Source organism: Microbacterium sp. ARD31, from assembly GCF_031844425.1.
This window is the reverse complement of record NZ_JAUZVE010000003.1, coordinates 1-55,744: the sequence shown is the minus strand read 5'-3', so window position 1 is coordinate 55,744 and position 55,744 is coordinate 1. Positions and strand designations below refer to the sequence as shown.

General features: G+C 69.2%; 58 protein-coding genes, 3 tRNA genes and 3 pseudogenes (1 of these 64 cut by a window edge). 30 read left to right on the top strand and 34 right to left on the bottom strand.

The window, feature by feature from the left end; translation table 11 throughout:
- Window positions 1-55 carry the 3' portion of an amino acid permease gene (locus tag Q9S36_RS10750; RefSeq protein WP_311285136.1) on the top strand. It extends 1,490 nt beyond the left edge of the window, so the window shows 55 of its 1,545 coding nt (coding positions 1,491-1,545); the start codon falls outside the window, past its left edge; the stop codon is at window positions 53-55.
- Between the two features lie 152 nt (window positions 56-207).
- Here the strand turns inward: Q9S36_RS10750 and Q9S36_RS10745 are convergent, their stop codons facing one another.
- Window positions 208-726, bottom strand: coding sequence for an AAA family ATPase (locus Q9S36_RS10745; RefSeq protein WP_311285135.1), 519 nt, complete (start codon window positions 724-726; stop codon window positions 208-210).
- An 84-nt stretch (window positions 727-810) separates the two neighbouring features.
- Here Q9S36_RS10745 and Q9S36_RS10740 point away from each other — a divergent pair, with 84 nt between their 5' ends.
- The 6 genes from Q9S36_RS10740 (at window position 811) to Q9S36_RS10715 (ending at window position 5,786) form a co-directional block, all read left to right on the top strand.
- On the top strand, window positions 811-2,400 hold the full coding sequence (locus tag Q9S36_RS10740) for a radical SAM protein (protein WP_311285134.1): 1,590 nt from the start codon (window positions 811-813) through the stop codon (window positions 2,398-2,400).
- The gene (locus Q9S36_RS10735; protein WP_064003640.1) at window positions 2,397-2,714 is read left to right on the top strand and encodes a hypothetical protein; all 318 of its coding nucleotides are present in this window, start codon (window positions 2,397-2,399) and stop codon (window positions 2,712-2,714) included. The genes Q9S36_RS10740 and Q9S36_RS10735 overlap by 4 nt, the downstream gene beginning before the upstream one ends.
- Before the next feature lie 3 nt (window positions 2,715-2,717).
- Window positions 2,718-3,536 carry a prolipoprotein diacylglyceryl transferase family protein gene (locus tag Q9S36_RS10730; protein WP_311285133.1) on the top strand — a complete coding sequence of 273 codons (819 nt, stop codon included), beginning with the start codon at window positions 2,718-2,720 and terminating at the stop codon, window positions 3,534-3,536.
- Entirely contained in the window at window positions 3,520-4,047 is a 528-nt protein-coding gene (locus Q9S36_RS10725; protein ID WP_311285132.1) for a hypothetical protein, read from the top strand. The genes Q9S36_RS10730 and Q9S36_RS10725 overlap by 17 nt, the downstream gene beginning before the upstream one ends.
- Before the next feature lie 174 nt (window positions 4,048-4,221).
- The gene (locus Q9S36_RS10720; RefSeq protein WP_311285131.1) at window positions 4,222-5,022 is read left to right on the top strand and encodes a hypothetical protein; all 801 of its coding nucleotides are present in this window, start codon (window positions 4,222-4,224) and stop codon (window positions 5,020-5,022) included.
- Between the two features lie 395 nt (window positions 5,023-5,417).
- Complete coding sequence (locus Q9S36_RS10715) at window positions 5,418-5,786, top strand: hypothetical protein (protein WP_311285130.1); 369 nt, start codon at window positions 5,418-5,420, stop codon at window positions 5,784-5,786.
- A gap of 406 nt (window positions 5,787-6,192) precedes the next feature.
- Here the strand turns inward: Q9S36_RS10715 and Q9S36_RS10710 are convergent, their stop codons facing one another.
- On the bottom strand, window positions 6,193-6,432 hold the full coding sequence (locus Q9S36_RS10710; RefSeq protein WP_217529795.1) for a hypothetical protein: 240 nt from the start codon (window positions 6,430-6,432) through the stop codon (window positions 6,193-6,195).
- Between the two features lie 59 nt (window positions 6,433-6,491).
- Complete coding sequence (locus Q9S36_RS10705; RefSeq protein WP_311285128.1) at window positions 6,492-6,872, bottom strand: GNAT family N-acetyltransferase; 381 nt, start codon at window positions 6,870-6,872, stop codon at window positions 6,492-6,494.
- 173 nt (window positions 6,873-7,045) lie between these two features.
- Between Q9S36_RS10705 and Q9S36_RS10700 the strand changes: the two are divergent.
- A pseudogene (locus tag Q9S36_RS10700) lies at window positions 7,046-7,171 on the top strand (GNAT family N-acetyltransferase); the annotation flags it as partial.
- 113 nt (window positions 7,172-7,284) lie between these two features.
- Here the strand turns inward: Q9S36_RS10700 and Q9S36_RS10695 are convergent.
- Window positions 7,285-9,810, bottom strand: a complete 2,526-nt coding sequence (locus Q9S36_RS10695; protein WP_311285127.1) for an ATP-dependent Clp protease ATP-binding subunit — start codon at window positions 9,808-9,810, stop codon at window positions 7,285-7,287.
- A gap of 460 nt (window positions 9,811-10,270) precedes the next feature.
- Between Q9S36_RS10695 and Q9S36_RS10690 the strand changes: the two genes are divergently transcribed.
- The 5 genes from Q9S36_RS10690 (at window position 10,271) to Q9S36_RS10670 (ending at window position 18,148) form a co-directional block, all read left to right on the top strand.
- Window positions 10,271-14,164, top strand: coding sequence for a hypothetical protein (locus tag Q9S36_RS10690; RefSeq protein WP_311285126.1), 3,894 nt, complete (start codon window positions 10,271-10,273; stop codon window positions 14,162-14,164).
- Between the two features lie 383 nt (window positions 14,165-14,547).
- Window positions 14,548-16,392: a hypothetical protein gene (locus Q9S36_RS10685; protein WP_311285125.1), complete on the top strand. Its 1,845-nt coding sequence runs from the start codon at window positions 14,548-14,550 to the stop codon at window positions 16,390-16,392.
- On the top strand, window positions 16,370-17,158 hold the full coding sequence (locus Q9S36_RS10680) for a hypothetical protein (RefSeq protein WP_311285124.1): 789 nt from the start codon (window positions 16,370-16,372) through the stop codon (window positions 17,156-17,158). Before Q9S36_RS10685 ends, Q9S36_RS10680 begins: the two co-directional genes overlap by 23 nt.
- 1 nt (window position 17,159) lies before the next feature.
- The gene (locus Q9S36_RS10675; protein ID WP_311285123.1) at window positions 17,160-17,921 is read left to right on the top strand and encodes a hypothetical protein; all 762 of its coding nucleotides are present in this window, start codon (window positions 17,160-17,162) and stop codon (window positions 17,919-17,921) included.
- The gene (locus Q9S36_RS10670) at window positions 17,918-18,148 is read left to right on the top strand and encodes a helix-turn-helix domain-containing protein (RefSeq protein ID WP_311285122.1); all 231 of its coding nucleotides are present in this window, start codon (window positions 17,918-17,920) and stop codon (window positions 18,146-18,148) included. Before Q9S36_RS10675 ends, Q9S36_RS10670 begins: the two co-directional genes overlap by 4 nt.
- Window positions 18,149-18,309: 161 nt before the next feature.
- Here the strand turns inward: Q9S36_RS10670 and Q9S36_RS10665 are convergent, their stop codons facing one another.
- The 4 genes from Q9S36_RS10665 to Q9S36_RS10650 all read right to left on the bottom strand — a co-directional run bounded on the left by Q9S36_RS10665 (window position 18,310) and on the right by Q9S36_RS10650 (window position 21,937).
- Window positions 18,310-19,236, bottom strand: coding sequence for a DUF559 domain-containing protein (locus Q9S36_RS10665; RefSeq protein ID WP_311285121.1), 927 nt, complete (start codon window positions 19,234-19,236; stop codon window positions 18,310-18,312).
- 253 nt (window positions 19,237-19,489) lie between these two features.
- The gene (locus Q9S36_RS10660; RefSeq protein WP_311285120.1) at window positions 19,490-20,182 is read right to left on the bottom strand and encodes a hypothetical protein; all 693 of its coding nucleotides are present in this window, start codon (window positions 20,180-20,182) and stop codon (window positions 19,490-19,492) included.
- A 57-nt stretch (window positions 20,183-20,239) separates the two neighbouring features.
- Window positions 20,240-21,709 (bottom strand): cardiolipin synthase, encoded by a 1,470-nt coding sequence (gene cls / locus Q9S36_RS10655; RefSeq protein ID WP_311285119.1) that lies wholly within the window; start codon window positions 21,707-21,709, stop codon window positions 20,240-20,242.
- Between the two features lie 42 nt (window positions 21,710-21,751).
- Window positions 21,752-21,937 (bottom strand): hypothetical protein, encoded by a 186-nt coding sequence (locus Q9S36_RS10650; RefSeq protein WP_064003630.1) that lies wholly within the window; start codon window positions 21,935-21,937, stop codon window positions 21,752-21,754.
- Between the two features lie 128 nt (window positions 21,938-22,065).
- Between Q9S36_RS10650 and Q9S36_RS10645 the strand changes: the two genes are divergently transcribed.
- Window positions 22,066-23,154: a DUF4192 family protein gene (locus Q9S36_RS10645; RefSeq protein WP_311285118.1), complete on the top strand. Its 1,089-nt coding sequence runs from the start codon at window positions 22,066-22,068 to the stop codon at window positions 23,152-23,154.
- 7 nt (window positions 23,155-23,161) lie between these two features.
- On the opposite strand, the gene Q9S36_RS10640 is transcribed toward Q9S36_RS10645, so the two are convergent.
- The 3 genes and pseudogenes from Q9S36_RS10640 to Q9S36_RS10635 all read right to left on the bottom strand — a co-directional run bounded on the left by Q9S36_RS10640 (window position 23,162) and on the right by Q9S36_RS10635 (window position 24,284).
- On the bottom strand, window positions 23,162-23,404 hold the full coding sequence (locus tag Q9S36_RS10640; protein WP_311285117.1) for a hypothetical protein: 243 nt from the start codon (window positions 23,402-23,404) through the stop codon (window positions 23,162-23,164).
- A 109-nt stretch (window positions 23,405-23,513) separates the two neighbouring features.
- Window positions 23,514-24,030 (bottom strand): annotated as a pseudogene (locus tag Q9S36_RS51610) (zeta toxin family protein); the annotation flags it as partial.
- A complete protein-coding gene (locus tag Q9S36_RS10635) occupies window positions 24,030-24,284 on the bottom strand; it encodes a hypothetical protein (protein ID WP_242087782.1) in 255 nt (84 codons plus the stop codon). The pseudogene Q9S36_RS51610 and the gene Q9S36_RS10635, both read right to left, overlap by 1 nt.
- 193 nt (window positions 24,285-24,477) lie before the next feature.
- On the opposite strand from Q9S36_RS10635, the gene Q9S36_RS10630 reads away from it, so the two are divergent.
- Window positions 24,478-24,885 carry an AsnC family protein gene (locus tag Q9S36_RS10630; protein WP_311285565.1) on the top strand — a complete coding sequence of 136 codons (408 nt, stop codon included), beginning with the start codon at window positions 24,478-24,480 and terminating at the stop codon, window positions 24,883-24,885.
- Between the two features lie 380 nt (window positions 24,886-25,265).
- Here Q9S36_RS10630 and speB read toward each other — a convergent pair whose 3' ends face one another.
- Both speB and Q9S36_RS10620 read right to left on the bottom strand, forming a co-directional pair.
- Window positions 25,266-26,267 (bottom strand): agmatinase, encoded by a 1,002-nt coding sequence (gene speB, locus Q9S36_RS10625; RefSeq protein WP_311285116.1) that lies wholly within the window; start codon window positions 26,265-26,267, stop codon window positions 25,266-25,268.
- The gene (locus Q9S36_RS10620) at window positions 26,264-27,181 is read right to left on the bottom strand and encodes a DMT family transporter (RefSeq protein ID WP_311285115.1); all 918 of its coding nucleotides are present in this window, start codon (window positions 27,179-27,181) and stop codon (window positions 26,264-26,266) included. Before Q9S36_RS10620 ends, speB begins: the two co-directional genes overlap by 4 nt.
- A 90-nt stretch (window positions 27,182-27,271) precedes the next feature.
- Between Q9S36_RS10620 and Q9S36_RS10615 the strand changes: the two genes are divergently transcribed.
- Both Q9S36_RS10615 and Q9S36_RS10610 read left to right on the top strand, forming a co-directional pair.
- The gene (locus Q9S36_RS10615; protein ID WP_311285114.1) at window positions 27,272-27,823 is read left to right on the top strand and encodes an XRE family transcriptional regulator; all 552 of its coding nucleotides are present in this window, start codon (window positions 27,272-27,274) and stop codon (window positions 27,821-27,823) included.
- A 205-nt stretch (window positions 27,824-28,028) separates the two neighbouring features.
- Entirely contained in the window at window positions 28,029-28,256 is a 228-nt protein-coding gene (locus tag Q9S36_RS10610) for a hypothetical protein (protein ID WP_311285113.1), read from the top strand.
- Here Q9S36_RS10610 and lysS read toward each other — a convergent pair.
- From lysS to tilS, 13 genes are all read right to left on the bottom strand, one after another.
- Window positions 28,249-29,772 carry a lysine--tRNA ligase gene (lysS, locus tag Q9S36_RS10605; RefSeq protein ID WP_311285112.1) on the bottom strand — a complete coding sequence of 508 codons (1,524 nt, stop codon included), beginning with the start codon at window positions 29,770-29,772 and terminating at the stop codon, window positions 28,249-28,251. The two genes, Q9S36_RS10610 and lysS, sit on opposite strands and share 8 nt — an antisense overlap.
- Before the next feature lie 120 nt (window positions 29,773-29,892).
- Entirely contained in the window at window positions 29,893-30,636 is a 744-nt protein-coding gene (locus Q9S36_RS10600; protein ID WP_311285111.1) for a formylglycine-generating enzyme family protein, read from the bottom strand.
- The gene (locus Q9S36_RS10595; protein ID WP_311285110.1) at window positions 30,633-31,340 is read right to left on the bottom strand and encodes a DUF2520 domain-containing protein; all 708 of its coding nucleotides are present in this window, start codon (window positions 31,338-31,340) and stop codon (window positions 30,633-30,635) included. Before Q9S36_RS10595 ends, Q9S36_RS10600 begins: the two co-directional genes overlap by 4 nt.
- Entirely contained in the window at window positions 31,337-33,016 is a 1,680-nt protein-coding gene (locus Q9S36_RS10590; RefSeq protein WP_311285109.1) for a PH domain-containing protein, read from the bottom strand. The genes Q9S36_RS10595 and Q9S36_RS10590 overlap by 4 nt, the downstream gene beginning before the upstream one ends.
- Complete coding sequence (locus tag Q9S36_RS10585) at window positions 33,013-33,588, bottom strand: PH domain-containing protein (RefSeq protein WP_311285108.1); 576 nt, start codon at window positions 33,586-33,588, stop codon at window positions 33,013-33,015. The genes Q9S36_RS10590 and Q9S36_RS10585 overlap by 4 nt, the downstream gene beginning before the upstream one ends.
- Window positions 33,533-34,021, bottom strand: a complete 489-nt coding sequence (locus tag Q9S36_RS10580) for a DUF3180 domain-containing protein (protein ID WP_311285107.1) — start codon at window positions 34,019-34,021, stop codon at window positions 33,533-33,535. Before Q9S36_RS10580 ends, Q9S36_RS10585 begins: the two co-directional genes overlap by 56 nt.
- Window positions 34,018-34,554 carry a 2-amino-4-hydroxy-6-hydroxymethyldihydropteridine diphosphokinase gene (gene folK / locus Q9S36_RS10575; protein ID WP_217529836.1) on the bottom strand — a complete coding sequence of 179 codons (537 nt, stop codon included), beginning with the start codon at window positions 34,552-34,554 and terminating at the stop codon, window positions 34,018-34,020. Before folK ends, Q9S36_RS10580 begins: the two co-directional genes overlap by 4 nt.
- Entirely contained in the window at window positions 34,551-34,916 is a 366-nt protein-coding gene (folB, locus tag Q9S36_RS10570) for a dihydroneopterin aldolase (protein WP_217529838.1), read from the bottom strand. Before folB ends, folK begins: the two co-directional genes overlap by 4 nt.
- On the bottom strand, window positions 34,913-35,722 hold the full coding sequence (gene folP, locus Q9S36_RS10565) for a dihydropteroate synthase (RefSeq protein ID WP_311285106.1): 810 nt from the start codon (window positions 35,720-35,722) through the stop codon (window positions 34,913-34,915). Before folP ends, folB begins: the two co-directional genes overlap by 4 nt.
- On the bottom strand, window positions 35,719-36,309 hold the full coding sequence (gene folE / locus Q9S36_RS10560) for a GTP cyclohydrolase I (RefSeq protein WP_311285105.1): 591 nt from the start codon (window positions 36,307-36,309) through the stop codon (window positions 35,719-35,721). Before folE ends, folP begins: the two co-directional genes overlap by 4 nt.
- A 10-nt stretch (window positions 36,310-36,319) precedes the next feature.
- Window positions 36,320-38,323 (bottom strand): ATP-dependent zinc metalloprotease FtsH, encoded by a 2,004-nt coding sequence (gene ftsH, locus Q9S36_RS10555; protein WP_311285104.1) that lies wholly within the window; start codon window positions 38,321-38,323, stop codon window positions 36,320-36,322.
- Between the two features lie 69 nt (window positions 38,324-38,392).
- Entirely contained in the window at window positions 38,393-38,944 is a 552-nt protein-coding gene (gene hpt, locus Q9S36_RS10550) for a hypoxanthine phosphoribosyltransferase (RefSeq protein ID WP_311285103.1), read from the bottom strand.
- A gap of 9 nt (window positions 38,945-38,953) precedes the next feature.
- The gene (tilS, locus tag Q9S36_RS10545; protein WP_311285102.1) at window positions 38,954-39,982 is read right to left on the bottom strand and encodes a tRNA lysidine(34) synthetase TilS; all 1,029 of its coding nucleotides are present in this window, start codon (window positions 39,980-39,982) and stop codon (window positions 38,954-38,956) included.
- A gap of 264 nt (window positions 39,983-40,246) precedes the next feature.
- Here tilS and Q9S36_RS10540 point away from each other — a divergent pair, with 264 nt between their 5' ends.
- Entirely contained in the window at window positions 40,247-40,780 is a 534-nt protein-coding gene (locus tag Q9S36_RS10540; protein WP_311285101.1) for an inorganic diphosphatase, read from the top strand.
- A gap of 64 nt (window positions 40,781-40,844) precedes the next feature.
- On the opposite strand, the gene Q9S36_RS10535 is transcribed toward Q9S36_RS10540, so the two are convergent.
- Window positions 40,845-42,305 (bottom strand): M23 family metallopeptidase, encoded by a 1,461-nt coding sequence (locus Q9S36_RS10535; protein WP_311285100.1) that lies wholly within the window; start codon window positions 42,303-42,305, stop codon window positions 40,845-40,847.
- A 210-nt stretch (window positions 42,306-42,515) separates the two neighbouring features.
- Between Q9S36_RS10535 and Q9S36_RS10530 the strand changes: the two genes are divergently transcribed.
- The 3 genes from Q9S36_RS10530 (at window position 42,516) to Q9S36_RS10520 (ending at window position 42,824) form a co-directional block, all read left to right on the top strand.
- Window positions 42,516-42,588 (top strand) — tRNA-Glu (locus Q9S36_RS10530).
- A gap of 21 nt (window positions 42,589-42,609) precedes the next feature.
- Window positions 42,610-42,683, top strand: a tRNA-Asp gene (locus Q9S36_RS10525).
- A 68-nt stretch (window positions 42,684-42,751) separates the two neighbouring features.
- A tRNA-Phe gene (locus Q9S36_RS10520) sits at window positions 42,752-42,824 on the top strand.
- 86 nt (window positions 42,825-42,910) lie between these two features.
- Here the strand turns inward: Q9S36_RS10520 and Q9S36_RS10515 are convergent.
- The 5 genes from Q9S36_RS10515 to Q9S36_RS10495 form a co-directional block, all read right to left on the bottom strand.
- Window positions 42,911-43,228, bottom strand: a complete 318-nt coding sequence (locus Q9S36_RS10515; protein ID WP_311285099.1) for a hypothetical protein — start codon at window positions 43,226-43,228, stop codon at window positions 42,911-42,913.
- 81 nt (window positions 43,229-43,309) lie between these two features.
- On the bottom strand, window positions 43,310-43,537 hold the full coding sequence (locus Q9S36_RS10510; protein ID WP_311285098.1) for a hypothetical protein: 228 nt from the start codon (window positions 43,535-43,537) through the stop codon (window positions 43,310-43,312).
- A 20-nt stretch (window positions 43,538-43,557) separates the two neighbouring features.
- Window positions 43,558-44,235 carry a hypothetical protein gene (locus Q9S36_RS10505; RefSeq protein ID WP_311285097.1) on the bottom strand — a complete coding sequence of 226 codons (678 nt, stop codon included), beginning with the start codon at window positions 44,233-44,235 and terminating at the stop codon, window positions 43,558-43,560.
- 198 nt (window positions 44,236-44,433) lie between these two features.
- Entirely contained in the window at window positions 44,434-44,583 is a 150-nt protein-coding gene (locus Q9S36_RS10500; protein WP_311285096.1) for a hypothetical protein, read from the bottom strand.
- A gap of 40 nt (window positions 44,584-44,623) precedes the next feature.
- Window positions 44,624-44,758 (bottom strand): hypothetical protein, encoded by a 135-nt coding sequence (locus tag Q9S36_RS10495; protein ID WP_311285095.1) that lies wholly within the window; start codon window positions 44,756-44,758, stop codon window positions 44,624-44,626.
- A 55-nt stretch (window positions 44,759-44,813) separates the two neighbouring features.
- Here Q9S36_RS10495 and Q9S36_RS10490 point away from each other — a divergent pair.
- From Q9S36_RS10490 to Q9S36_RS10475, 4 genes and pseudogenes are all read left to right on the top strand, one after another.
- Window positions 44,814-45,194 (top strand): annotated as a pseudogene (locus Q9S36_RS10490) (DeoR family transcriptional regulator); the annotation flags it as partial.
- 215 nt (window positions 45,195-45,409) lie between these two features.
- Complete coding sequence (locus tag Q9S36_RS10485; protein ID WP_311285094.1) at window positions 45,410-46,654, top strand: alpha-hydroxy acid oxidase; 1,245 nt, start codon at window positions 45,410-45,412, stop codon at window positions 46,652-46,654.
- 123 nt (window positions 46,655-46,777) lie between these two features.
- Entirely contained in the window at window positions 46,778-47,107 is a 330-nt protein-coding gene (locus tag Q9S36_RS10480; protein ID WP_311285093.1) for a hypothetical protein, read from the top strand.
- 37 nt (window positions 47,108-47,144) lie between these two features.
- Window positions 47,145-47,993 carry an NAD(P)-dependent oxidoreductase gene (locus tag Q9S36_RS10475; protein ID WP_311285092.1) on the top strand — a complete coding sequence of 283 codons (849 nt, stop codon included), beginning with the start codon at window positions 47,145-47,147 and terminating at the stop codon, window positions 47,991-47,993.
- Window positions 47,994-47,997: 4 nt separating this feature from the next.
- On the opposite strand, the gene Q9S36_RS10470 is transcribed toward Q9S36_RS10475, so the two are convergent.
- A complete protein-coding gene (locus Q9S36_RS10470; RefSeq protein WP_311285091.1) occupies window positions 47,998-48,849 on the bottom strand; it encodes a hypothetical protein in 852 nt (283 codons plus the stop codon).
- Between the two features lie 21 nt (window positions 48,850-48,870).
- Window positions 48,871-49,422 (bottom strand): HdeD family acid-resistance protein, encoded by a 552-nt coding sequence (locus Q9S36_RS10465; RefSeq protein ID WP_253035006.1) that lies wholly within the window; start codon window positions 49,420-49,422, stop codon window positions 48,871-48,873.
- Window positions 49,423-49,591: 169 nt separating this feature from the next.
- Here Q9S36_RS10465 and Q9S36_RS10460 point away from each other — a divergent pair, with 169 nt between their 5' ends.
- The 5 genes from Q9S36_RS10460 (at window position 49,592) to Q9S36_RS10440 (ending at window position 55,727) form a co-directional block, all read left to right on the top strand.
- Window positions 49,592-50,725: a glycosyltransferase gene (locus Q9S36_RS10460; RefSeq protein ID WP_217529870.1), complete on the top strand. Its 1,134-nt coding sequence runs from the start codon at window positions 49,592-49,594 to the stop codon at window positions 50,723-50,725.
- Window positions 50,725-50,985: a glutaredoxin domain-containing protein gene (locus Q9S36_RS10455; RefSeq protein ID WP_064003594.1), complete on the top strand. Its 261-nt coding sequence runs from the start codon at window positions 50,725-50,727 to the stop codon at window positions 50,983-50,985. The genes Q9S36_RS10460 and Q9S36_RS10455 overlap by 1 nt, the downstream gene beginning before the upstream one ends.
- Before the next feature lie 19 nt (window positions 50,986-51,004).
- Complete coding sequence (locus Q9S36_RS10450) at window positions 51,005-52,699, top strand: aldehyde dehydrogenase family protein (RefSeq protein WP_311285090.1); 1,695 nt, start codon at window positions 51,005-51,007, stop codon at window positions 52,697-52,699.
- A gap of 269 nt (window positions 52,700-52,968) precedes the next feature.
- The gene (locus tag Q9S36_RS10445) at window positions 52,969-54,495 is read left to right on the top strand and encodes a sugar transferase (protein WP_311285089.1); all 1,527 of its coding nucleotides are present in this window, start codon (window positions 52,969-52,971) and stop codon (window positions 54,493-54,495) included.
- Window positions 54,495-55,727 (top strand): DUF1972 domain-containing protein, encoded by a 1,233-nt coding sequence (locus Q9S36_RS10440; protein ID WP_311285088.1) that lies wholly within the window; start codon window positions 54,495-54,497, stop codon window positions 55,725-55,727. The genes Q9S36_RS10445 and Q9S36_RS10440 overlap by 1 nt, the downstream gene beginning before the upstream one ends.
- Window positions 55,728-55,744: the final 17 nt, after the last annotated feature.

The window sequence follows — 55,744 nt, the reverse complement described above, 5'->3', positions numbered from 1 at the left end:
GCGCGAGGGCTACGACGCCATGGAGAAGGACGTCTTCGGAGACCGCCGCTCCTGAAGACCCGGACGGGCCGGGTGCTGCTGAGGGCGTACCCGGTCCGTTCGCATGTTCGCCCCGTTCGCGGATGCAATGGATCCGACGCGACACGCCGAGGACGGGACCGAGGATGCCGGGTGTCGCCCGGCATCCGTTGCATCCGCTGACGCGGCTCAGCGAGCCCCGAAGCCCCGGAGGTACTCGACCGTCCGCGTCAGGTTCTCGTCCAGGTTCCGCATCGAGTCGACGGTGATCCGTTCGTCGTTCCATCCGTCGAAGCCCGACGTTCGCGCCCGCACGTCATCCCAGGTTGGCTCGGCGAAGCCCTCGAGGGGGCGTCGTCGGGTCTCGAGGCGGCGGCGGTGCTCGTCCGGATCCGAACAGACCACCTCGACGAACGCGACCGGGACTTTCTGCTCAGCGGCCAGCGACCGCCACTGGCTCCGGGCGAGCTCGGCGTCGTTGACGGCATCGACGATGACGTCGCCGCCGATGCGGATCTGCTCGCGGGCGAGATCCTCGGCGACGACGTACGCCGCGAGCCCCGTCGGCTGGTCGCGGTCGATGCCCGCGCGCCACAATGCGGACTCGATGGGGTCGACCGAGAGGATCGCGCAGCGCAGTTCACCGGCGATCCGCTCTGCCAGCGTGCTCTTTCCCGACGCGGGCAACCCTGCCATGACGATGAGCATGGCCCCATCCTCGCGTGTAGTCGGAGGGAAGGATCGTACGCGACTCGCCCTGGACCGCGACGACCCCAGCACTAGGGTGTGGGCATGAGCCACGCCGGAGCGGGGATGCCCCTGCGCGACTATCGGGTCCACCGCTACGTCAACGCGTTCTGCCCGACGTGCCACGAGGAGGACCCGGACCGTCCGCTGAGCGAGGTGCGCCGGCTGTCGGGGTGGCTCGCCGACCGCGACGGCACGGTCTGGCTGGAACGCGGATGCCCCGACCACGGTCTCGTACGCACGCTCTACGACGAGTCGGCCGAGATCCTCACCTACCTCGAGCAGTGGACCGCCCCGACGAAGGTCCACGGTCCCGACACGACGGGGAACTTCAAGCCGGTGCCCTCGGCGTACGAGGACGGTCTGCCGCAGATGCAGACCCAGCACACCTGCATCCTCCTCGAGGATCTACTCGACCACTGCAACCTCAAGTGCCCTACCTGCTTCGCGGAATCGAGCCCCGCGGCCTCTGCCGTTGCGCCGCTGGCCGAGGTGCTCGCGTCGGTCGACGCGCGCCTCGCGAAGGAGAACAATCGCATCGACGTGCTGATGCTGTCGGGCGGTGAGCCGACCCTCTATCCGTGGCTCGAACAGCTCCTCGAGCATCTCGTCGCCCGGCCGATCGTCCGCATCCTGCTGAACTCGAACGGTCTCCGCATCGCGCAGGACGACGCTTTCGTCGAGGTGCTCAAGAAGCACCGTGAGCGGGTCGAGGTCTACCTGCAGTACGACGGCGAGTCGGCCGCGGCATCCGCCTTCCACCGCGGCGCCGACATCCGCCGGTTCAAGGAACGCGCGATCGAACGGCTGTCGGATGCCGGGGTGTTCACCACCCTCACGATGACGGCGACCCTCGGGGTCAACGACGGCGAGATCGGCGCGGTGATCCGCCGCGCGATGGCGACGCCGTTCGTCGGCGGCGTGACGATCCAGCCGGTGTTCGGCTCGGGGCGCTCGTCGGGCATCGACCCGAACGACCGTCTCACGCACACGGGTGTGCTGAACCGGCTCGGCCCGCAGACCGACGGCGAGGTCACGTGGCGCGACCTCACGGCGCTGCCGTGCAGCCACCCGCACTGCTGCTCGGTCGGCTACCTGCTCAAGGACGATGCCGGCGACTGGAAGTCGCTCGTCGGGCTCATCGGGCACGAGCGGTTGAAGGACTTCCTCGACCTGCAGCCCGACATGATCGCCAACCGCATCGCCGACAGCAACGTCAACAAGGCGATCCGCGAGGTCGTGAAGGGGTCGCTCCTCGACCTGCTGAGCGAGCAGTCGTCGTTGTCGCATCCGTCGATGAGCTCGATCTGGAGCGACATCTGCCAGAACTGCGACCTCGGGATCGGCACCCTCGCCACCCTGGCCGCATCGAAGCTTCCGGGACAGCATGCGCGGCTGCGGAAGATGATGGGCGAGCGAGTGCTGCGGATCACGGTGAAGCCGTTCATGGACATCAACACGATGATCGAGGAACGGCTCACGCAGTGCTGCGTGCACGTCGCGACGGTCAACGAGTCGACCGACGCGCACCAGTGCGCCCCGTTCTGCGCCGTGCAGGCGTGGGCGCCCCTCGGCCGCACCCGACTGTCGACCGCGACGGGCGGTCGGCGGCAGATCCCGGTGAGCGTCTCGTGAGCACCGCCGGGTTCGGACACCTCAATCAGCGCGATGAGAGCGTCGCCGATCCGGTTGCGCCGTTCGACCCCTTGCGGCTGTGCGTCTTTGCGACGATCGCCGCGATCGCGGCCGTCACGGGGCCCTTCGCGGTCGCCGTCTTCGCCGGTGTCGCGATCGCGGGGTACGTGCGCGCCCGGCGCGCGGGGCTGCTGCGCTCGCGCTGCAAGCTCGGCGACACCCGGCTCGTCCTCGCCTACCTGTGCGTGCTCGAGGTGCTCGCCCTGGCGGCGATCCCGCTCTGGGTCGTGCTCTGGATGCGGTTGCTGGGCTGACCCGTGTTCCCGCTGCTGAGCGACCTCGCCCCCTGGCTGCCGCCGATCGACACACACGCCGTGTTCGTGGGCCTCGGGCTGCTCGCCGCGGGAGTCGTCTTCCTCGTCGAGAAGCGCCGACGCGGCGTCAGCGACCCGCGGATCGCCTATCTCGTGCTCGGCGCCCTCGTCGGCGCCGCCGTGCTCTCGCGGCTCGGAACATGGGCGCAGCACCTCGATCCGTCGAAGAACCTGTCGCTCATCGATCAGCTCGCCTACGGCAACGCGTCGATGCTGTCGGCGCTCGTCGGCGCGTGGCTCGGTGTGCACGTCGCCAAGCGGATCGCGCGCTACCCCGACCGGTCCGGCGACCTCTTCGCCCCCGCCGTGGCGCTGGCCATGGCGATCGGACGCATCGGATGCCTCCTCACCGAGCAACCCGGGACCCCGACCGGCGCCGGGTGGGGGATCGTCCTCGACCCGGCCGCAGCCGCGCGCGTCGGGGCGCCCGCGGGCGTGCCGCTGCACCCGAGCTTCGTGTACGAGATCGTCTTCCATGCGGTCGCCTTCGCTGTGCTCTGGTTCTGGCTGCGACACCGGCCCATCGCGCCGGGCGAGACGCTGACGCTGTACATCGCGGCGTACGCCCTGTTCCGTTTCGCCGTCGAGTTCGTCCGCGGCAATGAGGTCGCGTGGCTCGGGCTCACGAGGCCGCAGCTGTTCCTCGCCGTGACGATCCCGCTGCTGTTCGCCCGCCTCGCCTGGATGGCCTCGCGCGGACGACTCACCCTGCACGACACCCCACCGATCGGAAGGATGGCCGCCGATGTCCCCCGAACCTGATCGTCCCGAGGACGCCGAGCCGACACCGCCTACCGACCCGCACGCGAGTCCGCACGCGGGCCCGCCGCAGGGTCCGCCGGCCGGCGAGCCCACCGCCGGCCCGCCCTCCCCGACGCCACCGCAGGGCCCGCCCTATCCGACGCCACCGCAGGCCGGGCCGCCCTATCCGACCCCGCCCAACCCCGGCGCACCGGGCATCTCGCCGGAACCGGCAGGGTACGCGCAGCCCGCGGGGCCACGGCGGCTGAGCTTCGGTGCGGGCGTCGGCATCGGCACGGGCATCGGATGCGGCGCCTACGTCCTCGGCGGCCTGCTCGCGATCGCGCTGATCTCCGTCGGCTTGATCGGCTTCCTCGCCCCGTTCGTGATCATCGCCGTTGTCGGCGTCGCGCTCATGTTCTCCGCCCGCACCCGCCCAATCGGCACCGGCATCCTCATCGTCACCGCCGCCGCGTGGATCCTCGTCCTCGGCCCGTGCATCGCGCTCCTCGCTCCCGGCGGTTTCACCTGATCCCGCCCGCTCGCGGATGCAACGGATCCGACGCGACACCCCGACGACGGCGCCGCGGATGCCGGGTGGCGCCCGGCATCCGTGTCATCCGCGGTCAGCGGCTCAGAGGGGAAGGCGCAGGCACACGAGCTGTGCGCGCGACTCCTGATCGCTCGGGCGCGAGCGGGAGCATCGGTGGCGATCGCCACCGCGACGAACGAAGACGCGGCCGCACTCAACGCGCTCATCCAGCAGGCCCACGCCCAAGCGGGCCACACGACGGCGCCGGCCACGGAGATCTCGGGCAGTGACCTCCTGAGCATCCGCAACGGTGACCGGCTCATGACGCGCAAGAACGACCGCGAGTTGGGCGTGGCCAACCGCGACGTGTGGACCGTTGATCATGTGACCTCGGACCGGCCCGTCGTCGTCAGCGACGGTAAACGCACCGTCCAGCTGCCCGCGGAGTACGTGAAAGAGCACACGCACCTCGCCTACGCCGCAACAGAGTTCGGCGTGCAGGGAGCGACGGTGCAAGCCGGCCACGGCATCGTCACCGACACCTCGAACGCTTCCGCGCTCTACGTGTCTGCAACCCGCGGCCGCGAAGCGAACACCCTGCACGTGGTCGCAGAGACCCCCTTGCAGGCGCGCGAGCTATTCGTGAACGCGATGACACGAGAGTCCGGCGACCGGGGCGTCGAGGTCCAGCGGGAGGCCGCACGGCGGGATCTCGACGGCACAGCGGGGACACGGACGCTCACACAGACCCAGAGGGAGCAGGCGGCATGGTGGGGGGTCGACATCGACCGACCCCCCGAGCGTGCGCCGGCCGATGCAACGACCAGCCCGGATAGCGCCGTGGTGCGAGAGACCGAGGCCGTGCGCAGCCCCGAGGCCGCAGCGCGAACCGCGAACGACACCGAAGCAACCCGCATCGCTAGGGACTCGGCCGCGGCGCAGCAGAGGATCGCTGCGTCTGGGCAGGAGCGGTGACGCCGCCCACTGTTAGCGCTCCTGGCCTCAAGACCACGCGCGGGCGCAAGACACTCACCACTGGTGAGAGCGCCTATTGACGGCATTAGTCAGTCGCCTATAGTTTCCGACCAAATCGTAGAGGCTGGGGGCCCGATGAAGATTCATTCTCGATGGCTAGGACGAGTGGGGCTGGCAGCTGCCATGTTGATGACCTGCCAAGCCCGATTCGTGCGGGTCGCGGCGGACCAAGCAGGCGGAGACAGCGGTGGGCCATGGCTTTGGACGAATGGGACCGGAACCAATCGGGCCTACGGGATACACAAGGGCGGCGCGTCTACGTGGAGCGTGTTCTCCAAGCTCTCGTCCGCACCCGCCAGCACCCGGCTGCGCTACAACTACTAGGGGAGCCGACAGTGAAGCACACCACATCGGTGATCCTTCCCGGATTGATCACCCTGCTCCTGACGGGATGCACCAGCGTGGATGAACTGACGGTAGCGACCTACACACCCACAGGGGAAGGTGGGTTCGGCGCCCAGCTTGTTGGCTCTCTCACTCAAAGCGACGCTGGCTGTCTCACAGTTACCTCAGATGATTCTGCCGCGGTGCCCGTCTTTCCCGAGGACGCGATCGCCGTCGATGGTGAGAGCATCGTCTACAACGGTCAGACGTTCAAACTTGGAGACAGGATCAGTCTCACCGGCGGGATAGCAACCAATCAGGACCTGCCCGAGGAGTGCTCAAGCGGAGGCGACATCTTCCTCGTCTCAGCCGACGCCTGAATCGCAAGAAAGGCCGGAGGCTCGAGGCTCCGGCCTTTCTGTTCGGTCTTACGCGGCGCTCGTGGTGCGGCTTCGCCGCTGCGGGCGTCCGTCCGGCCGTCATCCGCGCCATGGAAGAGTCCACCGCGAACCTCGATTAGCCGGCTCGGCGCGCAGCGCACTAGCCGAGCACGTACCGAGCGACAGCCTCATCGATTGCATCGAACTCGGGGCATCCGTCACTCGGGGTGGTCGACTGGCTCGCTATGCGGTGCACGAACGTCCGAGACAGGCCGAGGATCTTCTCGGCCTGGCCCATCGTGTACCCCGCCTCGAGAAGGTCTCTCAGCGCGGCCGCGTGCAGCCGCGAGAGCGGTGCGGAAGAGGGACCGGAACCTATGGCTCCGGTTCCTCTTCCGTGGGTAGGTCAGACGGCGGCCACGCGTTTGCGGCGTCCAACGATGAGGGCAAACACTGTGCCAATCACGCCGACGATCATCAGCGCGGGTGCAAAGTAAGCCGCCACCAAGACGAACGGCGCTCGCGGCCCGTCTCCGTTGAGCCCCGCTGCCTCCTGCGCCTGATAATCGGCTACCGCCCACAGACCGCCCACCACCTCGAGGACAACCCCGAGCGTCAGAGCTGCCAGCGAGACGATCAAGATCACGACGGGACCTCGACGAAACCCTGCCGCGCGTGAAGGGCGAGCGCGTCGGCACGCCAGTCCTACACGGACAGCCGCAAGGCGGTCGCGCCGGCGAGATGGGCGCGATGCGCGGCATCCGCCATCAGTGCAGACCCCGCGCCGGGTCGACGCCCTGCGGGCGCGACCCAGAGTTGCTTGAGCTCGACATCGGCGCCCGCGCGGTGCAGTACCCCCATGCCGATCACGTCGCCGTCACGATCCGCGACGATGACTTCTGCGCCGGCGAAGCACGATGCGGGCTCGCGCACCTCAACCGCGTACCGCTCGGGCAGCTCGCCGGGCTCGGTGACCCCGTGCGCGACCTTCTCGCCCTCGGTCTGCAGGTGATAGTCCGCCAGCATCCTCGAGATCGCCCCGCGATCGGCACCGTCGAGAACGGCGGGGCGAATGGAGACGGTCACCCGACCATCCTCGCCTGTTCGCGGACGCGATGGATCGCGCCCGACACGCCGTCGATCGGACCACGGATGCCGGGTGTCGCCCGGCATCCGTTGCATCCGCTGACGCACCCCCGCGGTTGAATGGACGGATGCGCTGAACCCTCCGCCCCTCGACGTCCGACGACGCGACCTGGATCGCCGAGCTGCGCGCGGTGGTCCTGCGGCCGGACCTCGAGCGCCTCGGCCGGTACGACGAGACTCGCGTGCGGCAGCGGTTCCTCGACGCCTTCGATCCGACTCTCACCCGCGTCATCGCCGTAGCACGGCTTCATGCTCGACACCGAGGGCAAGGTCGACGTCTTCCTGGTGCGCCAAGACTGAACGACGAAGGGGTCGGATGCCTCTCGGCATCCGACCCCTGTCGTTCCGTCGCTTACGACCCGGCGATGATGTCCGGGCTCGCAGTGATCTCGCCCGCGGCACCCACGCCGACCGCTTCGCGGCCTTCCTGGCGGGTCGTCGCGAAGACGAAGCGGCCGTTCTCAGTGTCGACCTTCACGTGGTCGCCGGCGTTGAGCTCGCCGCGCAGGATCCGCTCGGAGAGCTGGTCCTCGACCTCGCGCTGCATGGCGCGGCGCAGCGGCCGGGCACCCAGCGTCGGGTCGAACCCGATCTCGATGAGGCGGTCCTTCGCGTCGTCGGTCAGCTCCACCGTCATGTCACGGTCGAGCAGACGCTCGCTGAGGCGCTTGGTGAACAGCGTCACGATCTGGCGCAGCTCGTCCTTGTTGAGCTGCGGGAAGACGATGACGTCGTCGACACGGTTGAGGAACTCCGGCTTGAAGTGGCGCTTCAGCTCCTCGTCGACCTTGCCCTTCATCCGCTCGTAGGTCGTCTGCGAGTTGCCCTCGACCTGGAAGCCGACCGGACCACCGGCGATCGCCGACGAACCGAGGTTCGTCGTCATGATGATCACGGTGTTCTTGAAGTCGACCACGCGGCCCTGACCGTCGGTCAGGCGACCCTCTTCGAGGATCTGCAGCAGCGAGTTGAAGATGTCCGGGTGGGCCTTCTCGATCTCGTCGAAGAGGACGACGGAGAACGGCTTACGGCGCACCTTCTCGGTGAGCTGGCCGCCCTCTTCGAAGCCGACGAATCCGGGAGGGGCACCGAACAGTCGCGAGACCGTGTGCTTCTCGCCGAACTCCGACATGTCGAGGGAGATCAGCGCGCCCTCGTCGTCGAAGAGGAACTCGGCGAGCGCCTTGGCGAGCTCGGTCTTACCGACACCCGTGGGGCCGGCGAAGATGAATGAGCCCGACGGACGGTTCGGGTCCTTGAGGCCGGCGCGCTGGCGGCGGATCGTGCGGGAGAGGGCCGCGATGGCCTCCTCCTGACCGATGACGCGCTGGTGCAGAGCCTTCTCCATGAAGACGAGACGGCTCGTCTCCTCCTCGGTGAGCTTGAAGACCGGGATGCCGGTGGCCTGAGCCAGGACCTCGGCGATCAGACCCTCGTCGACGACCGCGTGCGACGCAACGTCACCCGAGCGCCACTGCTTCTCGAGGCGGAGGCGCTCGGCCAGGAGCGACTTCTCCTCGTCGCGCAGGGCGGCGGCCTTCTCGAAGTCCTGCTCCTCGCTGGCGGCTTCCTTGTCCTCGCGGACCTTGGCGATCTTGTCGTCGAACTCGCGCAGCTCCGGCGGGCTGGACAGGATCGACAGGCGCAGGCGGGCGCCGGCCTCGTCGATCAGGTCGATGGCCTTGTCGGGCAGGAAACGGTCGGAGACGTACCGGTCGGAGAGGTTCGCCGCAGCGACGATGGCGCCGTCGGTGATCTGCACCTTGTGGTGCGCCTCGTAGCGGTCGCGCAGGCCCTTCAGGATGTTGATCGCGTGGGGCAGGCTCGGCTCGGCCACCTGGATCGGCTGGAAGCGGCGCTCGAGCGCGGCATCCTTCTCGAAGTGCTTGCGGTACTCGTCGAGCGTCGTCGCACCGATCGTCTGCAGCTCACCGCGGGCGAGCAGCGGCTTGAGGATGCTGGCGGCGTCGATCGCGCCCTCGGCGGCACCCGCACCCACGAGGGTGTGGATCTCGTCGATGAAGACGATGATGTCGCCGCGCGTGCGGATCTCCTTGGTGACCTTCTTCAGGCGCTCCTCGAAGTCACCGCGGTAGCGGGAACCGGCGATGAGCGAGCCGAGGTCGAGCGAGTAGACCTGCTTGTCCTTGAGCGTCTCGGGCACCTCGCCCTTGACGATCGCCTGGGCGAGACCCTCGACGACGGCGGTCTTGCCGACGCCGGGCTCACCGATGAGGACGGGGTTGTTCTTCGAGCGGCGCGACAGAATCTGCATCACGCGCTCGATCTCCTTCTCGCGCCCGATGACGGGGTCGAGCTTGTTGTCGCGCGCGGCCTGCGTCAGGTTGCGGCCGAACTGGTCGAGGACCGCCGAGCCGCCCTGAGCGGTGGCCTGGGCCTGCTCGCCGGCGCCGGTGGCGACACCCGCGGGCTCCTTGCCCTGGTAGCCGCTGAGCAGCTGGATGACCTGCTGGCGCACCTTGTTCAGGTCGGCGCCGAGCTTCACGAGAACCTGAGCGGCGACACCCTCACCCTCGCGGATGAGCCCGAGCAGGATGTGCTCGGTGCCGATGTAGTTGTGGCCCAGCTGCAGCGCTTCGCGCAGCGACAGCTCGAGCACCTTCTTGGCGCGCGGCGTGAACGGGATGTGACCCGTCGGCTGCTGCTGCCCCTGTCCGATGATGTCCTGGACCTGCTCGCGCACGGCGTCGAGCGAGATGCCGAGGCTCTCGAGGGCCTTGGCGGCGACGCCTTCGCCCTCGTGGATCAGGCCGAGGAGGATGTGCTCCGTGCCGATGTAGTTGTGGTTCAGCATCTTCGCCTCTTCCTGGGCGAGCACCACCACACGACGTGCACGGTCTGTGAATCTCTCGAACATCGTCCACCTCCACTCGACGCACTGGCGGCGTCTTACGTAGAGGCTAACGACGGCGGGATGCCGGTATGCCCGTGTTCGCCGTGGGCATATGTGGTGCGCCAGGCAAGGTGCGTCCACTTCGTGAAACCTGCTCCATACATCAGCTGAGGTCGCAACAGAGTGCGCGTCAGCGCACGGTCAAACTAGGTGATCCCGTCCTGATCAACCCCTCCCGGGGCGAGATCTGAGCCCGTCCCAGGAGTGTTCAGGCTGAGCATTCTCCGGGCGCGATCGTCGATCTAGAGTTCGCTCCCATCCCGTGCGAGGTTAGATGTCCCTCAGACGGGGCATGACGGCGTCTGCGCTGCTGTCCGCACGATCGATTCAGGTCGGTATGCGCCAAGCACGGGTAGCACGCGAGCGCGCGGACGTCGGCGCCGCTAGATTTCTGTTCATCTGGTGGCGAGGTCAGGAGAGTCCCGTGGTTGACGTTTGGAGCCGAGCGGGTGCGATCTCCGGCCGCGGGTTTCACTATCAAGACGCGGTGGGGGCCTGGTTCTCCGTAATGCTGCTAGAAGGCAAGGTCCGGGGTGGTCGGCTTGTGCCCGAGGGCTTTGAGGACCTTCACATCGAGGGAGAAGACCCCATCTATGTGCAGGTGAAGAGTCGGCAGGAGAAGCGTGGTTCGTTCTCGATTGCAGACACTCTCGCCTTCCTGGACGAGATGTGGGGCAAACACCTGGCGCGCACCCGCGCTGGCGAAACGCCCGGACGACTCATGCTGGTCCAAGAGCGCGCCGTCGCAGGCGAGAGTTTTTCGGACTACGACGCAGTCCTCGGCGAATTGCCGGATTCGCATCATCTCGTGACGGGGGTCCGACGGAGGCTACCGTTGAGGGATGCTGAGTCTTTGCTCAGTCGGACCACACTGATAACCCTCGACTGGCAGGAAGCGCAGGACGCCGCCGTCAATGCAATCATGGCGGCAACCGGCACGATTCGAGCGACCGCCGAAGTGGCCGAACGATGGTTGCGGATCGACGTTGCCGATGCGGCAGACCGGAACGCAAACGCGCGCGACGCCGCAGCTGCAGCATCGATCAATCGTACGTCCGTCCGGAACCGAATCGACGAGGTCCTTCGCCTCACCGACCGCGACGCACTTCAGCGCGCCTTGGCCGAGGGGGTCTGCGTGCCGGTGCGGTTCACGACGGAGGCGGCAAACAACGACTACTACCTCGGAGCTTCAGCGCGCCCGTCACATATCTCTGCCGGGCTCCCAGCGCCCATGCCCGCCGTGGTGGGACGAGCCGTCGAGAGTATGAACGATGGAAAGCCAGTCTTGCTGTCAGGCCCCTCTGGAGTCGGAAAATCCACCGCAATGTGGTCAGCCGTCTATACGAGGCGTGACGTCATCTGGTACCAGATCAAGCGGACTTCACCCGACGCGATCGGTGCAATCGTTGATCTCCTTCATGCAATGGGCTCGAGTGCCCGGAATCAAATCGGCCTAGTCATCGACGGAGCGGGCTCCGGCGAGAACTTCGACTGGGACGGGCTGCGAGAGGCTACCTCGCACCTCGAAGGCACGATGATGCTGGGATCAGTTCGTCATGAGGACTTGATCAACATTCAAAATCGAGCCGACTGCTCGGTCATCGAGGTCAAACTCACTGAAGAAATCGCATCTTCGCTCTACGAGAACCTGAGGCAACGCAATCTGACCGAAGCCGCGCACTGGCGCGAAGCGTTCAACGAGTCTCATGGCTTAACGATGGAATTCACCTACCTACTCACTCGCGGGCAGCGACTGCGAGACGTGCTCTACGACCAAGTTCTCACGCGGGTCCGAGAAGGAAGGGAGACTGAGCTCCGGGTCTTGTCGCTTTCGGCCACAGCCTCGCGGTGGGGCCTCGCCGTTCCCATTTCGGCGCTGTCGACTGTGGTCGAAGATCCGGCGTCCCTTCGGGGGGCGTTGGCGCGACTCGTCGAAGAGCACCTCGTCCAGATCGCGGGCGGCGAGGTAGATGGCCTCCACGCTTTGCGTTCCAGCTTTCTCTCGGAAGCGGTTCACGCGACCCCACCTCCGTCGGCAGACGCGACTGTCTCGACTCTGATCGCTCTGTTACCAGAAACTGCACTGCCCAGCTTGTTCGTGGGTATATCGCGAGACATGCCGGAGACGCTGCCGTCAGCCGTCGATGCCCTGGTCCGCCGCATACTTGATGGGAGGACCTCTGAGCTCCTAGCAGGGCTGCGGGCCGTACGATTCGTGGACCTCGAGCGTCGCGCGGCGAGGTGGATCGATGTCCTCGACCGGCATGATGTCGCAGCACCTAAGCGACTATTCGCTATCCAGTTCGCGATGATCGATTCAGACCTGACGGGCTTGCCGCTTCCCGCCAGCATTTCAGCGGCCGTGAGCGAGTTGCGAGAGATTGCGCGCGAGCCATTCACTGAACTCAGCAATCTGGTTCGCAGCTTTGGGGTGGACGGTCTGGCAATCGCGGTGTTCGATGCTCGAACCGTCGGCGAGGTCACTGAACTGCTCGCCGCATCGCAGGGCCTCGACGCAGATACGCTTGTTGGCCTCGACGAGGCACTCCGGCGATTGGCGGCGAGCGACCGTCCGCTGCGTGCTCTGCATCCTGAGCCTGATCTCGACAGCTTGGCTGAGCTTCTTCTAGCCGCTCGGTCTTTGGATCTGAGCGTCGCAGACGTCCTGTTGCAGGCTTTTGGCGGGGTCATCGCCATGATCGACCGGCTGACGAATCACTTCCCGTGGGCCATCGAGATCGCGGTCGTGAATGAACCCGAGAACCCCGTGTTCTTGGGCCGCCTCCTACACATCTCTGACGAACTCCAGGGCGATGCCCACACCAACGCCAAAGAGCTCGCTCGTCTCGGGATCGCGTGCCTTCCCGCTTGCCGCAGCGCTGATATAGCGACCCTCTCGACTGACGGACTGCCCTACGATATCGGCGGTCTTGAGATGGGCGTCTCAACGCTGCAACGCCGCTCCCTGCACGCTCGTTCATCGGTCAGCTTCAACCGTCAAACGGGAAATTTCGCGGCCGCGCGTATTTTTGACATTACCCTCACGGAACGGCTCACGATTGGCCATGCCGGCATCGTTCTTGCTGATGCCCTGGTAGAGAAGCTTGCACGGCACTGGTTGTGCGGCGAAAGCCGTAAAGGAGAGCACGAACTCCTCCATAGGATGCGGGTCGAGTTGGATGAGCTCGCATCGCAACTAGTGCCGGTCTCCAACACGCCGCTGAGCGCGGACCAAGTGCCGATGTCGGACGACCTCCACACTTTGTTAGCCGGAATCGCGATAGATGTCCCTAGCCGGCTGGCGAAGCCCGAGGGCTATCGAGCGCTCGCAATGTACATCGTTGAGACCCTCGTAAAAGCGGCGCAACGAAGCACCGAAGAGGCGTGGGAGCTGATCGACCGCGAACCCCTCGAGTTGATCCGCCGGATCACGGCGAAGCTCGAATCACTTGCCGCAGTCATCGAGGAAGTCGCAGTCGGCGGGACTGATCCGAGAGACCTCCGCCGCGCCGCTCGGTCGGGAGAATCCACGAGCGCGCTCACCCGCGCAGCTGATCTTGCAACGCGGAACGCAATCCGGCGCTCTAACGGCGCGCAAGAGCACAGGCTGAGAGAGCTTCAACGTATGGGGCTTTCAGCCATCTCTTTCCACCGATCAACCGGGAGGGTGGCGGACGGGTGGCCGCCGCAGCAATACGCCATCGGCGTGGAAGTCGCGAACGTAGTCGAATGGCTGACTACCGCCGAAACGTTGGCGTCGATGTTGAGTCCCGGCTCAAACGAACAGGGGTACCAACCCCCGCTCGAGGTCTTCGCGCTCATTGAGGGACGCCGCGTTAACGGCTACGGGATGACGATCATCCGTTCGGCTCACCCGCGAGTCGAGTCGCTGGGAGATTGGGGCTCTGGCTTCCCAGCTGTGTGGGACACGCCGCGCTCAGAAGCGTTCAAGCTGGCCAATCACGCGTTGATAGTCCTATCAGGCCTCGGTGCACTCCGTCGTTACCGCTCCGACGCGTCACTTGAAGAGGTTGCGGAAACAGCCAAGTTGCAGCTTTCTGGCGCCCGCGAGCTACTAAACGCGTACGAAGACGACGTCACCGAGAATCTCGTCACCTACTTGGATACTGCTACGGCTGGGGTGATGAACGAGACGAGACTGTCGCACGATCTCGATCAGACTCAGACTTATGCGGGACAGATGATGGGACTCTTCCGGGGCTTGCAAACGCAAGTCGGGAGGGACAGCATCATCTATGGGAACCTGGCCATCCAGGCGGACATCGATCTGGATACGGCTCGGTCGCTGGTCGTTTAGGGCACCCCGGGTAAGTCGATAGCTCTCGTCGCATGGGCGCACGTCCGATGGCGCGAGGTCGTAGCCTCAGCGTCGCTGGACCTACGGGTCAACCTAATCGTCACAGCCGCGACCTTCGGACGCTCGACCTCAGATCCGATCGTTCGACGCGCTCGACCGCGCGTTACAACGGCGGCAGGATGGTGGCAATCGTCCATCAATTTGTGCCTCAGGTGACGTCCGTTACGTCACGACCTCGTTCGCCCGAGCGCGTGAAGTGTGGAGCGGACGTCGGGGGACGTCAGCGAACTCTATTGCGAACCGACGGCCGGTTCTCGGGTAGATCGAACGCCGCACCCGGATGGTCCGCACCGTATCGTCATCCGCTAAAGGATCGAGGACAAATGAGAGTTGAATGGACGGTGCTCGACGGCGCCATGACGGAGGCGATCCTCGCCACGTGCATATACATCGAGCGGCCGCGCTCGAACCGGATCCGCCCCTCTCAGGGTGACTACGGGATCGATGTCCTCGAGCCCGTGGGCGCTGGCGACGCGAAGTTTGACGTATGGCAGATCAAACGCTTCGCATCCAAGCTCGGAGCGTCAGAGAAGCGGCAGATCGAGAAATCGTTTCAACGGGCGATGCTGGCGTTAGTCCGTCGCAGAGTTCGGTTACGACATTGGCATCTTGTCCTCCCACTCGATCCGACTATCGAAAACCGGCTCGACTGGTTCGCCGAGATGCCTGCACGTGCGTTTGGGGCAATGCGAGCTGATTCGAAGCTGGCGCTTACCCCCGATGAGACGGAAACTATTCGGCGGTGGTTGGACGATCAGACGACTGAGACCCGATGGGAGGGATTGGATTTTTGTGAAGCGGCCATCGCCGACCACCCTGAAGTGCCCGACTATTTCATTCACGGCGGCGCTGAGAGACTACGCGACGCGGTGGCGACGCTGTCGTCTCTACTCGCCACGGACCGACGCCTGCGGGTCGACGATCGATCGCCCGCGATCCTGCAACCGAGTGAGATCTCTGAGCATCTCCACAGCGTGCAATCTGCGTTGGACGGCGACCCGCACTTCAGGTACGGATTCCAGGTCGAACCTCATCAAAATCAGGTACACCCCGAACCCGACCTCGTTGCCGCTACCCAGTTCACGTGGCCCAGCGGAGAAACCCTCACCTACCGGATCTACACAAGGTTCGACGAGGCACTAAATGAGCGCCCCATTCCGGTGAAAATGCAGTTCCTGTTTGATGACCCCGAGTTTGACAATCGAGCATTCCAGGACTGGCAAATGTTCGGCACGGAATTCGACGCGCCGGCCATTGTCGAGGTCGGACTTCCTGGCGGTCTCGACACTGCAAAAGAGGGCCGGGTCCGCTTCCCTGCGCATCCATCTGCCCCGTTCCAGCGCCGATTTCGCCTAGCCACACCAAATGGCGAGAAGATGGCCGACCTGATGTTCAATTGCACCTCAACCGTCGGTCTCACGAGGAGGGGGGCGCGAATGACAGGTGTCGACGTGACCGGAGTCGTCTCGGTTGACTTCAGGGGAACGCTCGGAGATGGTGAGACCAATGTCAGCTTCACAACTGAATCCTTGGATGGTCTGGAAGCGCAACGTGCCGCTCCCGCGGTGAAATTCATGAGTTCGTGGACGGCGGGCAATAGGCTTCAAGTTGCGGAGGCCTTTGGCGGACGGTTCGTCGATGTGCATCCCGTACCCAGGACCAAAGAACTGATTCACCCCCTCATCGCGGTCTGGATCGAAGCATTGTCCCAGATCCAGGAACATACGAACCAGACGATAGTTCTGCCCGACCTGGCCAGCGTGACGCATAACGACGTGCGGCGTGTTCTGGATGCAGCAGCCATGCTGCGCGGGCAGACCGTAGTCGCGCGATGGAGCGAGCTGGAGCTGAGCGGGATCACCGAGGGAGGGTTGGGGGGTCACGTTCAGTTGGAGACGTACGAACCCTTCGAGGTCGCCGTCGGCACAGAACGCATCAGCCTCGGCACCCAGCTCCTAACCTTCCTCTCCGCCGACCTCACTGTGTTGGGCCAAACAGCGCGCGCCCGGCCGAAGCTCAATGACACCGTTCACCGGAAGTTCCTCAACTCGGAGCCACCATCTGGCCCAAGCGTGGTGCGCGGACGAGCGGCTCCAGACGACCATCGACAGCATACCGAAGCCGGGGCTTGCGGCCGCGGCATCCGTGGGCATAACGTTTCTCGATAACAACGAATGTCGTTATGGGGGGAACATGGTCTCGGGAACCGATCTGCCGACTGTCCTGCTGTGGGGCGGTGTAGGGCTCGCGATCATCGGCGCACTCGTCGGGCTCCTGGTCTGGGATGCACGCCGCCGGAAGTCACCGTCTGTCCTGCTGGACGTGATCGCGGCGATGGCCCGCGTGTGGGTGGCGATCGTGCTGCTCGGGTCTGTATTTCTGATCGTCCGCGGGGTTTCGACCGCCACCTACGACATCGCTGCGATGCCCATCGAGATGGCATGGCCGGCAAACCTGCCTTGCCAGGCGAGTGACTACGAGCCCATTGGAGCGACCGAGCTGTACTGCGCGAGAACGGACTCCGCGCACGCCACCGTCGATGGGCTCGATGGCGGGCTGCGCGCACTCCTCAGTGCCGGAGACGTCCTGTCGCTGCTCGTGGTCGGGGTTCCGGGGCTCGTGATCGCCGTGCTCAGCCAGCGCGCCCTCGACGGGCCTGCGTTCGCCGTCAGGACATCTCGGTGGCTGCTCATCAGCGCGGTCATCGTGCTGGTCGCTGGGACGCTCGGTGCGCTCCTCACCGACGTCGGTTCCACCCTGGTGGCGCAACGAGTGCTCCCCGCGGCGAGCGCAGACCTACCAGTGGCGGCAGGACGGACGTTCAGCATCGTCCCGCCCGTATGGCCGCTGGGCGTCGCGCTCGGGCTAGGCGCGCTGAGCGTGATCTTCCGACAGGGCGCTCGTTTGCAGCGTGAGACCGAGGGGTTGGTGTGACATGGCACGGATCATGATCGTCGTCGCGGCAGTACTTGTCGTCCTGCTCCTCATCGGGACCATCGTGGCGTTCGCCGTCGCGGCGGCTCGCCGCTCACGATCGGAAGACGACGCAGGGTCGCTCGTGCGGGTCACCCGAGTGGTCGGAGTCCTCTGGGTCATCTTCGCTGTCGTCGGTGCGGTCGCGAATCTTCTGCTTCCGCTGCTGACCCCGGCCGTCTCGATCACGATGCCGATCCAGGAGTTCTGGCCGCAACTCCCGAGCACCGTCGATCTGCAGACCGACGCCACCCGGGTTTCGGGCGGGTTCACGAGCGTGACGCTCGCCGTGGAAGGGCTGACTCCCCTCACGCGCGCACTCTGGGGCGTCAGCCAGATGATCGTCTGGGCGATCCCCGGGGTCATCGCGCTCTTCGTCGTCATCGCGTGCTCGCGCCTGCTGGAGGGCGCCGCGTTCGCACCCGTCGTAGCGAGAATGGCGACCACGACGGGAGCCGTCGTGGCCTTCGGCGGCGTCGCCGCACAAGTCATGGGCGACATCGCAGGGAGCATCGCCTCAACGCAGCTGTTCGGCGCCAAGGGCGGATCGTGGGAGGGCGACTACGCCGGAATCGACAACGTCTTCGACGCGTGGGTTCCGGCATCCACGGTCCAGATCTCCTTCCCGTTCTGGCCGATCGCGATCGGCCTCGCCTTCGCGGTCCTCGGGGCGATCCTGCGCTCCGGCTCCCGTCTGCAGAACGACGTGAAGGGACTCGTGTGACATCCGCCGAAGAGGACGAGCTCACCGGCATCCACTGTCGACTCGACGAGCTGCTCGCCGAGCGGAACATGACGCTGACACGGCTGTCCGAGATCGTCGGGGTCTCGGTCGTGAACCTGTCGATCCTCAAGAACGACCGCGCCCGCGCGATCAGGTACTCGACCCTGTCGGCGATCTGCCGCGCCCTCGACTGCGAGGTCGGCGAACTGCTCGTGCGCGCGGACTGAGCCGCGCCGGTTCCGGGGACGCGATCTGTCGTCTCGCCGCCGCGCACTCGACACGTTGGGTCCCTGGAAGACGCGGGGCGTCGACGTCCCTTCACTCCGGGGACGCAACTCGCTGCCCGAACCACGCGCACACGACAGTTCGCGTCCCCGGAAGCCGCGTGTCACCGACGTGCGAGCGCGTGCCGGACGCGCGCGACGACACCGGCGGCATCCGCGAACAGGTGCTGCTTCGTGACCCGGATGACGACCCAGCCCGCGGCGGCAAGCGCCTCGTGACGGTCGATGTCCCGCGACCATTGGCGCGCGTCGACGAGATGGTGCTCGCCGTCGTACTCCACCGCGACGCGCTCGCGGGGGTACGCGAGGTCCACGCACGCGAGGAGTCGCCCGTTCACGACGATGTTCCAGTTGAGCTCTGGCTCGGGAAGGCCGCCGTCGATCAGCACGAGGCGGCACCATGTCTCGGTCCGGGATGCCGACCGTTCCCGCACGAGCGGCAGCGCGGCGCGCAGGCGGGCGACGCCCACCCTCCGCCCTGTCGACGCAGCCGAAAGGTCCCCGATCGTCGCGAGCGGGGGCGGATCGCCGCGGAACATCGGCACGCGGACGATCGCGTCGGCCACTGCGACGAGAACCGGGACGTCGAGGACCGTGCCCAGACTCGCCCACGCGCAGGCCGGCGTCAGGAGCGGCACGCCCCGCGTCGGGTGGATGCAGACCCGGGTCGACGCCTGCACGAAGCGATGCCCGCGCACACCCGCGCCGCGGGGAGTGCGCTGCGGCGCGAGGACGCCGACGTCCAACCCAGGACTTCGCAGCGCTGGTCCGGGGAGCGGCAACCCCCACAGGACGGCGGCGGTCACGTGACTGAAGAACTGTCCGTCGGGCATCGCCGCGGCGTACGCGAGCGCTCGCTGCGCGTGACGGTCCGCGGCGCTCTCGGCAACCGGCGCCGACCGCACCCGCACGCCGCGGAACGGCCGGTCGAGGTCACGCGCGCGGAGCCGGCGCGGCGAGACACCGGCATCCGTCGCCGCCTTCACGGAGAACACGGGTCCGAGAGCAGGCGGCAGCGGACGGGGATCCATGCGCCGATGCTCGCGCAGCCGACGCCGCACGGGCAGATGTCCGGGCAGCCCGTGGATGTCTCGTCGATCGAACGGCCTGGGGAGGATGCCGCGGCGCGGCTTCCGGGGACGCGATGTGTCGCGGACGCGTGCGCCGGGCGACCGAACGCGTCCCTCGAGCGAAGGCACCCCGCGTTCCAGGGACCCCACCTGCCGCCCGAACCGCGCGCACACGACAGTTCGCGTCTCCGGAACGCCGACCCCCGCGCCCGCGTCAGCGGATCGGCACCGTCTCGGCCGCGTCGAGCACACCGAAGCTCAGCGTCGCCTCGCGGTCGACCACCGCGTCGGAATCGAGCTGCACGAGCGTGAGCTGCGGCGCCATGTCCATCGTGCAGACCTGATCGGCGGGCGGGGTCTCGAAGCGGACGACGACGGATGCCGGTGACGCGACCCGCGTGTCCTCGACGACGGGCGTGCACGACGACGCCCCCCACGTCCGGAGCGCGATCACGCGGTCGCCGATCCACGAGGCGGACGGCGCGTACGCCTCGACAGGGCCGCCGGCGTATGCGGGCAGGGCGATGTCGGTGCGGACGTCCTCGAGTTCGACGCGGACCCGCTGGTCGGCGGTCGCATCGACACCCTCGGGCACGGGCACCTCGAGGGCGCGCGCCACCAGGTCGTCCGTGCACGCATCCGCGGCGGGCTCACGCAGGGCGACGACGATCATCCCGTCCTCCTCGGTCACCTGCGAGACCTCGGGCCGGCAGGACGAACTGCCGTACGTCACGACCCCGATGGTCGCTCCCCCGTCGAGCCACCCGGCGTCCACGCGGGGCGCCGGCGCCACCGCATCCGCTCCTCCTCCGGGGGCCGCATCACCCGCGGCGGGTGTCGCGCACGCAGCGAGCGCGGCGGCGACGACGAACGATCCGGCGAGCGCGGCGAACGGACGGATACGCATGGGGGTCTCCTCCTCAGTGGCGGACACCCGAGAAGTGTCCACAGCCGCCGGATCGTCTCACTGCAGCGCGGAGGTCAACCGCGCCAGGTTGTCGAGGATCACGGAGCGGATGGGGCGCTTCTCCCACTCCTCGATCGTCAGTTCGCGCGACATCCCGCGGTAGAGGTCCTCGACGTTGCGCAGCTGCTCGACGAACTCGGCGCCGCGGACGAGCATCGTCACCTCGAGGTTGAGACCGAACGAGCGCATGTCCATGTTGCTCGACCCGACGACGGCGACCTCGTCGTCGATCGACATGGACTTGGAGTGCAGGATGTAGGGCTTCTTGTACATCCAGATCTTCACGCCGGTCGCCAGCAGCTGCTCGTAATAGCTGCGCTGCGCGTGATAGACCATAGCCTGGTCGCCCTCTTCCGAGACGAACAGTTCGACCTCGACCCCGCGGTGACACGCGGTCTGGATCGCCAGCAGCAGTCCCTCGTCGGGCACGAAATACGGGCTGACCATGACGATCTTGCGCGTCGCGCCGAAGATCAGACTCAGGAACAGCTTCAGGTTGTTCTCGTACTCGAAGCCGGGCCCGCTCGGGACGATCTGGCAGTCGAGGTCGCCGGTCCCGGCATCCGTGGAGAAGTCGGATTCGACCGCGAACACCTCACCGGTCTCGCCGTACCAGTCCGACACGAAGACCGCGGAGAGGGATGCCACGACCGGGCCGTCGACGCGGACCATCATGTCCACCCACTGCAGGCCGCGACGCAGATTGGTCTTCAGGTTGTAGCTGCGATCGGTCACGTTCTGCGACCCGATGAAGCCGACGACGCCGTCGATCACGACGAGCTTGCGGTGGTTGCGCAGGTCGGGGCGCTGATACTTGCCCTTCAGCGGCTGCACCGGCAGCATGAGCCGCCACTGCGCGCCCATGCGCTCCAGGCGCGAGATCGTCGCCTTGTAGTTCGGCTTCCAGCGGTTCGCCCAGTGGTCGAGCAGCACGCGAACCGTGACCCCGCGAGCGGTCGCCCGCTCGAGAGCCGAGAAGAACTCGTCCGTCGCGCCGTCGGACTGAAGGATGTAGAACTCGACGTGCACGTACCGGGTCGCCCGGTCGATCTCGGCGGCCATCGTGTCGAGGCTGCCCTGATAGTCCGAGATGATCTGCGCACCGTTGTCGCCCGCCATGGGGAGCGCACCGAGCTTGCGGTTGAGCCCCACGAGCTGCTCGAACCACACCGGTGCGTCGGGGCGCAGCGTGCCGAAGTCGAGGTCCTCGCTGGCCTCTCGGAAAGCCCGGTTGATCGCCTCCTGCTCCTTGCGGCGCTTGCGGGGCAGGCGCGGGTTGCCGATGAGCAGGAACAGCAGGATGCCGATGACCGGGATGAAGTAGATCGCCAGCAGCCACGCCATCGCCGCTGTGGGGCGCCGGTTCCTCGGGATGATGAAGACCGCGAGGATGCGCACGGAGATGTCGAACGCGAGGACGAGGACGATCCACCACGTCCACGTCCAGTCGACGCTGATGCTGATCACGCGGCCCCCCGGAACTGTGGGCTCAGCCTATCGTTCGGCCCGTCAACCAGCGTTTTCGTCGGGTCGCGGCAGGCCGCGACGGCGGCGCTCCTCGGCCTCGACCTTGGCATAGACCTTGCGCTCGGTGCGATCCATCCGAAGGATGCTGCGCAGCACGAAGACGAGCAGGCCCGCGACGACGATCGTGGGGATCAGACCCCAGACCACCGCACCCCAGTACTCGTCCACCCCTCCATCGTAATGCCGCGGGCGGGGCAGGGCGCACGGCCTTCTCCCCAGGCGGCCGGATCCGCGGTCCGTCCCGAATCCGCGCGGGCGGCGGCCACCGGCATCCGCTCGGGTCCGACGCTGGGCCCATGTCCACGATCGTCGCCGCGGCCGATGCCGCACACCTGCTCCGCCTCGTTCCGCGCCTGCTCGACTACACGCCCACGCAGAGCCTCGTCGTGATCCCCCTGCGCTCCGGGCGCAGTCTCGGCGTGATGCGCGTCGACCTGCCCCCCGACGACGCGGACCTCGATGCGGTCGCCTCGACCGTCGTCGGGCTCGCCTGCCGCGTCGCCGGCGTGGAGGGTTTCGTCGCCGTCGTCTACACGGACGAGTCCGCCGACCCCGCGCTGCCCGGCGCGGATCTCATCGGCGCACTGCGGCGGACCGCCCGCGCCTGCGGCCTCGACGTCGTCGACGCCCTCACCGTCGCCGCCGACGGCTGGGGGTCGCACCTCGACCCGACGCTGCCCCGCGGCGGTCATCCGCTCGCGCTGATCGAGCACCGGGCGCCCGCATCCGACCAGTCGTCGGGTGCCGACCTGCCGCTCGCCGACGCGTCCGAGGTCGCCGGTGCGGCGGCCGCGCTGGCATCGCTCGAGTCGGCGCTCACGGTGCTCTGCGGCATCCCGTCGACCCTCAACACCGAGGCTCGGATCGATCCGGCCGCCCTGGAGGCCGCCTGCACGCTGGACGATCTGCCCGCGCTCTACGAGGAGATGCTCGAGTGGGATGCCGCGGCCCTCGACCCGATGCGCGTCGCCGTCCTGGGGTGGTGCCTGTCACGGCCGTCGCTGCGCGACGTCGCCATCGTGCAATGGTCAGGCGATCAGGACCGCGGCGACGACGCCCTCGACGCGCAACGGCGGTGGGAGGACGGCGACGAGTACCCCGTCGACCTCGCGGAGGTCCTGTGGGGCGAGGGTCCGCGCCCCGACCCGGAGCGCCTGTTGCGAGCGCTCGAGCTCGTGCGTCAGGTCGCCGCGCGGCTTCCGGCCGACGAGCGCGCGGGCGCCTGCGCGACGGCCGGGTGGCTCGCGTGGGCACTCGGCCGCTCGACGCACGCGGGCAGGTACGCGGCTGCCGCTCTCGAGGTGGATCCCCGATTGGGGCTCGCCGAGATCCTCATGAGCTTCGTGCAGTCCTCGCACCTGCCCGACTGGGCGTTCCGCCGCTGAGCGGTCGTCAGCGTTCCACGATCGCGAACCCTCCGGCCGGAAGCGTGACGGTGCCGCCGCCCGGGCGCACCCGCACCTCGCGGCCCCGCGCGTCGTAGACCGACACGTCACCCGTGCCCACCGAGACCCGCTGCGGCGTACGCGCGGCGGAGTGCACGAGCAGCATGCCCTCGCCGTCGCCGCCGAGTTCGAGGCGCCAGACGATCGGGCGCACGAGCAGCCCGTCGAGCTGCAGGTCGCCCCGCGACACGTCGACGCGCAGCCGGTCCTCGCCCTTCGGGAGCGCGCGGGTGAGCGTGTGCGTAGAGCTCGCCGCTGCGGGTGACGATCTTGACGCGGTTCAGGGGCGCTTCGGGGGTGATCTGTGCGAGCAGGTCGCGGGTTCCGGCCCAGCCTCGGTCGTGCTGTTCGAGTGTGGTCCAGCGCGGTTCTCCCCCGGCCTGATGGTCGGTGAAGTAGCGGCCGGCGGCGGCGATGAGGCTGTCGCGGCGTGCGGTGGCGAGGGCGACGATCTCGGTGCGGAATCCGGTGTCGCGGAAGTTGCGGGCGGTCGCCAGGGTGAGCGAGGGGGTGTGGAAGGTGCCCTCGAGTTGGAGGGAGTGGCGATGCTCTCGTGCGTAGTCGATCGCGTTCTTGACCCAGACCGCGGTGGCTTGGGCGAGGATCGGGCCGGCGTCGAACGGCCGATCGCGGACGAGCTGGGTAGTCGCGGGCGATGCGGGAGGTCGCTTGCGACTTGCCTGCGCCGGGTTGCCCACCGACGAGGACGATGGTGGGTTCGGCGTCGGGTGCCAGGTTGTCCGGGAAGTAGTAGGGCCGGATGTCCTCGTCGAAGATGCGCTGGAGCTCAGCGGGGGTGAGGGGGTCGCCGAGCATCAGATTGCCCGTGCGGAAAGTTCCTGGATGCGCGTTTCGATGCGAGCAGCGTGGGTGTCGATCGCCTGCCGGTCGTACCCGTCGACGGCGAGGGTGTCGTCCTTCCAGCGGATCATCTCGGCGCGGAGGCCGGCGGCGGCGTCGGGGTCAGCGGCGGAGCGTGCGCTGTTGACGAGCAGGTGCGTGAGCATGGTGTGCCGCTCCTGCATCTTGTCGTAGGCGACGGTGTCGTTGGTTCGCCATGAGCCGCTCATGTCTGCCTTCCGTCGTGATCAGGTTCCAGTTTACCGAGGGGGGTGGACAGGCTTAGGGAACTGGCGGAGAGGCAATATTGGACGTTGCGATATTCATCGTTGAACGCCTTTCGGCGCGCAGCTGCGGCGCTTTCATCCACATCATGACCCGGGACGCGAGGAACTCCGGGTAGCGTGTGGTCATGATGCGACGATCCCGAATAGGGACATCGCGGCGAGGGTGGGGGTGGCGCCGAGCACGTGCCTGGAGCGGATCCGAAGACCTGTCGACTACGACGAAGTGCTCGCCCTCGCGGCCGGCGGTCACCCGGCGGCTGCGGCGGTCGTAGATGCCGCGGCCGCCGGACTCGGTCGCATGATCAGCCTCGCCGCGAACCTCGCCATGCAATCCACCGTTGTCCTCGCCGGCGAAGGGCTGGGCCTCTGGAGCATCGCTGAGTCCAAGATTCGTGCTGCCGCCGCCGCCGACAGTGACCCACTCGCCGACACCGTGGACATCCTCGTCGACGACGCCGGCTTTGGCGCCTGGGCCCGGGGCGCAGCCGCCATCGCAATCCAAGCCGCGGTCGCACGCCTGGAACACACGGACTGGCCCAGGTGATCGTCAATCTTGCTGTTCTTCCACGTCGACCAGCGTCGAGCCGCTGCGCCGGCGGCCATCGAGTCCACGACAATCCGAGCCGCGCTACTCCGCCCGCTGGGCGTTGAGTCACCACCGATTGCCACGCTCGAGAAGCTGAAGGAGGAGTGCGTCGAGAAGTCAGGCGTCGCGACTGACGCGACACGCCGCCACCAGGGTGCCCGCGCTCACCTACCGCTTCCCTGGAAGGTTCGGCATACCGATCGGGCGGAGCCTGTGACGAAATTCTCAAACACGCGGCGACTGCGAACCTGCGGAGCAGTGCGCGAGCTCACGGAATCGATTTCGTGTCTCAGGAGCTGTGCTTCGCCGAAATGACGGTGAATCGCGGACGGCGTCTCTCAATCGTTTGATGTCGTCGGGCTCGGCTCGGCACTTGTCGGTTGCGTGCGGCCGGCACTCATGCCCATCAAGGCGATGAGTTCCCATGCGGTGTGCGCTGCTGCAAGTCCGGTCACGCCGGCGTGGTCGTATGCGGGGGCGACTTCGACGACGTCGGCACCGACGATCTGCAGTCCGCGCAGCTGCCTCAGAACGGCGAACAGCTCCCTGGTGGTGATGCCCGCGACTTCGGGGGTACCTGTTCCGGGCGCGTGGGCGGGGTCGAGGACGTCGATGTCGATGGAGATGTAGACCGGTCCGGTGCCGAGCCGGTCGCGGATCTGTTCGGCGATGCTCGTCATGGATCGCTCTTGAAAGGCTTCGCTGCGGATGATGGTGAAGCCCAGGCGACGGTCGTCGTCCAATTCGGTCGGGTCGTAGACGCCCCCGCGGATTCCGACGTGCTGACAGTGCTCGAGGTCGAGAAGACCTTCTTCGGCGGCGCGGCGGAAGGGGGATCCGTGCCAGATCGCCGCACCGTGGAAGATGTCCCAGGTGTCGAGATGGGCATCGAAGTGCAGCACGGCGAGAGGGCCGTGCTGCGCGGCCGCCGCGCGGAGCAACGGCAGGGCGATCGTATGGTCGCCGCCCAGCGCGAGGATCTTCGTTCCTTGCTGGGTCAGTCGTTCGGCATGAGTGTGGATGGTGTCAACAGCCTGCTCGATGCCGTAGGGACCGACGCCGACGTCGCCGGCGTCGACGACCTGCTGATCGCGAAACGGGAATGCTTCGTGGATCTGGTGGTAGGGGTGCAGTTGGCGGGAGTGTTCCCGAATGTGCGCCGGCCCGAACCTCGCCCCTGGACGGAAGCTCGTGCCCGAGTCGAACGGGATGCCGACGACCGCGATATCGGCATGTTCGACATCCTGGATCGAAGGCAGGAGAGCGAACGTCGCGATGCCCGCGTATCGAGGGAAGTTCGGGTCGTGCCGCTGTCCGATGATCCTGCGCTCCGACGTCATGTCAGTGCCCTTCCTTCCAGCTCGGGGTGCGGCTCGGCCGAGTGGACCCTAACCATGGAGGTGTTTGCCGCAGAGGCGGTGCCGCGGTGCCGGCGCGACCGCGGGGCGATCTCGCTGACGAGCGAACCGGCAACGATCAACGCCGCACCCACGATAGCGATCCCTGGGAGCCGGTCACCGGCGATACGGCCGATGATCCCAGCCCAGACCGGCTCACCGGCGTAGATGATCGTTGCCCGGGTCGGGGAAACCGCGCGCTGCGCCCAGTTCATGGTGAGCTGGATCGCGCAGCTAGCTACACCCAGCGCAACGGCTGCGAGCAACCAAACCCAGGAGAACGCGGGGACTGGCTCGCCCACGACGGGCATGGTCAGCAAGCCCAGAACACCGGCGACGGTGAGTTGAACGACCGTGACGCGTTTCAGGTCGACCCTCCCGGCGAACACGCTGATCAGAATGATCTCGATCGCGATCGGAAGAGTGCTGACGAGGGTCGCGATCTCCCCCGGCCCCCACCCGAGGGTGAGGCTTCCGGGATCGGCGATCAGGAGGAGGCCGATGAACGCCAGACCGACACCGATGAACGCCATCGCAGAGGGCCGCCTGCGAAAGCAGAGCCACTGCAGCAGCGGCACGAGCGGAACATAGAACGCGGTGATGAACGCGGAGGTGCTGCTGCTGATCGTCTGCAGTCCGACCGTCTGAAGCCCATAGCCGAGGTAGAGCATGCTGCCGATCGCGGCTCCGGCGCCGACATCACGCCACCGCATCCCGCGCAACGCCCGATGAAAGATCACGGCACTGAGCAGACCCGCGGCCAGGAACCGCATCCCGACGAAGAACCATGGCCCGCTGAACTGCACCGCGATGTGGACGACGAGGAAGGTCGCTCCCCACACCGCAGTGATCAGCACCAGCGCCCCTTCGAACCGGGAAAGGCGCAAGGGAGTGCGAGCAGGAAGCCTGTGCAACATTCTGCACACTCTAGGTGCATAATAGTGCACATGGCAAATCAAGACTCCGCCGTGCTCGCCCACGTCGCCGCGAACCTGAAACGGCTCAGGAACACCGCGGGCATGAGCCAGACGGCGCTGGCCGAGCTCGCCGGAACGAGCAGACGCACGATCATCAAGCTCGAAGCAGGGGAAGCCAACATCAGCCTTTCCGGCCTGGACGCCATCGCCCACGCGCTCGACGTCACCTTCACCGACCTCGTGGCATCCCCGGCAGCATCACGAACCGAGATCAACGAAGTGGCCTGGCGGGGGGCCGGCCCGGACAGCTCTGCGGTCCTGCGCGGATCGGCACCCGCGACCAGTGAAGTCCAGCTGTGGAACTGGTCTCTGGGTTCAGGCGAGCGATACGACGCGCAGCCAGACCCCGCCGGTTGGCACGAAATAATCGTCGTCACCGAGGGCCGCCTCCGGCTCATCCACGAAACCGGTCACACCGACCTAGAAGCGGGCCAACACGCCATCTACCCCAGCTCTCAGCGCTACTCCTACGTCAACGACGGACCGACACCGGCACGATTCATCCGCATCGTCGCCAGCTGAGAGCGCGCCGGCGGAAGTTCACACTGTTGGCAACCCTTCCGTCCTCGCCGGCTGGGTCGCCGCGGGGCTGGGGTGGCCGCCGCTGCTCGTCCTCGCGACCGGTGCGGTCGTCTTCGCGATCGCCTGGCCCCTCACGGTCGTCCCCTGTTCACGACTGCGGGTCGACACAGGTTCCGACCGGGTCGTCCTCCTCGTCAGCCATGTCGTGCAACGGCAGACGGTGCTGTCCGCCGCGGCCGTGCACATCGTGGGCACGAGCCGGCTCGCGGGGCATCCGCTCGTCGCCGACGTGTGCTTCTACGCAGGGATGCCGCGGACCTTCCGGGCACTCCGGTTCCTCCCCGCGGAGGTCGACGCGCTGTCGGCTCGGATCGCCGAGACGGTTCCGCTGGCGAGGACGCATCGCCGTGCGCCCGCGCCCGCGCTCACTTGACGAGCGGGAAGAGGATCGTCTCGCGGATGCCGAGGCCGGTGATCGCCATCAGCAGGCGGTCGATGCCCATGCCCATGCCGCCGGTCGGCGGCATGCCGTGCTCGAGCGCGCGCAGGAACTCCTCGTCGACGCGCATCGCCTCGTCGTCGCCGCGCGCGGCGAGCTTCGCCTGCTCGACGAAACGCTCACGCTGGATCACGGGGTCGACGAGCTCGGAGTAGCCGGTCGCCAGCTCGAAGCCGCGGACGTAGAGGTCCCACTTCTCGACGACGCCGGGGATGCTGCGGTGCTCGCGCACGAGCGGAGACGTGTCGAGCGGGAAGTCCATGACGAACGTCGGACGCTCGAGGCCTCCCTTCACGAAGTGCTCCCACAGCTCCTCGACGAGCTTGCCGTGGGTCGCGATCTTTTCGGGCACCTCGACACCCGCCTCGGACGCGAGGGCCTGCAGCTCCTCGAACGACGTCTCAGGAGTGACGCGGCGACCGGCGGCATCCGTCAGCGACTCGTACATCGAGATGCGGTCCCACTGACCGCCGAGGTCGTACTCGGTGCCGTCGGCCCAGGTCACCGTCGTCGATCCGGCCACGGCAATCGCCGCGTTCTGGATGAGCTCCTGCGTCAGGTCGGCGATGCCGTTGTAGTCGCTGTACGACTGGTACGCCTCGAGCATGGCGAACTCGGGGCTGTGGGTGGAATCGGCGCCCTCGTTGCGGAAGTTGCGGTTGATCTCGAAGACGCGGTCGATGCCACCGACGACGGCGCGCTTGAGGAAGAGCTCCGGCGCGATGCGCAGGTACAGCTCGGTGTCGAACGCGTTGGAGTGCGTGACGAACGGACGGGCCGCAGCGCCGCCGTGCTGCACCTGCAGCATGGGAGTCTCGACCTCGAGGAATCCGTGCGCCTCGAAGGTGCGGCGAAGCGACGCGTTGACCTTCGCTCGGGCGACGACCGTCTCGCGGGCGGTGTCGCGCACGATGAGGTCGAGGAAGCGCGAGCGCACCCGGCTCTCCTCGCTCAGCTCGGAGTGCAGGTTCGGCAGCGGCAGCAGCGCCTTGGCCGCGATCGCCCACTCGGTGACCATGATCGACAGTTCGCCGCGCCGGCTCGAGATGACCTGACCGGTCACCGAGACGTGATCGCCGAGGTCGACGAGCTCCTTCCACGCCTGCAGCGACTCCTCCCCCACCTCGGCGAGGGAGACCATCGCCTGGATGCGGCTGCCGTCGCCCGCCTGCAGCGCCGCGAAGCAGAGCTTGCCGGTGTTGCGGCTGAAGACGATGCGGCCGGCGACCGAGGCGGTCTCGCCGGTCTCCTCTCCCGCCTCGAGCGCTGCGAAGCGGTGCCGCAGCGCGGGGATCGTCGTACTGACGGGGACCGCGACGGGGTAGGCGCCACCCGCGGCATCCGTCCGCTCCGCCAACAGGCGTTCGCGCTTGGCGAGGCGGACCGCCTTCTGCTCGAAGATGTCCTCGTCGGTCGTCTCGGCGGGCGTGGGCGCGGACGCGTCGGTCATGGCAGAAGGCTCCTCGGGGATTCGACCCTTCAGTCTATCGGCGAGGCCCTGTGCGGTTTCCGCGGCGAGAGCGGATGCCGGTGGCCGCCCGCCGTGAACAGTCGAGCGGGTCGACCGGGCTCAGCGGCGCGGCGTCCACCCGGGCGGGCGCGGGTCGCCGCCCGCGGCGCGCTCGGCGTCGGCCGCGGCCGACCACCCCTGCGCGGCGTCGACGGCGTCGAAACCGCCCCGCGCGACGCGGAACCCGACGTCGTCGTGCGTCATGCGCGGGCCTCCCCCGCGGCGGGTGCCGGCGCGAACGCTCCACGAGTCATCGGCGAACCCGCCGCCACGGAACACGCGATAGTCGTCATACCGCTCGGTGTCGAGGAAGTCCCAGCACCACTCCCAGACGTTGCCGAGGGTGTCGAACAGTCCGTTGAGGTTGGGCAGCTTGCCGCCGACCGGCTGAGGTGCGCTCACCCCGTCGGCCGATGTCCACGCGATCTCGGCGAGCGGGCCGTACTGCGGGCCCGTCGAGCCGGCGCGGCACGCGTACTCCCACTCGGCTTCGGTCGGCAGCCGGAAGCCGTCGCTGTCGACGTGCCACCGCACCTCCTCGCCGTCGACGGAGTAGGCGGGATCCAGGCCCTCCCACTCCGACAGCGCGTTGCAGAACCGCACGGCGCGCAGCCAGCTGACCTCGACAGCGGGACGACGCGGATGGGATGCCGCGATCCCCAGCACCTCGGAGAGCTGCTCCTCCGTGACGGGGTAGACCCCGATCTCGAACGGTTCGAGCTCGACGGTCCAGCGTGTGCGACGGCGCGCGTCGTGGAGCTCCACCCGCCCGGCGGGGATGCGGGCGAGCTCGACGTCGCTCACGGCAGCGCCGTCGGACCGTCGCCGATTGAGGGGGCGGTCTCGGTGAGCGCGCGGTCGATCGTCGTGTGGACGAGGGCGGAGAGGTAGCGCGACGGATCCTCGACACCCGCGGCGCGGAGCAGGTCGGCGGACTGCCGCACGATCGACGAGGAGAACGTCGTGGCGGTCCCGATCGCCTCGCCGTAGGCGGCGCGCTCGGCGTCCGTGACCACGACGGGCTCGCACCCCATCTCGACGGCGAGCGCCTGCGCGATCGGCATCACGGCGGCCGGTGCGGTCACCGCCGCGTAGGCGTCCTTCAGAGCGCGGAGGTCCGTCGACGTGCCGGTGAAGGCGATGGCGGGGTGGATGGCGACGGGGATCGCGCCGCGCGACGCGGCGGGACCGAGCACCTGTATGCCGTGAGCGGCATCGGTGTGCATCACGATCTGCCCGACCTGCCAGGCCCCGACCTCGGCAAGGCCCGCGACGAGGGCGGGCAGCTCGTCGTGCGGGACGGCGAGGACGACGAGTTCGCTGCGGCGGACGACCTCCTCCGCGCTCAGCCGGGGGAGGTCGGGAAGGATCGCGTCGACGCGATCGTCGTCCGAACCGGACGTGATGCCGGTGAGGGCATGCCCGGCGACCGCGAGGGCGGCACCGACCACGGGACCGACGCGTCCCGCGCCGATCACCCCCACGCCGAGGCGGCCGTCCCGCGTCACGGCTGCTCGTCCTCCGGTCGGGCGGATGCCACGACGGGCGCGGCGGTGTCGGGCGCGGCGGTGTCGGGCGCGGACCCCGCCGCATCCACCCCCGCGGCATCCTCCTCATCCGCAGCCGGGCTCACCGATTCCGCGGATGCCGCAGCCACGGCCGCCGCGGTGATGTCGTTCCAGAGCGCGTACGCCTCTTCGTGGTCGAGCGAGGCGACGGTGCCCGACACCGGGCCGAGCACGGTGTGGCCGGTGAGCCCGGCGAGGCCCAGCCGGCGGTCGAGGGGACCCTGCGAGATGCGTACGGACTGCAGGCGCGCGAGCGGCAGGATGGTGAGCTTCGGCCAGAGGCGCCCGGTGCGCACGAGCACGGCCTGCGGCAGGACGAGGATGCCGTTGCGTCGCCAGGTGAGCGGGTCGATGACGCGCGCGCGAGCCGGCGACGTCGTGTACCCGTCGCCCGCGGCGGGGCCGTGGAGGCCCGCGTCGAGCAGCGCCGCATCGATCGGGACCGACGGGAGCAGCAGGCGCAGGACGCGCTCGACGTCCGCCTGCGTCCCGATGGGCAGCACGTCGCCCATCTGCGCCGCCGACGTGTCGCCCGCCGAACGTCCCGAGATCTGGTTGATGCGGATGCGGTACCACCCGCCCCAACGCCACAGCAGCGGCTGACGGACGTCGACGGCGTGGATGCGGCCGGGCGGCAGCGTCTCGGTCACCGTCGTGAGCAGCCCGAAGGTCACCCGGACGCCCGAGGCCGACGGGGCGATCGAGTAGCGGACCGTCCGGACGAAGCGGCGCACGGCGTACGCGCCGAAGGCGATGGCGGTGGGGATCGAGGCGCCGAGCGCCGGGACGATCCACACCGGCTGCAGCACGAGCCCGACGATCACGGCGATCACCACGAGGACGAAGCTGATCGTCGATCCCGACAGCAGCCCCGCCAGGATGAGGCGCGACATCGGCACGCGGACGATGGATTCCGCTTCGGTGCCGTCGTCCTCGACGCCGTCGATGATCTCGGAGATCCCCGCCGTCACCCGCGAGGTGAGCGGACCGCCGGCCGCCGTGCGGGCCGCGGCATCCTTCGTCCGGTGTCCGGACGCGAGGCGCAGGATGTCGCCGCGCACCGTCTCGGCGTTCGCCGTCGACAGGTACTCGAGCTTGACGTTCGCGTCGAGACCCGCGCCGACGACCTCGAGCTTGGCCAGCGCGACGAGCCGGGCGAGCGCGGGCCGGGTGAGGTTCACACCCTGCACCCGGTCGAGGGGTGCGCGCCGGTGCGTGCGGAACAGCACACCGCTGCGCACCTCGACCTCGTCGCCCGTGATGCGGAAGGTGTGGAAGCGCCACGCCATCCAGAACAGGGCGACCAGCACGATCAGCCCGACGACCACGGCGACGATCGCCTGGACGGCGATGCCGTTCTGCAGCACGAAGTCGACCGGGTCCTCCTCGTCCCACCGGAAGCCCTCCGGCAGGAAGAACGAGATGAGCCGGTCGCGCAGGTTCGCGATCAGGATGCCGATGATGACGAGGAGCGTCAGCCCGCCGCGCAGCAGCGGCGACAGCGGATGCAGCCGGTGCCATTCGCCGTCGCTCATCTCGGACCGCACCGCGGCGGGCGGCGGCGCGGGCACGCCGATGTCCGCCGGAGCGGCCGGCTGCGGGTCGAGGTCGCTCACAGGCCGGTCCGCCGGGTCTCGGCCACCTCGATGAGGGTGTCGCGCAGCGCCTCAGCGTCCTTCTGCGGCAGCCCGGGGATCGTCACACCGGTGGATGCCGCGGCGGTGACGAGCTTCAGCTGGGCGATGCCCAGCATCCGGTCCAGCGGGCCGTGCGTGATGTCGACGAGCTGCAGCCGACCGTAGGGCACCGACACCATGCGCTGCCACAGGATGCCGCGGCGGAAGACGAGGTCGTCCTCGCGCAACTGGTACCCGATCGAGCGCGCCTGACGCGGCGTGACGATCAACGTCACGAGGACGATGACGAAGACGATCGAGCCGGGAATGAGAGGCCAGGTCGCCTGGAACATGAGCCAGAGGGTGAGGACCGCCGCGGCGATCAGCACCAGCAGAACCAGGTTGCCGATGACCTGCCCGAGGACGTACTTCCGCGACAGTTGCCGCCACGTGCCGTCGCCGAGCGGCAGGCGGTTCGCGCCGCGCGGCTCGAGGATCCGCGAGAAGGTCGCGTCGTCAGTCGGAGTGGGAGAGTCCGTAATCGGGTTCGTCGGGTCCGGGCTGGTCATCATCGTCCTTCCGGATGGTGCACAGGTGTTCGGCGACGAGGGCGCCGGCGACGAGGAGCAACCCGCCCCCCAGTGCGGCGATCACCGCACCCGTCGAGCCTAACGAGGGTGACACCGGTCGTGTGAGGACGAAGACGAGGAGGCCGCCCGCGGATCCCGCGACGAGGGCGCCGACGATGCTCGACGCCTTCGCCATCATCGCGATCCGCAGCGCCCGGAACGGATCGACCGGCGCCGCCGCCCCGACGGTCGCACGGCGCACCGGGATCGCCGCCGCGACGACCGCCACCGCGAGTGCGACGAGCAGGATCGGCAGCAGGGGCGACGGGGTGAAACTGGGATGCCCCATGCCCGTCAGCACCTGGTCGACGAAGAACCCGGCGACACCCGACACGACGGCGATGGCCGCGAGCAGGAGCGGGTTCGTGCGCGTCACGACGCACCTCCGGGGAGGGCGGCGCGCAGGTCGGCCACCCGGCCGACACCGGGGAGCACCGCGTCGGGATCGATGCGGAGCCAGGGGTCGAGGACGAAGTCCCGCTCCGCCGCCCGCGGGTGCGGCAGGACGAGCGCAGGGTCGTCGGAGCGCACGTCGCCGTACGTGATGAGGTCGAGGTCGAGGGTGCGGCTCCCCCACCGCTCCCGCCGTTCGCGTCCGTGCCGCCCCTCGATGGCGTGCAGATAGCCGAGGAGCATCGTCGGCGCGAGACGGGTGTCGACGATCGCCACCGTGTTGAGGTAGCGGGGGGCGTCGGCATCCGGTCCGCCCAGCGTGATGGCGACGGACTCGATCGGCTCGGCCGCGGCGACCAGTTCGGTCAGCGGCAGTCGGCCGAGGTCGGCGATGGCCTCGGCGATCGTGGCGGCCCGCTCCCCCAGGTTCGCGCCGAGGGCGATGACCGCGCGATGGGCGGGGCCGGCGGCACGCGGCTCTCGCGGCGGTGTCCCCTCAGCCAACCGACGGCTCATGCGCGCGACCGCCGGACGGTCACGGCGACGTCGCCGAACGGGACGGGGATGGGAGCTGCCGGCTTGTGCACGGTGACGGCGACAGTCTGGACGAGCGGCCACCCGGCGAGCACGGCGGTCGCGATGCGCTCGGCGAGCGTCTCGATGAGGTTGACCGGGTCGCCCGCGAGCAGCGCCGCGACCCGTTCGGCGACCTCGCCGTAGTGCACGGTGTCGACGACGTCGTCGCTGGCCGCCGCGGGCGCGAGCGACAGCGAGAGCACGAGGTCGGCGACGAACTCCTGACCGTCGCGGCGTTCGTGGTCGTAGACGCCGTGATACCCCGTGGCACGGATGCCGGTGATCGCGATCTCGTCGGTCATCGCTCCCCCTCCCACGCCGCGCGCACCGCGAGCGCGAGGCGCGTGGCGGCCACGTCGTGCACGCGCACCGCCCACACCCCCGCTTGGGCGGCGAGGACGCTCGTGACGGCGGTCGCGAGGTCCAGGTCGTCCTCGCCCGCGAGCTCGATGCCCGCGCCGGCGGCGGCGACCGCCAGCATCCGCTTGCGACTCGTCCCGACGAGCACCCGGTGACCCTCGCCGATCAGGCTGGCGAGGCCGCGCACGACCAGCCAGTTCTGCTCGGGCGTCTTGCCGAAGCCGAAGCCCGGGTCGACGACGATGCGGTGATCCGGGATGCCTGCCGCCCGGGCGGCGGCGACGCGCTCACCGAGTTCGCCGACCACCTCGGCGACGATGTCGTCGTACACGGCGGTGCGGTACATGTCGGCCGAGTGCCCGCGCCAGTGCTGCAGGACGACGTCGGCCTCGGTGTCCGCGACGGCGGGGAGCATGTCGGGGTCGGCGAGGCCGCCCGACACGTCGTTGACGATGCGGGCGCCCGCGGCCACCGCGGCCATCGCGGTGCTCGCGCTCATCGTGTCGACGCTGATCGTCGCACCGTCTTCGGCGAGGGCCTCGACGACGGGCAGGATGCGGCCCTGCTCGTCCGCCGGCGCGACGCGCTCGGCGCCCGGTCGCGTCGACTCCCCGCCGATGTCGAGCAGGTCCGCACCGTCGAGACGCAGCGCGCGACCGTGCGCGATCGCCGCGTCGTGCGAGGCGTAGCGTCCGCCGTCGCTGAACGAGTCCGGCGTGACGTTCACGACCCCCATGACGAGGGTCATGTGCGGCCACCCGTGAGCAGGGCGATCGCCTCGGCCCGCGCCGCGGCCTCGGTGAACGCGCCGCGGGCCGCCACGGTGACGGTGGATGCCGCCGTCTGACGCCCGCCCCGCATCGTCACGCACTCGTGTACCGCGTCGAGCACGACGAGCACCCCGCGGGTGTCGATCGAGCCGGCGATCGCGTCGGCGATCTGCTCGCCCAGGCGCTCCTGCACCTGCGGCCGAGCGGCGAGGATGTCGATCACCCGCGGCAGTGCGCCGAGACCGACCACCTGCTCGCCCGGCAGGTACGCGACGTGCGCGCGTCCCGCGAACGGCAGCAGATGGTGCTCGCACATCGACTGGAAGCGGATGTCGCGCAGCATGACCGCGCCCGAGGGCAGCGTGTCGGGGGCCGGCCCCCGCGTCACCGAGATCGTGTGCGCGAGGGGGGCCGCGGCATCCTCCCCCACTCCGGAGAAGAAGTCCGCGTACGCGTCGGCGACGCGCTGCGGGGTGAGCTTCAGGCCCGGGCGCTCCGGATCCTCACCGATGGCCACGAGCAGTTCTCGGACCAGCTCGGCGACGCGCTCGCGGTCGACCGCCATGCGGGCCGCCTCAGGCCGTCGCGGGTCGAGCCTGCCCCGTCGCGTGGCGCGCGGGAGAGGTCTCGGCGGCCGGCTGCGCGGCCTCGGTGTTCGCCGCGACCGGCGCCTCGGCGCGGCGCGGGACCTCGACGGGAGGCAGCGTCGAGACGGGACGCTCGCTGCTCGAGAGCCACTGCGGGCGCGGCGGGAGCTTCTTGACGTCCTTGAAGATCTCGGCGAGCTCGAGGTGGTCGAGGGTCTCCTTCTCGAGGAGCGCGAGCGCGAGCCGGTCGAGGATCTCGCGGTTGTCGTTGATGACCTGGTAGGCCTCGTTGTGCGCCTGCTCGATGAGTCCGCGCACCTGGGCGTCGACGCGCTCGGCGATCCGCTCGCTGAAGTCGCGGCCGTGGCCCATGTCGCGGCCCATGAAGACCTCACCCGACGACGAGCCGAGCTTGACCGGTCCGACGTCGGTGGTCATGCCGTACTCGGTGACCATCTTCCGGGCGATGCCGGTGGCCTTCTCGATGTCGTTGGAGGCACCGGTGGTCGGGTCGTGGAAGACGATCTCCTCGGCGACGCGTCCGCCCATCGCGTAGGTGAGCTGGTCCTGCAGCTCGTTGCGGGTCACGGAGTACTTGTCGTCGAGCGGCAGCACCATCGTGTAGCCGAGCGCCTTGCCGCGGGGCAGGATCGTGACCTTCGTGACGGGGTCGGTGTTGTTCATCGCGGCGGCGGCGAGGGCGTGGCCGCCCTCGTGGTACGCCGTGATGAGCTTCTCCTTGTCCTTCATGACGCGGGTGCGGCGCTGCGGACCGGCGATCACGCGGTCGATGGCCTCGTCGAGGGCACGCATGTCGATGAGCTGCGCGTTCGAGCGGGCCGTCAGCAGGGCTGCCTCGTTGAGGACGTTGGCGAGGTCGGCACCCGTGAAGCCGGGGGTCTTGCGCGCCACGACCGACAGGTCGACCGAGGGCGACAGCGGCTTGCCGCGACCGTGCACCTCGAGGATCTTCTGGCGCCCCTTCAGGTCGGGGGCGTCGACACCGATCTGGCGGTCGAAACGGCCCGGACGCAGCAGAGCCGGGTCGAGGATGTCGGGACGGTTCGTCGCGGCGATGACGAGCACCGACACCTTCGGGTCGAAGCCATCCATCTCGACGAGCATCTGGTTGAGCGTCTGCTCGCGCTCGTCGTGACCGCCGCCCATGCCGGCGCCGCGGTGGCGGCCGACGGCGTCGATCTCGTCGATGAAGATGATGGCGGGCGCGTTCTCCTTCGCCTCCTTGAAGAGGTCGCGGACGCGGCTCGCACCGACGCCCACGAACATCTCGACGAAGTCCGAACCCGAGATGGAGTAGAACGGCACCCCGGCCTCGCCGGCGACGGCGCGCGCGAGGAGGGTCTTACCTGTTCCGGGAGGGCCGTACAGCAGGACGCCCTTGGGGATGCGGGCACCGACGGCCTGGAACTTGGCCGGGTCCTTCAGGAAGTCCTTGATCTCCTGCATCTCCTCGATGGCCTCGTCGGACCCGGCGACGTCGGCGAAGGTGACCGTCGGGGTCTCCTTCGTCACGAGCTTGGCGCGCGACTTGCCGAACTGCATGACCTTGCTGCCGCCGCCCTGAGCGCTCGAGAGTAGCCACCAGAAGAGCAGACCGAGGATGAGGATGGGGAGGAGGATCGAGATGAGGCTGCCGAACCAGCTCGTCTGCGGCACGACGTCGTTGTAGCCGTCCTTCGGAGCGGCCGAGTCCACCGCCTGCACGACCGCATCGGCGCGCTCGGCCACGTAGTAGAACTGCACGTTCGTCGCGCCCTCGAACGGCTCGCTGAGGGTGAGGTCGACCCGCTGGTCACCGTCGGTCAGGGTCGCCTGCGTCACGGTGTCGCCGCCGAGGAGCTTCAGGCCCTCCTGCGTCGTGATGCTGCGGGCACCCGTCAGGTTGGTGATGAGGGTCATCCCGACGATCAAGAGCACGCCGATGAGAACCACGTAGACGAACGGGTTGCGGGAGAGCTTCTTGACGTTCATGGTGCGTTCAGGCTACCCCCGCAGGGCTATGCGGGGTCTGTGCGTTCGTTTTCGGCGTACCGCGCGGAATCAGGCGTAGACGTGGGGTGCGAGGACCGCCACGTCGCGGAGGTTGCGGTACTTCTCCGCGAAGTCGAGTCCGTAACCGACGACGAACTCCACGGGGATGTCGAAGCCGACGTAGCGGCAGTCGATCTCGACCTTGGCGGCCTCGGGCTTGCGCAGCAGCGCGAGCACCTCGATGGACGCCGCGCCGCGCGACGCGAAGTTCTCGAGCAGCCAGCTGAGGGTGAGGCCCGAGTCGATGATGTCCTCGACGATCAGGACGTGCTTGCCCGAGATGTCGGTGTCGAGGTCCTTCCGGATCTGCACGACACCGCTGGACTTCGTGCTGGCGCCGTACGACGAGACCGCCATCCAGTCCATCTCGATCGGGCGCTTGAGCGAGCGCGCGAAGTCGGCCATGACCATGACCGCGCCCTTGAGCACGCCCACGAGCAGCAGATCCTTGCCTTCGTAGTCGGCCTCCACCTGCCGCGCGAGCTGTTCGAGTTTGGCCTGGATCGCCTCCTCGGTGACGAGGACATCGGTGAGCTGGTCGGCGATCTCGGCTGCGCGCATTGCAGAAGTCTAAAGTTCGCGATCGGATGCCGGGAATCGGGCGCCCGTCCCGACCTCGGCTCCCGTGAACTCGATCATCGCGCCGATGCGGCGGGCGCGGCATCCGGGCAGGTCGATCGGACCCTGCCCCGCCCAGTCCGTCACCAGCCGCGCCACCTCGAGGGTCTGCGTGCGCGTCAGCGAGGCGTGGAATTCGCTCGCGACGACGTGCCGGATGATGCGGTGGCGCAGCGCCGGCGGGTTGGCGGCGAGCGCGGCGACCGAGACGGCGATGCCGGCCTCGGCGTGCTCGACGATGTCCTCGATGGTCTCGTCGATCATCTCGTCGAAGGCGTCGGCGTCCTCCCGCAGCTGCGCGGCTGTCCTGGCGAGCGCCTCGGCGATACCCGGGCCGAGCTCAGCCTCGAGCACGGGCAGCACCCGCTCGCGGACGCGCACACGGGTGAAGCGCGCGTCTTCGTTGTGGGGGTCGTCCCAGGGCTCGAGGCCCTGCGCGGCGCAGGCGGCCCGCATCGTCGCGCGGCGGACGTCGAGCAGGGGCCGCAGCAGCGGCACGCCGTCGAGATCGGATGCCGCCGCCATCCCCTGCAGGCTGCCCGCCCCCGATCCGCGCGCGAGCCCCAGGAGGACGGTCTCGGCCTGGTCGTCGAGGCTGTGGGCGACGAGAACCGCAGCGGCGCGCGCGTCGCGCGCGGCATCCCGGAGCACGCGGTACCGCGCATCACGTGCGGCGGCCTCGGGTCCGCCGTCGGCACCGACCTCGACGCGCACCACGAGCGGGTCGAGGTCGAGGCGTGCGGCCGCGCGCGCGGCGCGGGCGGCGACCTCGGCCGAGTCGGCCTGCAGACCGTGGTCGACGGTGACCGAGGCGGCCCGCAGTCCGAGCTTGGGCGCCTCGAACGCGACGGCCGCGGCCAGAGCCAGCGAATCGGCGCCGCCCGACAGCCCGACGATGACGACGGCGCCCTCCGGAAGCCCGGTCAGGGCAGCGCGGACGGCGCGACGGACCTCGGCGACGGCGGGGTTCAGGGACGGCACGGCTCCACGCTATCCGGCCGGTGTCCCGTACTCAGTCTGCGGCGCCGAGGCCTGTCGGGGCTCGCGCGTGATTCCGCAGCCGCTGGTCGCCCGCCATGACCGCGGGGACTGGAAACGGTGCGCGGCGGCGTGCCGAATGCAGGTGAAACGGCGGCAACAGGGGCCGAAGACGGCTGTTCGCGGCGTTTTTCCGGAGTTCGGCACACGCAGCGGCGCCAGTAGGCTGGTCGGCGCATCCCACCGGACATTCAAAGGAGCACAGGCATGGGCGCGTACGACGCCGTCATCGAGATCCCGCGCGGCAGCCGCGTGAAGTACGAGGTCGACCACGGCACGGGCCGCGTCTTCCTCGACCGCGTTCTGTTCACCCCGATGGGGTACCCCGCGAACTACGGCTTCTTCGAGAACACGCTCGGCGAGGACGGCGACCCGCTCGACGTGCTGGTCCTGCTCGACCGCGAGATCTACCCGGGCGTGCTGGCCAAGGTCCGCCCGGTCGCCGTCCTGAAGATGAGCGACGAGGCCGGCGGCGACGACAAGGTCGTCGCGGTCCTGGCGAAGGATCCGCGCTGGGCTCACATCCAGGACGTCGACGACATCGACGAGTGGACCAAGGGCGAGATCGGCCACTTCTTCGAGCGCTACAAGGACCTCGAGCCGGGCAAGTGGGTCAAGGTCGACGCGTGGGCGAACGCCGCCGAGGCCGAGCGCCTGGTCGGCGAGGCGTTCGAGCGCTTCGAGCAGCACGAGGGCGAGACCCGCACGCAGGGTGAGGGCGAGTCGCCGAACACGCTCTGACGTGAAACGAAGAGGGTCGGATGCCGCGCGGCATCCGACCCTCTTCGTTTCCGGGCGCGCGGCGTCAGACGCTGATGCCGCGAGCGCGCAGGAAGGGCGCCGGGTCGATGCGGACGCCGCCGCGGTAGACCTCGAAGTGCACGTGGCAGCCGGTGGAGGCGCCGGTGCTGCCGATGTAGGCGATCGTCTGACCGGCGCGGACGCGGTCGCCGTAGCCGACGTTGTAGCCGCCGTTGATGATGTGCGCGTACCCGGTGACGGTGCCGTCGCTGTGGCGGACCTGGATGTAGTTGCCCCAGGCTCCGCTGTAACCGGCGAAGACCACGGTGCCGGATGCCGCGGCGTAGATCGGCGAGCCGCAGGAGCTGGCGAAGTCGATGCCGCGGTGGCCGCTGGCCGTGCAGCCACCGGAACCGCAGATGCTGCCGCGCGTGCCGAACCAGGAGCTGATCCAGCCGTGGGCGGGACGCACCCATCCCGATGACTGGACGACTCCGCCACTGCCACCGCTACTGCTTCCGCCGCCGGACGAGCCGCCGCCGGAGGATCCACCCGTGCTCGGCTTGGGCTTGTTGGCCGCGGCGGCCGCTGCTTCTTCCCGGCGGCGCTTCTCTTCCGCGATGCGGCGGGCTTCCTCTTCGCGAGCCTTGCGGGCGGCCTCTTCACGCGCCTTGCGGGCGGCCTCTTCGCGCGCCTTGCGGGCGGCTTCGACGCCGGCCTTGTACCCGGCCACGGTCTTGGCCGTGGTGTCGCGGAGGGCGTCGAGCTGCGCTTCGAGGACTTCGCGGTGTTCGTTCTGCGCGGCGAGGGCGGCCTGCGCGGCTTGCGCGGCATCCTGCGCGGCCTGCATCTTCTGCTCGGCTTCGACCTTGCGCTTGTCGCGCTCGTCGCGTGCGACCTGGGCCTGGGCGGCGAGGCTCTTCGCGCTGTCGCGGGCCCCGACGGCCTCGGCGTAGACGTCGCGGTTGGCGTCGACGAGGCGGTCCATGGTGCCGAGGCGTCCGAGCAGGTCGTCGGCGCTGGCGGACGAGTCGGAGAAGAAGAGCTCGAGGGTCGCGTCACCCTTGCCGGAGCGGTACTGCTGCGCGGCGAGGACGCCGAGCTTCGCGGCGGACTCCTTGGCGCGGGCCTCTTCGGCGTCAGCCTTGGCCTGCAGCGCGTCGGCACGGGCGGCGGCGTCCTCGAACGCGATGAGGGCGTCCTGGTACTCGACGCCGAGGCGCTCGGCTTCGGCCTGCTTGGCGGCGACGTCGTTCTCGAGGGAGGAGATGAGGTTCTGGATGCGGGTGATCTCAGAGCCCTTGGCGGCTTCGTTGTTGCGGGCCTTCTCGACGTCGTCCCAGCTCGGGTACGAGGTGGCGGCGAAGGCGGGAAGGGCGAAGCCCAGACCGGTGGATGCCGCGGCCACACCGAGGATGCCGAGTCCCAGGGCGTTGCGTCGGCTGATGCGCGAGAAGCCCCGTGCCTCTTCGGCGGTGGGCGCGCAGCCGCAATCGACGTCCGACGCCTCGGAAAGATCGGTCACTGCACACACCCTTCCCTCGGCCAGATGGCGTGCTGATCCGCCCATCACAGTAGCAACACTGTTCACATCCGTCACAGGAAAAGTGCGGACGGGCATCGCCATCGCGCCTCGGTTCGCGACCCGGGAGAAGTCGGCGCGCCCTCGATTCGCACATTCGTCGGGGATCGCATATGCTTGACCCTCGGTAAGCGTGAGCCCCCGGGTTCGCTCGGCCCCATCGTTTAGCGGCCTAGGACGCCGCCCTTTCACGGCGGTAGCACGGGTTCGAATCCCGTTGGGGTCACTCCCACAATTTAATAAGCATGGCCCTGTAGCGCAGTTGGTTAGCGTGCCGCCCTGTCACGGCGGAGGTCGCGGGTTCAAGTCCCGTCAGGGTCGCTCCGAGCGACGAGCCCTTTGTTTTCAGAGGGCTCTTCGTCTAGGACATGGCTCTTCTGCAGCCATGCGGCTCTGTAGCTCAGTTGGTAGAGCGCACGACTGAAAATCGTGAGGTCACGGGATCGACGCCCGTCGGAGCCACACGGACCGTCGTTACAACGGTCCCAGAAACCCTCGCCTAGCTTCTACATGGCGGGGGTTTTGCTTTTCCCTGGCGTCGGTCCGCGTCACCCGGCCAGTTCGTCGAGCCAGTTCGACCTCAGCCGCAGTGCCCGTTCGGTGCTTGCCGCTGCCAGAACGAGCGTCACGGCGATGTTCGCCTCCGCGGAGAGCCGGATGGGCGACGTGAAGGTGCCGAGGTGCTGCGCGAACAGTTCGATGTGCGAGATCGTCTCGATCAGCTGCGGCACAGCGATGCCGACTCCGGCGACGACGAGGACCGATGCGACGACGCCGATCACACGGCTGAGAAGCGGATGCCGCCGGTGCAGCGCCGCGCGCCGTCCTTCTGCGGACCGCGGGTGCGGCGTCAACTGTCGTTCCACTCCCTCCGTCGAGACGAAATGGCATCGTCGGAGCCCGAAGGAGTTCGCGGCGACCTCGATGTGGCCGCCGGGGACGGCGAATCATGCCGGCAGCCGGGAGACGGCATCCAGCGCGCCGTCTCGGTAGAGCCGCGCCCGCACCTCGCCGTCATCCCGGTCCCCCCACTGGCGAACGTCGACCGTGAAGACGGACGTGGATCCGTTCGCACCGGGGAGCGTGATGGCGAACGTCGACCTGCCGAGCGCCTGCCACCACCGGTAGGGATCGAGGGGACGGCCGTCCCCCGCGCGGACCCGCCGTTCGGCCATGCGCTGCCGCCAGGTCAACATCAGGCAGCACCACCGAGCAGCCACTGACTGAGCGGACTGACCAGGTACAGCAGGGAGTACGCCTCCCAGATCGCTCCGACGACCAGGAGGATCAGCGCCGGCACTGCCAAGAGGCCGATGCTCTTGAGTCCCCGGACATACCCGTCCCGGTGCCGCTGCACCCCGACACTGCGCGGACGCAGCCAGCTGCGGCCCAGGATCCACGCGCCGAGCAGGAAGAGGACGTAGGCCTGCAGTTCGATCAGGACGGTGAGCGCGTGAGGGATGAGCGCGACCCAGCCGACGGCCGTGGTCTGCACGAGCGTGACCCCCGTCTCCACCGCCCACCACCCGAACAGCGCGAGACCCGCGAAGGGGACCAGCAGCGATGGCAGCACGATGGTGGCGAGGCTGAGGCGGAACAGGTTCACCGCGAAGATCAGCAGGGCGAAGAGGGGAGCCGAGGAGACCACCGACCTCACCAGGTCGGCCGTGCCGTCGGATTCGAGCGCGTCCGCGCGGGCGGTGTTCAGCTCGGGGAAGAGCAGCCCGAGCGCGAAACCGACGAGGACGAGGCCGTATGCGGCGACGTTGAGGAGCACGTAGGCGCGCGCGTTCGTCCGGATGAGGTGGCCCGGCCGGCGCCAGAACGGCAGAGCGGACGAGGCTACGGGGACCATGGATGTGCGAAAAGGCATGCATCCATCCCACGCCGCCGGTGACCATCGCGGCAGTGCCGAGCTGTCACCGGTTCGCGTGACATTTGTCAGCCGGAGCCAGGAGATTCACCGCCCGCAACCAGAGCCCGTACGACCGCCGGGCGGAGACGACTGTTGTCCGCGATCTGGTCGGACTTGAGCCCGGACGCAGCGAGTTCGAGATGATCGCCGACACCCTCATCTCCAGCTCGGACGCATCGAGCGGCTCCCCTCGGGAGTTTGCCAGCTCGCGCCGAGTCGATCCAGAAGTGCCTGTTGCCTCTCGGTGAAGCGCTGACCTTCGGAGCCCGGAATGCGGATCGTCCAGCCGGGCTCGTCGTTGCTCATGCCCGCGCATCCTGACACGTCGGTGTCACTGCGCTGACCCTCACCGCGGCTCGGTCACCCGCACGAGCCCGCAGTCCAGACATGACCAGGCGACGGTGAAGCGCTCGTCGCCGAGGATCTCGAAGCGCAGCGGATCGCCGCAGGTGGGGCACATCACCGCCGGGCGCTCGCTCACGTATGGAGCCTAAGCACGCCGCAGCCCACCGGGGCGGCCCGGCTACCCTGATCGCATGCCGCCCCTCCTCAGCGCCCAACGGCGGTCACGCCTCGTCGAGATGCTGGCCGAGTCCGGCAGCATCCGCCTCGAACCCGCCGCCGACGCGCTCGGCGTCTCGGTCATGACGGTGCGCCGCGACCTCGACGACCTCGTCCGCGACGGGCTCGCGCGACGCGTGCGCGGCGGCGCCGTCGCGGCGATCGTGCCGCAGGGCTTCAGCGAACGCATCGCCGCCCGCGGCGGCGCCAAGGCCGAGATCGCCCGAAAGGCGCACGACCTGCTCCCCCACCGCGGCGCTGCGGCGATGGATGCCTCGTCCACCGTCGGGGCGCTCCTCGCCACCCTCGACGACAGCCACGAACTCCTCGTCGTGACCAACTCGTACGACAACCTCCGCACCGCCCAGGCCCGGCCCGGCATCGACGCGATCCTCCTCGGCGGAAGCGCGAGGTCGTGCCCGAGAACGTCGCCGACGCGGTCTACGTCCTCACCGGCCCCGAACTCTCGCGCACCACCGGCCTGCACATCCCCGTGGACTCCGGCGTCGCCGCCGCCTTCCTGCGTTAAACACGGCCCGCGGTCGAATCACTCCAGAGGAAGATGGTCCCCATGGTGCAGCGTCAATTCCCGAAGCCCGTCGAGCTGCTCGAGCTCATGCAGTTCAAGAAGCCCGAGCTCAACGGCACGAAACGCCGACTGGATGCCGCGTACACGATCGCCGACCTGCGGAAGATCGCGAAGCGCCGCACCCCGAAGGCCGCGTTCGACTACACCGACGGCGCCGCCGAGGGCGAGACCTCGCTCGCCCGCGCCCGTCAGGCGTTCGAGGACGTCGAGTTCCACCCCGACGTGCTGCGCCCGGCGGAGAACGTCGACACCTCCGTCGAGATCCTCGGCGGACCGTCCGCGCTGCCGTTCGGCATCGCCCCGACCGGCTTCACCCGTCTCATGCAGACCGAGGGCGAGGTCGCGGGCGCGGGAGCGGCGGGGGCCGCCGGCATCCCGTTCACCCTCTCGACCCTCGGGACCACCTCGATCGAGGGCGTGAAGGCCGCGAACCCGAACGGGCGCAACTGGTTCCAGCTGTACGTCATGCGCGATCGCGAGATCTCGTACGGGCTCGCGAAGCGCGCTGCCGAGGCCGGGTTCGACACGCTGCAGTTCACCGTCGACACCCCCGTCGCCGGCGCGCGCCTGCGCGACAAGCGCAACGGCTTCTCGATCCCGCCGCAGCTCACCCTCGGCACGATCGTCAACGCGATCCCCCGGCCGTGGTGGTGGATCGACTTCCTCACGACCCCCAAGCTGGAGTTCGCGTCGCTCTCGGCGACGGGCGGCACGGTCGGCGACCTGCTCAACGCCGCGATGGACCCGACGATCAGCTACGAAGATCTGAAGGTCATCCGCGGGATCTGGCCCGGGAAGATCGTCATCAAGGGCGTGCAGAACGTCGAGGATTCGAAGCGCCTCATCGACCACGGCGTCGACGGCATCATCCTGTCGAACCACGGCGGGCGTCAGCTCGATCGGGCTCCGATCCCCTTCCACCTGCTGCCCACCGTGGTGCGCGAGGTCGGCAAGGACGCGACGATCATGGTCGACACCGGCATCATGAACGGCGCCGACATCGTCGCCGCGATGGCGCTCGGCGCGAAGTTCACGCTCATCGGCCGCGCGTACCTCTACGGCCTCATGGCCGGCGGGCGTGCGGGCGTCGACAAGACGATCGAGATCCTCCGCAGCGAGATCGAGCGCACGATGAAGCTGCTCGGCGTCGCCTCGATCGCCGAGCTCGAGCCCCGCCACGTGACGCAGCTCACGCGCCTCGCGCCGATGCCCCGAACCGACGCGTGAGCCTGCGCGCTAGCCTGGCGCGGTGAGCGCAGCGGACGAGACGGGACCCTTCTTCCACGGCACGGCGCAGCGCGACGGCGCGGGCTGCGCGGCCGAGCTCGCCGGCGGCGAGATCATCAACTGATGACCGGCGTCATCCGCTTCTGCCGCAGCCGCAACGCCGGGCGTCGGTGCACGCGGCCGCTCGACCACCCCGGCCTGCACCGGCACCGCACGATCATGTGGACGGATGCCGCGGCCGACCCCGCCGGATGCCCCGGCTCCGGTGAACCCGGCGAGCCCGCCGCAGCGCTCGCGGACGGCTGGCCCCACGGCCGCGCGCTCTGCCCCGTCTGCCATCGCTTCGTCCCCCTCGGGGACGGCAGGCTCACCCCGCACGAGACGTCGGATCCGCACGAGACGGATGCCGAGAGCGCCCACCGCCGGGAGTGGCTGAACACCCACGGGTGGTGACGGCCCCCGTGCCCTGAGCGCGTGTCATGCTGGCGGGATGCGCATCGCCGTCACAGGGTCCTCCGGCAAGCTCGGCACGGTCGTCGTCCGCGAACTCCGGGCCGCCGGTCACGAGGTCATCGGCCTCGACGTCCACGGCCGGCGCGGACCCGGCTTCGTCCAGGTCGACCTGACCGACTACGGCCAGGTCGTCGACGCGCTGACCGGGGTCGGCGACCAGCACGACGGCGTCGACGCGCTCGTGCACCTCGCGGCGATCCCGGCCCCCGGCATCCGCTCGGACGTCGCGACCTTCCACAACAACATCGCGAGCACGTTCAACGTGTTCTGGGCGGCGCTGCGGATCGGCATCACGAAGATCGTCTACGCCTCGAGCGAGACCGTGCAGGGGCTGCCGTTCGACGTCCCGCCGCCCTACATCCCGGTCGACGAGGACTACCCCGCGCGCCCCGAGTCGGTGTACTCGCTCGTGAAGCACCTCGAGGAGCAGATGGCGATCCAGCTGACGCGCTGGTACCCGGCGGCATCCATCACCGCCCTGCGGTTCTCGAACGTCATGGTGCCGGAGGACTACGCGGAGTTCCCGTCCTTCGACGCCGACGCCCGCGGCCGCAAGTGGAACCTGTGGAGCTACATCGACGCGCGCGACGGTGCGCAGGCGGTCGCGCGGGCCCTCGAGGTCGCGCCCGCCGGGTTCGACCACTTCCTCATCGCCGCCGCCGACACCGTCATGAGCCGCCCGAACGACGAGCTGGTCGCCGAGGTGTTCCCGGATGCCGAGACGCGCGGCGACCTCGGCACGCACGATTCGCTGTTCTCGACCGCGAAGGCGCAGCGCCTGCTCGGCTACCGGCCGCAGCACTCCTGGCGCGACCACGTGAGCTGAGAGGTCAGCCGCCGAACTCGGCGTAGACCGCGATCTCGCTGTGGTTCCACGCGCAGGTCTCCGCGATCGGCCGGTGCACCTCCCAGAACTCCTGCACCTCCGTCATCCCACCCGGGATCGGCGAGCGGTCTGCGAGCACGCGGTGCATGGCGGCGAAGCCGTCGGCGAGCTGCGTGTCCGACGCGGCGGCGAGCGCGGCCGCCGCCCGTGCCGCGGCATCCATCCGCGTGTTCCATTCGTCGGCCCCGAACGCCGCATAGAAGCCGTAGCCGTCGTCGGCGTTCGACACCTGGCTGTACACCTGCGAGTACGCCTCGCACTCCTCGACCAGGTCGGCATCCTGCACGAACGGCTCGGACGAGTAGGTGACGGAGAGGGTCCACCCGACCTCCGGCCCGATCGACAGCCACAGCATCCCCGACGATCCGTACGTCCAGGGCCAGGCCAGGGTGCGGGAGCCGTCGCACTCGCCCGACAGCGGCGCCTGGCCGAGCATCGTCGCGTCGCCCAGCTCGGCGATGAAGTGCGACGGGGCGTCGCAGGAGAGGTCGACGAGTACGGAACGCGCGGCCGCGGGCACGGCCAGCGGCACCCGCTCCTCGGTCCGAGGGCCGACGCCCGACACGGTCTGCTCGCCGACGATGATCGGCCCGTCGGACGGGATCACCACGGGGGTCGACACCGGGGTCGGGACGGGGCTCGCCTCGGGGGTCGGCTCGATCGCCGCCTCCGCGACACTCCGAGCCTCCGTCGCGGTCGCGACGCACCCCGTCGTCAGGACCAGCGCCGCGACGGTGAGGACGAGACCGCTCCACACCCGGCGCGCTCGGGTGTCAGCGGCATCCCCCCAGATCATCCCCCCTGTCTAGCAGAGGGGTCAGATCGTGCGCAGCCGCGAGGCCCGGACGATCTGGATGACGCCGAGCAGGATGAGCGAGACGCCCATCCACAGCCAGAGCACGAGCGCGCCCCAGACGGGCGCGAAGAGGATGGCCACCCCCGCGACGAGGCTGAGCACCGCGAACGCGATCGTCCAGCCGCGCGACCGGGTGCCGCGGAGGGTCGTCAGCGCGACGACGCCCTCGACGATCCACAGGATCCCGACCAACGCCCCCAGGAACGCCGCGAGCGTCTCGGCTGCAAGGCCGAGGTTCGAGAAGGCGACGACACCGCCGATCACGAAGATCAGGCCCAGGGCGATGTGGCCCACGCGCGCCCACGAGCCCGCCGTGCGCGACAGCAGCCCGATGGCGACGTTCACGATACCGGCGACAACTGCCCACGCCGCGATGATCCCGGCGACGACCATCGCCGTCTTGTCCGGCCAGACGAGCATCACGATGCCGACCACGACCGCCAGCAACCCGCCGATCAGGAGGGCACCGCGGATGCCGCCCACCACCGTCCGAGCTGATCCCTGCGTGCTCATCGCGCACTCCCCTCGCCGGATGCGGCCAGGCTATCGGGCGTGCCCCTCGGCGGGAAGGCACCCGCCCCCAGCCCTCACAGGAGGTTCGCCGGGGACATCCTCAGTCCCGCCCGGGCAGGCGCCATTAGGCTGAGACGTCCCGTGCCCGCCGAGCATCCCGAGCCCCGCCATGGATCTGTCGATCATCGTTCCGACCTTCAACGAGGGTCCGAACGTCGTCGAGCTGCTGCGGCGCATCGGTGACACGCTCGACGACCGTGTCTTCGAGGTCGTCTTCGTCGACGACTCGACCGACGACACGGCCGACATCATCGCGGCAGCGGCGCGCACGTCGCCCTTCCCCGTCCGCCTGATCCACCGCGAGCAGCCGGTCGCGGGCCTCGGCGGCGCCGTCGTCGCCGGGTTCCAGGCGGCAAGCTCCCGCTGGTGCCTCGTCATGGACGGCGACCTGCAGCATCCCCCCGAGGACATCCCCCGCCTCATCGAGCGCGCCGAACGCGGCGACGTGGACGTCGTCGTCGCTTCGCGGTACGCGTCGGGCGGCACCTCGAAGGGACTCGCCGACGCGACCCGCACCGCCGTCTCGCGCGCCTCGACCGCGCTGACGAAGGCGATGTTCCCGCGCAAGCTCGCGAACTGCACCGACCCGATGACGGGGTTCTTCCTGCTCGACACGCACGCCGTCGACGTCGACGCCCTGCGCCCGCGCGGCTTCAAGATCCTGCTCGAGGTGCTCGCCCGTCGTCAGCTGCGCGTCGACGAGGTGCCCTTCGACTTCGCGCAGCGCCACGCCGGCACCTCGAAGGCGACGTTCACGCAGGGCGTCCGCTTCCTCACTCAGCTCGCGATGCTGCGCTTCGGCCGGATGTCGGCGTTCGCGCTCGTCGGCGGGTTCGGGGCCATCGCGAACCTCGTGATCATGTGGGGCCTCATCCGCCTCGGGATGGACTACGTCCCCGCCGCCGTCGTGGCGAGCGTCGTGACGATCATCACGAACTTCCTGCTGCTCGAGTACCTCGTCTTCGCCGACATGCGCTCCGAATCCGGGCGCATGCTCACCCGGTTCCTGAAGTCGTTCAGCTTCAACGGGCTCGAGGCGATCGTCCGCATCCCGGTGCTGTCGATCCTCGTCGAGGGAGCGCACATCCCGGCGGTCCTCGCCGCGGCCCTCACCCTCGTCGCCGCCTTCGTGCTGCGCTTCGTCTTCCACGCCCTCGTCGTCTACGCCCCCCGCAGATCCGGGCGCCGCGCGGCGCAACCCGACGCCGCGCCCACGGCGGTGGGCGGGCGTACGCTGGAGTGATGACCGACACGTCCGCTCAGATCACGATGTTCGGCGCCGACTGGTGCCGCGACTGCCGCCGTACGAAGGCGCAGCTCGACAGCCTCGGAGTCGACTACCGCTACATCGACCTCGAAGCCGAGCCCGACGCCGCCGATGTGGCCCGCGAGATCTCCGGTCGCACCAACATCCCCGTCGTGGTCTACCCCGACGCGACGCACCACGTCGAGCCGAGCAACGACGACGTCGCCGCGAAGCTCCGCGAACTCTCGCTCATCTGAGCCCACCCGCGCCGCGACGATGACGACGACGTCACCGGCCGCGCCCCGGGACCGCCCCCTCGACGCCGACACCCGCGCCGCCCTCGACGCGGCGCTCGCGCGCCTGCGCACCGGCTCCGCGGACTGGCGCGCGCTCCCCGCCGCCGTCCGGCGCGACCTGCTCCGCGAGGTCCGCGCGGCCGTCGGTGCGGTCGCGGAGGAGTGGGCGCGCATCGCCGCCGCGAGCAAGGGCCTCGACCCGCGGCATCCGCTCGCCGGTGAGGAGTGGCTCGCCGGTCCCTACGCGGCGCTCGTCGCGCTCGACGCGTACGCCGCCAGCCTCGACGCCCTCGCGCGCGGTCGCAGCCCGCTCGCCGGCGTCCGTCTCGGCACCGGCCCCGGCGGACGCACCGTCGTGCACTCCTCGCCCCTGCGCGCCTCGGACCGCCTGCTGCTGTCGGGGTACACCACCGAGGTGTGGCTGCAGCCCGGCATCACCCCGCACGAGGCGAGGGATGCCGCGGGCCTCGCGTCGCGGCATCCGCACCGCGCCGGCGGCGTCGGTCTCGTCCTCGGGGCCGGGAACGTCACCTCGATCCCGTTCCTCGACGTGCTGTACGAGCTGCTGGCCGAGGGGCGCGTCGCGCTCCTGAAGGTGAACCCCACGCAGGACGCGCTGGTGCCCGTGTTCGAGCGGGCGTTCGCACCGCTGATCCGCGCGGGCCTCGTCGCCGTGGCGAGCGGCGGCGGCGACGTCGGGGCGTACCTCACGCGGCATCCCGGGATCGACCACGTCCACATCACGGGATCCGAGACCACCTTCCGCGCCATCGTGGGAACGGGCGAGGACCGGCTGCAGGTGCCGATCACCGCCGAGCTCGGCGGGGTGTCGCCGATCATCGTCGTGCCGGGGCGCTGGTCGAAGGCCGACCTGCGCTTCCAGGCGGAGCACGTCGCGACGATGCGGCTGCACAACAGCGGGCACAACTGCATCGCCGGGCAGGTCGTGCTGCTCAGCCGCGACTGGGACCAGCGGGAGGAGTTCGTGCGCGAGCTGCACCGGGCCTTCGGGCGGACGCCGCAGCGTCCCGTCTGGTACCCGAACGCCGCCGACCGACTGCAGCGCGTGAGGGACGTGTACCCGGATGCCGCGTGGTTCGCCGGCGACACCCGCGCCATCGCGGCGGGCGGCGGCGAGATCGAGACGACGGAGTACTTCGCGCCCGTGCTCGGCGTCATCGACCTCCCGGGCACCGGGGCCGCGTTCCTCGACGCGGCGGTCGCCCACGCGAACGACCGGCTCACCGGCACCCTCGGCGCCAATGTCCTCGTCGACCCGGCGACCCTGCGGGATCTCGGCGCCAGCTTCCAGGACGCCCTCGCGCGCCTGCGCTACGGCACCGTGGTCGTGAACGCGTGGACCGCGTTCGGGTTCATGACCCCGACCGCTACCTGGGGCGCGTACCCGGGCGGCACGATCGACGACGCGCCCAGCGGGATCGGCGTCGTGCACAACGCGCTACTGCTGGACGGGGTCGAGCGGACGGTCGTCCGCGGACCGTTCCGGCCCTTCCCGCGCTCGCTCGGACGCGGCCGGTTCTCGGTCCTGCCGAAACCGCCGTGGTTCGTCACCTCACGCACCGGACGGGCTGTGTCGGAGGGGTTCGCGCGGTTCCGCATGGACGGCCGGGTCGGGCCGCTGCTCCTCACCCTCGTGCGGGCGTTCGGCGCCTGACCCCGCCGCGTGACCGGCCGCGGCGGGCGGCGACGGCGGGGCGGATGAATATCGGCTGACGCCGAGTTTACGAATCGCACTCGCACGCTCGCCCGGTGCGCGCTACAGTTGCCTCCGAGTGGATCGCGCGGCCGGGGGGTCGCGCGGAGGTCTTTGGGGGACCGCGAAGCTCGCTTGGGGAACATGCAGCCGCCTTGGGGGCGGATGCAGTGACGCACATTGCTTGGGGGCATGATGCGGCAGCTGACCGATGTATATGGGGACGCTCGGTGACCGCGGTCGACGGCATCGCGCCGGGTCTCACGCTGCCCGGGCTCGGCCCGAAGACGGCGTCGCGCACCTCGACCGCTGAGGCGCCCCGCGCCTCGGCGGCGCTCGTCGGCCGCCTGCAGTGGGAGCGCCGGTTCCGTACGCGGCTCCGCGTGAACGACGCCGTCATCGTGGCGGTGTCCTGCACCTTCGCGACCATCGTCTCGGTCACGGCCGCTGCGCCCGGCGACATCGCCGTCCGCAGCCGGGTCCTCATCGCCGTCGCGACCGCGATGATCTGGCTCATCTCGCTCGGCCTCTTCAACACCCGGTCGACGTCGGTCGTCGGGACCGGACCCACGGAGTACGCGCGCGTCGCCCACGCGACCGGGCTCGCGTTCGGGCTGCTCGCGATCGTCTTCGTGGTGTTCGAGTGGCACGGCATCCGTGCGCAGCTGTTCACCGCGCTGCCGCTCGGCACCCTGGCGCTCCTCGCCTCGCGGTGGGCATGGCGGCGATGGCTCATCGCCCAGCGCGCCGAGGGCCGGTACGCCTCGCGCACGGTCGTCGTCGGCTCGCGGGATGACGTGGAGTACGCGATCCGGTCGCTCGGACCGGCCGGCCAGCTGGGATACCTCGTCGTCGGTGTGGCCCTGCTCGACGACGACCGGGACTCGCTCACCGTCGACGACGTCGTGTACCCGGTCACGCGCGGCGACGACGCCGTCCTGCGTGCCGCTGCGATCCACGAGAGCGACACGATCGTGGTCGCGAGCCAGCCCGCCGGCGACCCGGCGTACGTGAAGCGGCTCGCGTGGGCGCTGGAGGGCACCGCCGCTGAGCTCGTGATCTCGAGCCGCCTCACCGACGTCGCCGGGCCGCGCATGTCGCTGCGGCCCGTCGAGGGGATGCCGCTCATCCACGTCAAGATCCCGAGCTTCGAGGGAGCCGCCTACTACGTGAAGCGGGCGCTCGACATCCTCGTGTCGCTCGCCGCCCTCGTCCTGTTCGCACCGATCGCGCTCGTGATCGCGATCGCGATCACGGCCGACGACGGCGGTCCCGTCTTCTTCCGCCAGGCGCGCGTCGGGCGCGACGGACGCGAGTTCGCGATGCTCAAGTTCCGCACGATGCGGGTGGATGCCGAGGCCGAGCTCGCGGCGCTCCTCGCCCACAACGAGGGCTCGGGGCCCCTCTTCAAGCTCCGGCGCGACCCACGGGTGACGCGGGTCGGCCGGATCCTGCGGTCGTTCTCGCTCGACGAGGTGCCGCAGTTCTGGAACGTGCTGCGCGGCGACATGAGCGTCGTCGGTCCGCGGCCGCCGCTGCCGTCCGAGGTCATCGCCTACGACGGCACCGTGTCGCGCCGCCTCTACATCAAGCCGGGCATCACCGGCCCCTGGCAGGTTGGCGGACGCAGCGACCTCTCCTGGGAGGAGAGCGTCCGGCTCGATCTCCGCTACGTCGAGAACTGGACCGTCATGACGGACCTGGTCCTGATGTGGCGGACAGCCAAGGTCATGGTCACCACCGAGGGAGCGTACTGATGGTCATCGAAATCCCGCGGCGGCTCGACAGCGAGCCGGTCCGCCTCACCCAGGACGAGCGGCCCCGCGCCACGCGGACGCTCGAGATCGCGATGATCGGCACCCGCGGGGTCCCGGCCTCGTACGGCGGCTTCGAGACCGCGGTCGAGGAGATCGGTCGTCGGCTCGTCGAGCGCGGACACGGCGTCACCGTGTACACGCGGGGCTCCGAGAGCCGCGCCCGCGAGTACCTCGGCATGAAGGTCGTCCACCTGCCCGCCCTCCGGGTGAAGCAGCTCGAGACGCTGAGCCACACCGGGCTCTCGGCCGTGCACGCCGTGTTGGGCCGCCGACCGGATGCCGCCTTCGTCTTCAACGCGGCGAACTCGCCGTTCCTGCCGGCGCTCCGCGCCCGCGGCATCCCGACCGCCCTGCACATGGACGGCCTGGAATGGAAACGGTCGAAGTGGGGCCGGCGCGGCAAGGCGTACTACCGCTGGGCGGAGGAGTTCGGCGTCCGCACCGCCGACGCGCTCATCGCCGACGCCCCCGGCATCCGCGACTACTACGACCGCGAGTTCGGCGTGCCGACCGAGCTCATCCGCTACGGCGCCCCGATCCTCGAGGACGCCCCGGCCGACGGCATCCGCTCCCTCGGCCTGACACCGAGCGGATACCACCTCGTGGTCGCCCGGTTCGAACCCGAGAACCACGTGCTCGAGATCGTCGAGGGCTACCGCAGGAGCTCCGCGACCCGGCCCCTCGTCGTCGTCGGCTCCGCGCCCTACGCCGCCGAGTACACGCAGCAGATCCGTGCCGCCGCAGGCGGCGATCCCCGCATCCACTTCCTCGGCGGGGTCTTCGACCAGGACCTGCTCGACGCGCTCTACTTCCACGCGCTCACCTACGTGCACGGGCACTCCGTGGGCGGGACCAACCCGTCGCTCCTGCGGGCGATGGGGGCCGGCACGGCCGTCCTCGCGTACGACGTCGGCTTCAACCACGAGACGCTGGCCGAGCAGGGCCTGTTCTTCGCGGATGCCGCCGAGGCCGGCCGACACTTCGCGACCCTCGAGGGCGACCCCGCCGGCGCGACTGTGATGGGGCGGATCGTCCGCGAGCGCGCCCGCGAGGCGTTCCGTTGGGACGACATCGCGACCGACTACGAGGACCTCGCCGTCCGACTCGCCCGCGGCGAGTCGATGCACCTGCTCGGACGTCGTGCGCGCCGGCGGCCGGACTCGACCCGCTGACCCGAACCCCCCGGCGT

Coding starts and splice junctions, on each gene's coding strand:
- Q9S36_RS10745 (WP_311285135.1), bottom strand. CDS start 726: ATGCTCATCGTCATGGCAGGGTTGCCCGCGTCGGGAAAGAGCACGCTG.
- Q9S36_RS10740 (WP_311285134.1), top strand. CDS start 811: ATGAGCCACGCCGGAGCGGGGATGCCCCTGCGCGACTATCGGGTCCAC.
- Q9S36_RS10725 (WP_311285132.1), top strand. CDS start 3,520: ATGTCCCCCGAACCTGATCGTCCCGAGGACGCCGAGCCGACACCGCCT.
- Q9S36_RS10695 (WP_311285127.1), bottom strand. CDS start 9,810: ATGTTCGAGAGATTCACAGACCGTGCACGTCGTGTGGTGGTGCTCGCC.
- Q9S36_RS10685 (WP_311285125.1), top strand. CDS start 14,548: ATGAGAGTTGAATGGACGGTGCTCGACGGCGCCATGACGGAGGCGATC.
- Q9S36_RS10675 (WP_311285123.1), top strand. CDS start 17,160: ATGGCACGGATCATGATCGTCGTCGCGGCAGTACTTGTCGTCCTGCTC.
- Q9S36_RS10665 (WP_311285121.1), bottom strand. CDS start 19,236: ATGGATCCCCGTCCGCTGCCGCCTGCTCTCGGACCCGTGTTCTCCGTG.
- Q9S36_RS10660 (WP_311285120.1), bottom strand. CDS start 20,182: ATGCGTATCCGTCCGTTCGCCGCGCTCGCCGGATCGTTCGTCGTCGCC.
- Q9S36_RS10645 (WP_311285118.1), top strand. CDS start 22,066: ATGTCCACGATCGTCGCCGCGGCCGATGCCGCACACCTGCTCCGCCTC.
- Q9S36_RS10635 (WP_242087782.1), bottom strand. CDS start 24,284: ATGAGCGGCTCATGGCGAACCAACGACACCGTCGCCTACGACAAGATG.
- speB (WP_311285116.1), bottom strand. CDS start 26,267: ATGACGTCGGAGCGCAGGATCATCGGACAGCGGCACGACCCGAACTTC.
- Q9S36_RS10615 (WP_311285114.1), top strand. CDS start 27,272: ATGGCAAATCAAGACTCCGCCGTGCTCGCCCACGTCGCCGCGAACCTG.
- lysS (WP_311285112.1), bottom strand. CDS start 29,772: ATGACCGACGCGTCCGCGCCCACGCCCGCCGAGACGACCGACGAGGAC.
- Q9S36_RS10585 (WP_311285108.1), bottom strand. CDS start 33,588: ATGATGACCAGCCCGGACCCGACGAACCCGATTACGGACTCTCCCACT.
- folK (WP_217529836.1), bottom strand. CDS start 34,554: ATGAGCCGTCGGTTGGCTGAGGGGACACCGCCGCGAGAGCCGCGTGCC.
- folB (WP_217529838.1), bottom strand. CDS start 34,916: ATGACCGACGAGATCGCGATCACCGGCATCCGTGCCACGGGGTATCAC.
- folP (WP_311285106.1), bottom strand. CDS start 35,722: ATGACCCTCGTCATGGGGGTCGTGAACGTCACGCCGGACTCGTTCAGC.
- folE (WP_311285105.1), bottom strand. CDS start 36,309: ATGGCGGTCGACCGCGAGCGCGTCGCCGAGCTGGTCCGAGAACTGCTC.
- ftsH (WP_311285104.1), bottom strand. CDS start 38,323: ATGAACGTCAAGAAGCTCTCCCGCAACCCGTTCGTCTACGTGGTTCTC.
- hpt (WP_311285103.1), bottom strand. CDS start 38,944: ATGCGCGCAGCCGAGATCGCCGACCAGCTCACCGATGTCCTCGTCACC.
- Q9S36_RS10540 (WP_311285101.1), top strand. CDS start 40,247: ATGGGCGCGTACGACGCCGTCATCGAGATCCCGCGCGGCAGCCGCGTG.
- Q9S36_RS10510 (WP_311285098.1), bottom strand. CDS start 43,537: ATGGCCGAACGGCGGGTCCGCGCGGGGGACGGCCGTCCCCTCGATCCC.
- Q9S36_RS10505 (WP_311285097.1), bottom strand. CDS start 44,235: ATGCCTTTTCGCACATCCATGGTCCCCGTAGCCTCGTCCGCTCTGCCG.
- Q9S36_RS10500 (WP_311285096.1), bottom strand. CDS start 44,583: ATGAGCAACGACGAGCCCGGCTGGACGATCCGCATTCCGGGCTCCGAA.
- Q9S36_RS10485 (WP_311285094.1), top strand. CDS start 45,410: ATGGTGCAGCGTCAATTCCCGAAGCCCGTCGAGCTGCTCGAGCTCATG.
- Q9S36_RS10480 (WP_311285093.1), top strand. CDS start 46,778: ATGACCGGCGTCATCCGCTTCTGCCGCAGCCGCAACGCCGGGCGTCGG.
- Q9S36_RS10475 (WP_311285092.1), top strand. CDS start 47,145: ATGCGCATCGCCGTCACAGGGTCCTCCGGCAAGCTCGGCACGGTCGTC.
- Q9S36_RS10470 (WP_311285091.1), bottom strand. CDS start 48,849: ATGATCTGGGGGGATGCCGCTGACACCCGAGCGCGCCGGGTGTGGAGC.
- Q9S36_RS10465 (WP_253035006.1), bottom strand. CDS start 49,422: ATGAGCACGCAGGGATCAGCTCGGACGGTGGTGGGCGGCATCCGCGGT.
- Q9S36_RS10460 (WP_217529870.1), top strand. CDS start 49,592: ATGGATCTGTCGATCATCGTTCCGACCTTCAACGAGGGTCCGAACGTC.
- Q9S36_RS10455 (WP_064003594.1), top strand. CDS start 50,725: ATGACCGACACGTCCGCTCAGATCACGATGTTCGGCGCCGACTGGTGC.
- Q9S36_RS10450 (WP_311285090.1), top strand. CDS start 51,005: ATGACGACGACGTCACCGGCCGCGCCCCGGGACCGCCCCCTCGACGCC.
- Q9S36_RS10440 (WP_311285088.1), top strand. CDS start 54,495: ATGGTCATCGAAATCCCGCGGCGGCTCGACAGCGAGCCGGTCCGCCTC.